Annotated in this window: 52 protein-coding genes; 29 read left to right on the top strand and 23 right to left on the bottom strand. The window is 41.3% G+C overall.

Features of this window, described 5'->3' with window-relative positions:
* Nucleotides 1-77: 77 nt before the first annotated feature.
* Entirely contained in the window at nt 78-563 is a 486-nt protein-coding gene (locus FC093_RS15695; RefSeq protein ID WP_137262757.1) for a hypothetical protein, read from the bottom strand.
* A 247-nt stretch (nt 564-810) separates the two neighbouring features.
* Between FC093_RS15695 and FC093_RS15690 the strand changes: the two genes are divergently transcribed.
* Together FC093_RS15690 and FC093_RS15685 are read left to right on the top strand one after the other, a co-directional pair.
* Nucleotides 811-1365: a hypothetical protein gene (locus FC093_RS15690; RefSeq protein WP_137262756.1), complete on the top strand. Its 555-nt coding sequence runs from the start codon at nt 811-813 to the stop codon at nt 1363-1365.
* A gap of 471 nt (nt 1366-1836) precedes the next feature.
* Complete coding sequence (locus FC093_RS15685; protein WP_137262755.1) at nt 1837-2268, top strand: hypothetical protein; 432 nt, start codon at nt 1837-1839, stop codon at nt 2266-2268.
* A gap of 118 nt (nt 2269-2386) precedes the next feature.
* Here the strand turns inward: FC093_RS15685 and FC093_RS15680 are convergent, their stop codons facing one another.
* A complete protein-coding gene (locus FC093_RS15680; protein ID WP_137262754.1) occupies nt 2387-2800 on the bottom strand; it encodes an OsmC family protein in 414 nt (137 codons plus the stop codon).
* A 65-nt stretch (nt 2801-2865) separates the two neighbouring features.
* On the opposite strand from FC093_RS15680, the gene FC093_RS15675 reads away from it, so the two are divergent.
* From FC093_RS15675 to FC093_RS15665, 3 genes are all read left to right on the top strand, one after another.
* Entirely contained in the window at nt 2866-3366 is a 501-nt protein-coding gene (locus tag FC093_RS15675) for a methylated-DNA--[protein]-cysteine S-methyltransferase (protein ID WP_137262753.1), read from the top strand.
* A gap of 219 nt (nt 3367-3585) precedes the next feature.
* Complete coding sequence (rocD, locus tag FC093_RS15670) at nt 3586-4818, top strand: ornithine--oxo-acid transaminase (protein WP_137262752.1); 1233 nt, start codon at nt 3586-3588, stop codon at nt 4816-4818.
* Between the two features lie 208 nt (nt 4819-5026).
* A complete protein-coding gene (locus FC093_RS15665) occupies nt 5027-5779 on the top strand; it encodes an SDR family NAD(P)-dependent oxidoreductase (protein ID WP_137262751.1) in 753 nt (250 codons plus the stop codon).
* Between the two features lie 432 nt (nt 5780-6211).
* On the opposite strand, the gene uvrC is transcribed toward FC093_RS15665, so the two are convergent.
* The 8 genes from uvrC to FC093_RS15625 all read right to left on the bottom strand — a co-directional run bounded on the left by uvrC (nt 6212) and on the right by FC093_RS15625 (nt 13190).
* Nucleotides 6212-8014, bottom strand: a complete 1803-nt coding sequence (gene uvrC, locus FC093_RS15660) for an excinuclease ABC subunit UvrC (RefSeq protein ID WP_137262750.1) — start codon at nt 8012-8014, stop codon at nt 6212-6214.
* A 111-nt stretch (nt 8015-8125) separates the two neighbouring features.
* Nucleotides 8126-9082 (bottom strand): signal recognition particle-docking protein FtsY, encoded by a 957-nt coding sequence (ftsY, locus tag FC093_RS15655; RefSeq protein WP_137262749.1) that lies wholly within the window; start codon nt 9080-9082, stop codon nt 8126-8128.
* 271 nt (nt 9083-9353) lie between these two features.
* Nucleotides 9354-9527, bottom strand: a complete 174-nt coding sequence (locus FC093_RS15650; protein WP_137262748.1) for a DUF4295 family protein — start codon at nt 9525-9527, stop codon at nt 9354-9356.
* Nucleotides 9528-9529: 2 nt separating this feature from the next.
* Nucleotides 9530-9712 carry a 50S ribosomal protein L33 gene (rpmG, locus tag FC093_RS15645; protein WP_137262747.1) on the bottom strand — a complete coding sequence of 61 codons (183 nt, stop codon included), beginning with the start codon at nt 9710-9712 and terminating at the stop codon, nt 9530-9532.
* Nucleotides 9713-9740: 28 nt separating this feature from the next.
* Nucleotides 9741-9977: a 50S ribosomal protein L28 gene (rpmB, locus tag FC093_RS15640; RefSeq protein WP_137262746.1), complete on the bottom strand. Its 237-nt coding sequence runs from the start codon at nt 9975-9977 to the stop codon at nt 9741-9743.
* Between the two features lie 251 nt (nt 9978-10228).
* Nucleotides 10229-10960 carry a DUF4197 domain-containing protein gene (locus FC093_RS15635; protein ID WP_137262745.1) on the bottom strand — a complete coding sequence of 244 codons (732 nt, stop codon included), beginning with the start codon at nt 10958-10960 and terminating at the stop codon, nt 10229-10231.
* An 18-nt stretch (nt 10961-10978) separates the two neighbouring features.
* Nucleotides 10979-11725 carry a DUF4197 domain-containing protein gene (locus FC093_RS15630; RefSeq protein WP_137262744.1) on the bottom strand — a complete coding sequence of 249 codons (747 nt, stop codon included), beginning with the start codon at nt 11723-11725 and terminating at the stop codon, nt 10979-10981.
* Nucleotides 11726-12014: 289 nt separating this feature from the next.
* Nucleotides 12015-13190 (bottom strand): class I SAM-dependent rRNA methyltransferase, encoded by a 1176-nt coding sequence (locus FC093_RS15625; RefSeq protein ID WP_137262743.1) that lies wholly within the window; start codon nt 13188-13190, stop codon nt 12015-12017.
* Between the two features lie 97 nt (nt 13191-13287).
* Here FC093_RS15625 and FC093_RS15620 point away from each other — a divergent pair, with 97 nt between their 5' ends.
* The 4 genes from FC093_RS15620 (at nt 13288) to FC093_RS15605 (ending at nt 17484) form a co-directional block, all read left to right on the top strand.
* Nucleotides 13288-13701, top strand: a complete 414-nt coding sequence (locus tag FC093_RS15620; protein WP_170971116.1) for a YtxH domain-containing protein — start codon at nt 13288-13290, stop codon at nt 13699-13701.
* Between the two features lie 117 nt (nt 13702-13818).
* Entirely contained in the window at nt 13819-14316 is a 498-nt protein-coding gene (locus FC093_RS15615; protein ID WP_170971115.1) for a c-type cytochrome, read from the top strand.
* A gap of 98 nt (nt 14317-14414) precedes the next feature.
* Nucleotides 14415-15635, top strand: coding sequence for an ADP-forming succinate--CoA ligase subunit beta (sucC, locus tag FC093_RS15610; protein WP_137262740.1), 1221 nt, complete (start codon nt 14415-14417; stop codon nt 15633-15635).
* Between the two features lie 397 nt (nt 15636-16032).
* Nucleotides 16033-17484: an APC family permease gene (locus FC093_RS15605; RefSeq protein WP_137262739.1), complete on the top strand. Its 1452-nt coding sequence runs from the start codon at nt 16033-16035 to the stop codon at nt 17482-17484.
* Between the two features lie 160 nt (nt 17485-17644).
* On the opposite strand, the gene FC093_RS15600 is transcribed toward FC093_RS15605, so the two are convergent.
* Nucleotides 17645-17890 (bottom strand): hypothetical protein, encoded by a 246-nt coding sequence (locus FC093_RS15600; protein WP_137262738.1) that lies wholly within the window; start codon nt 17888-17890, stop codon nt 17645-17647.
* 322 nt (nt 17891-18212) lie between these two features.
* On the opposite strand from FC093_RS15600, the gene FC093_RS15595 reads away from it, so the two are divergent.
* Nucleotides 18213-18959 (top strand): PPK2 family polyphosphate kinase, encoded by a 747-nt coding sequence (locus FC093_RS15595; protein WP_137262737.1) that lies wholly within the window; start codon nt 18213-18215, stop codon nt 18957-18959.
* 18 nt (nt 18960-18977) lie between these two features.
* Here the strand turns inward: FC093_RS15595 and FC093_RS15590 are convergent, their stop codons facing one another.
* Genes FC093_RS15590 through FC093_RS15580 form a run of 3 tightly spaced genes read right to left on the bottom strand, consistent with a single transcriptional unit; the run spans nt 18978 to nt 21257 of the window.
* Complete coding sequence (locus FC093_RS15590; RefSeq protein ID WP_137262736.1) at nt 18978-19703, bottom strand: DUF72 domain-containing protein; 726 nt, start codon at nt 19701-19703, stop codon at nt 18978-18980.
* Between the two features lie 25 nt (nt 19704-19728).
* Nucleotides 19729-20436, bottom strand: coding sequence for a L,D-transpeptidase family protein (locus FC093_RS15585; RefSeq protein WP_137262735.1), 708 nt, complete (start codon nt 20434-20436; stop codon nt 19729-19731).
* 50 nt (nt 20437-20486) lie between these two features.
* Nucleotides 20487-21257: a 3-keto-disaccharide hydrolase gene (locus FC093_RS15580; protein ID WP_137262734.1), complete on the bottom strand. Its 771-nt coding sequence runs from the start codon at nt 21255-21257 to the stop codon at nt 20487-20489.
* A gap of 134 nt (nt 21258-21391) precedes the next feature.
* Here FC093_RS15580 and FC093_RS15575 point away from each other — a divergent pair, with 134 nt between their 5' ends.
* The gene (locus FC093_RS15575) at nt 21392-21814 is read left to right on the top strand and encodes a secondary thiamine-phosphate synthase enzyme YjbQ (protein ID WP_137262733.1); all 423 of its coding nucleotides are present in this window, start codon (nt 21392-21394) and stop codon (nt 21812-21814) included.
* Between the two features lie 141 nt (nt 21815-21955).
* On the opposite strand, the gene FC093_RS15570 is transcribed toward FC093_RS15575, so the two are convergent.
* The 4 genes from FC093_RS15570 to FC093_RS15555 form a co-directional block, all read right to left on the bottom strand.
* Nucleotides 21956-23503, bottom strand: a complete 1548-nt coding sequence (locus tag FC093_RS15570) for an FG-GAP-like repeat-containing protein (RefSeq protein WP_137262732.1) — start codon at nt 23501-23503, stop codon at nt 21956-21958.
* Between the two features lie 103 nt (nt 23504-23606).
* Nucleotides 23607-23969 (bottom strand): DUF1573 domain-containing protein, encoded by a 363-nt coding sequence (locus FC093_RS15565; protein ID WP_137262731.1) that lies wholly within the window; start codon nt 23967-23969, stop codon nt 23607-23609.
* A 314-nt stretch (nt 23970-24283) separates the two neighbouring features.
* Nucleotides 24284-26071 (bottom strand): RagB/SusD family nutrient uptake outer membrane protein, encoded by a 1788-nt coding sequence (locus FC093_RS15560; protein ID WP_137262730.1) that lies wholly within the window; start codon nt 26069-26071, stop codon nt 24284-24286.
* Nucleotides 26072-26091: 20 nt separating this feature from the next.
* Nucleotides 26092-29286 carry a SusC/RagA family TonB-linked outer membrane protein gene (locus FC093_RS15555; protein WP_240743326.1) on the bottom strand — a complete coding sequence of 1065 codons (3195 nt, stop codon included), beginning with the start codon at nt 29284-29286 and terminating at the stop codon, nt 26092-26094.
* 385 nt (nt 29287-29671) lie between these two features.
* On the opposite strand from FC093_RS15555, the gene FC093_RS15550 reads away from it, so the two are divergent.
* Entirely contained in the window at nt 29672-30148 is a 477-nt protein-coding gene (locus FC093_RS15550; protein WP_137262729.1) for a hypothetical protein, read from the top strand.
* A gap of 127 nt (nt 30149-30275) precedes the next feature.
* Here FC093_RS15550 and FC093_RS15545 read toward each other — a convergent pair whose 3' ends face one another.
* Nucleotides 30276-30686: a hypothetical protein gene (locus tag FC093_RS15545; RefSeq protein WP_137262728.1), complete on the bottom strand. Its 411-nt coding sequence runs from the start codon at nt 30684-30686 to the stop codon at nt 30276-30278.
* 376 nt (nt 30687-31062) lie between these two features.
* Between FC093_RS15545 and FC093_RS15540 the strand changes: the two genes are divergently transcribed.
* The 7 genes from FC093_RS15540 to FC093_RS15510 all read left to right on the top strand — a co-directional run bounded on the left by FC093_RS15540 (nt 31063) and on the right by FC093_RS15510 (nt 42376).
* Nucleotides 31063-31509, top strand: a complete 447-nt coding sequence (locus FC093_RS15540) for a rhodanese-like domain-containing protein (protein WP_137262727.1) — start codon at nt 31063-31065, stop codon at nt 31507-31509.
* Between the two features lie 484 nt (nt 31510-31993).
* Nucleotides 31994-32758, top strand: a complete 765-nt coding sequence (locus tag FC093_RS15535; protein WP_137262726.1) for a hypothetical protein — start codon at nt 31994-31996, stop codon at nt 32756-32758.
* A 24-nt stretch (nt 32759-32782) separates the two neighbouring features.
* Entirely contained in the window at nt 32783-35545 is a 2763-nt protein-coding gene (locus tag FC093_RS15530; protein ID WP_137262725.1) for a TonB-dependent receptor, read from the top strand.
* Nucleotides 35546-35628: 83 nt separating this feature from the next.
* Nucleotides 35629-36771 carry a DUF4249 domain-containing protein gene (locus tag FC093_RS15525; RefSeq protein WP_137262724.1) on the top strand — a complete coding sequence of 381 codons (1143 nt, stop codon included), beginning with the start codon at nt 35629-35631 and terminating at the stop codon, nt 36769-36771.
* Nucleotides 36772-36803: 32 nt separating this feature from the next.
* Nucleotides 36804-39191, top strand: coding sequence for a hypothetical protein (locus FC093_RS15520; RefSeq protein ID WP_137262723.1), 2388 nt, complete (start codon nt 36804-36806; stop codon nt 39189-39191).
* Between the two features lie 518 nt (nt 39192-39709).
* Complete coding sequence (locus tag FC093_RS15515) at nt 39710-41023, top strand: glycerate kinase type-2 family protein (protein ID WP_137262722.1); 1314 nt, start codon at nt 39710-39712, stop codon at nt 41021-41023.
* A 12-nt stretch (nt 41024-41035) separates the two neighbouring features.
* Nucleotides 41036-42376, top strand: coding sequence for a GntP family permease (locus FC093_RS15510; protein ID WP_137262721.1), 1341 nt, complete (start codon nt 41036-41038; stop codon nt 42374-42376).
* 299 nt (nt 42377-42675) lie between these two features.
* On the opposite strand, the gene FC093_RS15505 is transcribed toward FC093_RS15510, so the two are convergent.
* On the bottom strand, nt 42676-42945 hold the full coding sequence (locus FC093_RS15505) for a TRAFs-binding domain-containing protein (RefSeq protein WP_137262720.1): 270 nt from the start codon (nt 42943-42945) through the stop codon (nt 42676-42678).
* 155 nt (nt 42946-43100) lie between these two features.
* The gene (locus FC093_RS15500; RefSeq protein ID WP_262711028.1) at nt 43101-43322 is read right to left on the bottom strand and encodes a DUF4071 domain-containing protein; all 222 of its coding nucleotides are present in this window, start codon (nt 43320-43322) and stop codon (nt 43101-43103) included.
* An 802-nt stretch (nt 43323-44124) separates the two neighbouring features.
* Here FC093_RS15500 and FC093_RS15495 point away from each other — a divergent pair.
* The 7 genes from FC093_RS15495 (at nt 44125) to FC093_RS15465 (ending at nt 55020) form a co-directional block, all read left to right on the top strand.
* The gene (locus tag FC093_RS15495) at nt 44125-45267 is read left to right on the top strand and encodes a bile acid:sodium symporter family protein (RefSeq protein WP_137262718.1); all 1143 of its coding nucleotides are present in this window, start codon (nt 44125-44127) and stop codon (nt 45265-45267) included.
* A 41-nt stretch (nt 45268-45308) separates the two neighbouring features.
* Entirely contained in the window at nt 45309-46247 is a 939-nt protein-coding gene (locus FC093_RS15490; protein WP_137262717.1) for an RraA family protein, read from the top strand.
* Nucleotides 46248-46269: 22 nt separating this feature from the next.
* Nucleotides 46270-47544, top strand: a complete 1275-nt coding sequence (locus FC093_RS15485; protein WP_137262716.1) for a mandelate racemase/muconate lactonizing enzyme family protein — start codon at nt 46270-46272, stop codon at nt 47542-47544.
* A gap of 179 nt (nt 47545-47723) precedes the next feature.
* A complete protein-coding gene (locus FC093_RS15480; RefSeq protein WP_137262715.1) occupies nt 47724-50879 on the top strand; it encodes a SusC/RagA family TonB-linked outer membrane protein in 3156 nt (1051 codons plus the stop codon).
* An 11-nt stretch (nt 50880-50890) separates the two neighbouring features.
* Nucleotides 50891-52432: a SusD/RagB family nutrient-binding outer membrane lipoprotein gene (locus FC093_RS15475; RefSeq protein ID WP_137262714.1), complete on the top strand. Its 1542-nt coding sequence runs from the start codon at nt 50891-50893 to the stop codon at nt 52430-52432.
* Nucleotides 52433-52630: 198 nt separating this feature from the next.
* Nucleotides 52631-53458 (top strand): fumarylacetoacetate hydrolase family protein, encoded by an 828-nt coding sequence (locus tag FC093_RS15470; RefSeq protein WP_137262713.1) that lies wholly within the window; start codon nt 52631-52633, stop codon nt 53456-53458.
* Between the two features lie 74 nt (nt 53459-53532).
* Complete coding sequence (locus tag FC093_RS15465; RefSeq protein ID WP_137262712.1) at nt 53533-55020, top strand: aldehyde dehydrogenase (NADP(+)); 1488 nt, start codon at nt 53533-53535, stop codon at nt 55018-55020.
* Between the two features lie 692 nt (nt 55021-55712).
* Here FC093_RS15465 and FC093_RS15455 read toward each other — a convergent pair.
* Entirely contained in the window at nt 55713-55904 is a 192-nt protein-coding gene (locus FC093_RS15455; protein WP_206106591.1) for a hypothetical protein, read from the bottom strand.
* A gap of 214 nt (nt 55905-56118) precedes the next feature.
* On the opposite strand from FC093_RS15455, the gene FC093_RS15450 reads away from it, so the two are divergent.
* Genes FC093_RS15450 through FC093_RS24080 form a run of 3 tightly spaced genes read left to right on the top strand, consistent with a single transcriptional unit; the run spans nt 56119 to nt 57370 of the window.
* A complete protein-coding gene (locus tag FC093_RS15450) occupies nt 56119-56613 on the top strand; it encodes a thermonuclease family protein (RefSeq protein ID WP_206106590.1) in 495 nt (164 codons plus the stop codon).
* Nucleotides 56614-56620: 7 nt separating this feature from the next.
* The gene (locus FC093_RS24085; RefSeq protein ID WP_206106589.1) at nt 56621-56848 is read left to right on the top strand and encodes a hypothetical protein; all 228 of its coding nucleotides are present in this window, start codon (nt 56621-56623) and stop codon (nt 56846-56848) included.
* 36 nt (nt 56849-56884) lie between these two features.
* Nucleotides 56885-57370, top strand: coding sequence for a hypothetical protein (locus tag FC093_RS24080; RefSeq protein WP_206106588.1), 486 nt, complete (start codon nt 56885-56887; stop codon nt 57368-57370).
* A gap of 36 nt (nt 57371-57406) precedes the next feature.
* Here the strand turns inward: FC093_RS24080 and FC093_RS24075 are convergent.
* The coding region (locus FC093_RS24075) for a hypothetical protein (RefSeq protein ID WP_206106587.1) at nt 57407-57671 on the bottom strand (265 nt) is incomplete at its 5' end.

Below are 57671 nucleotides of genomic sequence, written 5' to 3'. Positions count from 1 at the left end.
AGTTTGAATTAAGCATTAAATAAAAAAGGCTGATTGATTATCATCAGCCTTGCAGAAAGTTTTTTTACAATAAAAAATTATTCAATTGTAAAGCGGAATGCCAACCCAAACCGGCCTGCTTCCACGTCGGAACCATGTGTTAATTGTATAGCAGGGCGCCAGTCAAATCCGAAATCTATTGGCGCTTCCGGAATTTTAAATTCAAGACCTGCAAACGGACGTAGCAGTACATCGCTGCCGCCTTTATACAGTGCAAATTGCGGTCCGATGCCCAGGTTCCATTTTAATCCGGCGGCATTGTTGATAGCACTGTTGTAAGAATATTCAACACCTATCAATGTAGTGCTATTGCCGAATAATACACTGGCTTCTCCCGCACTGGTTGCAGAAAAAAAGTGTTTTACAGCAGGTCCCGCATACGTACCACCATTACCTAAATCTAAACGGATGCCTAATCCTGTTGAATAGTCTGTACCTGTTGTTTTTTGGGCAAGCGTTGCATTGCTGGTTAAAAGGTTCATTGCAATAAGCAAAAGGATTGAAATGGTTAGTTTGCTTTTCATTAGTTTTTAGTTTTAGTACGCAAATATAAAGTTTGCGGTAAGTAAACAAATTGCAGCACTCAAAATATAATTATTTTCTCACAACAGCGCCTGTATTACAATAGGCTGTTGGGTTTGAACGCGCTGTTTTCAAGGTGATGTTTGCAAGTTGATGTTCTTTATTTTACTTCAATAAACTTGTTAAGTTTTACACTCCTTTTTTCTAATTATCAAACAACCTGTATTTTTATGGTGTAACTTCGAAAGTATGCGAATAGTATTGGTATTAATTATAATGATGGTTGCTGCTGTTGTAAAGGCACAAGCGGTATTGCCCGGCAGCTTTATAGATTATACATACAGAGGAACTTTTGCGCACAACATTCCACTGCAAGACAGCAGCTCTAAAAAGAAGTGGTCGTTTAGTAAGTACACTGGTTTATCTGCCAGTTACAGTTTTTTCAAAGGCGGCAGTGCATCGGTGATTGCTGCGCCATTGGGCTTGCAGATAAACCGTCAGTTAACTAATAATGTTTATGCTTTTGCCGGCGTGTCAGTCGCACCTGCTTATATCAATTTTAATAATGCTTTTTTACCTTCCGGTTTTAATAAAACTACAGCAAACAATACCCTTCTTCGCTCCAACAACTTTGGGTTGTATTCAAGGGCAGAGGTGGGATTGATGTACGTCAATCCCGAAAAGACCTTCTCTGTCTCCGGCAGCATTGGTATAGAAAGAAGCAGTTCGCCTGTTTTCTATTATCCAACGAATGCAATAAGACAAAACAATATTGTTTCTCCATACAAAGGAATGTTGCCTTGATAAAAAGCAAAGCAATTGTGTGTTATATCATTTTCAATTAAGTACCGTTACACTTCGTGCAAGGCTTAATGCCTGTAGCTTTTAAAAGATAATTTAGTTAATAATGGTAAACAGCTATGAATAGTACTTGCTGAATATCGTTGTCGTGGCAGGCAATAGCATTGCTCTATGCATTATCTGTAAATAACGATACTAACTTATGATGAATGCTTTGTAAACTGATGTTTATTTACTGGCTTTGAACAATTTATTATGGCAGGTCCATTTTAAAAAGTACGTTATCGGTAAATTGAAAACTATCAACATCCTTTTCACATCTCTCTCATCCCATTTTCAAACACCCTGTCCGGTTTCAAACAATATTTAATATTTTTTATTATCTAAGTGTTTTATTTACATCATTTTGTTTATGGTATTGCTCTTGAAAGTAAACAGCGAAACAATTCAACAACAAAGTCTAAAAAACAAAACATGAAAAAGAGTATACTGCTATTATTAGTTATTGGAGCATTGAGTACAAAAAGCATGGCACAATGCGATAAGAAAACATTGTACACTTCCACTAAACAGGAATGGCTGAATAGTAAAGATGAGGTGCAAAAAAGCGATTCGGATAAAATAACGGTAGAGGTAAGTAAAGGAAACATCGTCTTCAATCACAACGATGATCCGAATGATGAAATGAAGGGCGATATAACCGCATCAGATTGCAACTGGGCCGAAGCATATAAAAATGGTAAAACAACAATGCAAGCCAAGCTTACAGAAGGTCGTGGTGATGTGCATGAAGCGAATGTAACAATAGAAGGAAAAGATGGTAAAATGTTTATCATATTGGAATTAAAAGATCATCCCGATATGAAAATCAAAGCATACATTGATAAATACGAAGAAAAAAGCTAATGTGCTTACTCTTTTTTGTTAAGCAATAGAGCTGGGAATGATATAATTTTCCACTCAAATCCTAAAACAAAAACGCGGAACATCTATTCCGCGTTTTTCATATTGGAGAATTTCGTGTTTATGACTCTAATGTCTTATCTAAAGTAATCTCTGCATTCAGCAGTTTAGAAATAGGACAGTTGGCTTTTGCTTCTTCTGCTGCTTTGTCAAACTGTTCCTGACTAATACCAGGGATTTTTGCTTTCAAAATAAGGTGCGATTTAGTAACGGCGCCGTTTTCTAAAGTTACTTCAGCGGTCGTTTCTAATGAGTCGGCAGTAAAACCAGCTTCCTGCAATACAAAGCTCAACTTCATATCAAAGCAGCCTGCGTGCGCGGCAGCTACCAGTTCTTCGGGGTTGGTACCGGGTCCTTCTTCAAAGCGCGATTTGTAAGAATATTGGGCATTGTTGAATAGACCACTTTGTGTGCTAAGGGTGCCTTTACCATCTTTACCAGAGCCTTTCCATACGGCTGTTGCGTGTCTTTTCATAGTGTTTATTTTGTTTAAAATATTCAAAGTTAAAAGTTTCTGCTAACTTTATACCATTCACTGCAATGGCGGCAACTAACTATACATACTATCAAAGCCCAATTGGTATTTTAAAAATAGGTGGCACTGAACATTACATCTGTGAGCTATCGTTTGTAGAAGATAAATCCGCCATTACATATCTTGCCGGCAACGCCATCACACCGGTTATGCAGCAATGCACCGAACAATTGATAGAGTTTTTTAACGGCGAAAGAAAATATTTTGATGTGCCTGTTTATCAGCCCGGTACGGCGTTTCAGCAAAAGGTTTGGAGCGAGCTATTAAACATTCCTTTTGGTAAAACCATATCGTACCTCGACCTTGCCAGGCAACTCGGCAATGCCGATGCGATAAGAGCTGTGGCGGCAAGCAATGCTAAAAATAAAATAGGCATTATTGTGCCTTGTCATCGGGTGATTGGTACCAACAAATCGCTGGTAGGTTATGCAGGAGGACTGGCAAGAAAAAAGTGGTTGCTGCAGCATGAGTTTCACAAAGTGCATGGCATTCAAACATTGTTTTAAAGTAAACCACTTTTATTGTTTTAATTTGCAACCTGATGAATTTCCACTTCCTCGATATGAACCTTGATTTCCTCGACCACCCGGGAGGCTATTAATATTTAAGATTATTAATAGAATGTTGAACAGGTAAAAGACTGTTTTTATGGCTATTCAATCTTAAATACGCTCTTTTTATACACGCAAATATTCTATTAACCATACTCAATTTATAAATCATTTATGCTTACGCATACATTGTCTGATAAGACACAATATTACCTGCAACTCGAAGATCAATATAGTGCTCATAATTATCATCCTTTGCCTGTGGTGTTGGAGCGGGGAGAAGGCGTTTTTGTTTACGATGTGGAAGGCAAACGTTACTACGATTTTTTAAGCGGTTATTCGGCTGTTAATCAGGGACATTGTCATCCAAGAATTGTACAGGCACTCACCAAACAGGCACAAAAACTTACACTTACTTCGCGCGCTTTTCACAGTAATCTATTGGGCGAATATGCCAGATACATTACTGAATATTTTGGCTACGATAAAGTGCTGCCCATGAATACCGGCGTAGAAGGTGGCGAAACCGCCGTAAAGCTGGCACGCCGCTGGGGATATGTAAAAAAAGACATACCGGAGAATAAGGCCAAAATCATTTTCGCCGAAGGTAACTTCTGGGGCAGAACGTTAGCTGCAATTTCCTCTTCTACCGATCCCAGCAGTTACAAAGGTTTTGGTCCGTATATGCCCGGTTTTGAGTTGGTACCGTACAATGATATAGCTGCCTTGGAAAAAGCATTTCAGGATAGCAATGTAGCAGCATTTATGGTAGAGCCTATACAAGGTGAAGCGGGCGTAGTAATACCTGATGATGGCTACTTAAAAGCCGTGCGTGAACTGTGCACCGAATACAATGTATTGTTCATTGCCGATGAAATACAAACCGGGCTGGCGCGCACCGGCAAAATGCTCGCTTGCGATCATGAAAATGTACGCCCGGATATATTGATATTGGGCAAGGCATTGAGTGGTGGCACCCTGCCTGTAAGTGCAGTGCTGGCAGATGATGATATTATGCTGAATATTTATCCGGGTGAACATGGTTCTACTTATGGCGGCAACCCATTGGCATGTGCAGTAGCTATAGAAGCATTGCAGGTATTAAAGGATGAAAATATGCCTGCCAATGCAGAAGCGATGGGCGTTTTGCTGCGCAATGAATTACAAAATATTGGATCGCCTTTTATAAAACAAGTACGCGGCAAAGGCTTGTTGAATGCAATAGTGATTGAACATTCCAATCCCGAAGCTGCATGGGAATTGTGTTTGGCATTGAAAGATAATGGTATGCTGGCAAAGCCTACGCATGGCGATAAAATACGCTTTGCACCACCACTTATCATTACCAAAGCGCAGATTATAGAGTGCGTGGATATTATCAAAGCATCACTAAAAGTATTGGAGTGAAAATCCGTCATTGCGAGCAACAGCGAAGCAATCTGTGGGTAGTAGTACAACCAAAATAATCCATCAATAATGATTTGCAGCTTCGCACAGATTGCTCCCTGCATTGCTATTGCTCGCAATGACGGCCTTGGTTTTATCTATTAAGCACTACCCGATAAGCAACTAACTATTTGCACTTATCATTTGAACTAATTTCTACCAATAATCTATGACTATTTTAATTACCGGCGCTACATCAGGATTTGGAAAAGCTATTGCATTAAAATTTGCTGCTGGAGGACATCATTGTATTATCACGGGCAGGAGAGGAGACCGGCTGCAGGAAGTGGCTGATGAAATTGCAAAATACAACGTACAAGTGTTGCCACTACAGTTTGATGTACAAGATAGAAAAGCGGTAGAAACTACTATTGCAGGATTAGATAAACAATGGCAAAATATAGATGTATTGGTTAATAATGCGGGCTTGGCTTTAGGGCGCGATACTTTTGAAAATGCGGATATAGATGATTGGGATACCATGATTGATACCAATGTAAAAGGCTTATTGTATATGTCTAAAGCCGTGTTGCCGTATTTTATTAAAAACAAAAAAGGACACATCATCAACATTGGCTCTACAGCAGGCAAAGAAGTATATAAAGAAGGGAATGTGTATTGCGCAAGCAAGTTTGCAGTAGATGCCATCAGCCAGGCGCAACGTATAGATTTATTGTCCTATGGCATTAAAGTTACCTGCATCAATCCTGGTGCGGCTGAAACAGAATTTAGCCAGGTGCGCTTCAAAGGCGATGAACAAAAAGCCACTGCCGTATATGCAGGCTTTAAACCCTTACAAGCCGGAGATATTGCCGATGTGGTGTATTACTGTGCTACGCTTCCAAAGCACGTTTGTATCAACGATTTGATAATGACTTCACTGGCGCAAGCCAATTCTTTTTACACCTATAAACAAGGGTAATGGGCTGCTGTTATACTGCTTTCAACCGGACTATGTTACAAAAGCCGCAAGCGATGAGCTGCAGACAATAAGCAGGATTAGCTACTTACTTGAAAATGTTGTTCGATTGAATTTTTTAAATCACATTACAATAAAGTCACGATGCGTCATTCTCCCCATCCGGGACGAGACTGCTAACAAGGAAATATTACAGATAATAAATTACCGGCGGTATCACCAGCGGATGCATAAAATCTGGGGATGGGATAAATGAAACGCCTAGGCTGTTATTATTCACATCAGTACTAATTCATTGAGTAAAAGTATATAATTAGCAATTCGTTTAATGGCTGTAAACCATTAGAAAACAAAATAAATTTTTATATTTGCGCAGGTTTTTCATAGGATATTGGATTTTAAAACGGGGTTGGATTTTTATCCTGGCCCCCTTTTTTATTCACTATGAAAATGGTTATACACGAGTTGCGCTTTTGATTTACCAATAGCCGGCACCAAATCTTCCATCGTTTTAAGTTTAATGTTCTTTACAGACCTAAAAGTCTTTAGCAAATCTGTTGCCGTTTGTTTACCAATCCCCTTTATTTGTTCCAATTCGTTTACAAAAGTGCCTTTTGAGCGTTTATTTCGGTGAAAAGTAATGCCATAACGGTGTACTTCATCGCGGATGCGGCGGATTAATTTCAGGCTCTCACTATCCCACGGCAATTTGATGGACTCTTTATCACCCGGATAGAATATTTCTTCCTCATTTTTTGCAAGTCCTACTACAGTCATTGCGCCTACCAACCCAAGTGCTGCAATGCTTTCCATAGCGGCACCCAACTGTCCTTTACCACCATCAATAATCACTAATTGCGGTAATGGTTTTCCTTCTTCCGTCAGTCTTCTATATCGGCGATATACCACTTCTTTCATCGTAGCAAAGTCGTTGATGCCTTCTACTGTTTTTACATTGTAGCGGCGGTAATTGTCTTTGGATGGCACGCCGTCTATAAAACATACCATTGCCGATACCGGATAGCTACCTTGGAAATTAGAGTTATCAAAACATTCAATATGTGTGGGCACCTCCGCTAATTGCAGGCTGTCCTGTAATTGATATAGCACTTTCTTGCGCTCCATATCACTGTGTCCTTCCAGCAGTAAGGTTTTCTTTTTACGTAATTCTTCTTTAAAGTAATTTACGTTCTTCAACGACAAATCCAGCAATTTTTTCTTATCACCCCCTTTCGGAACAGTTACGGTGATTGCTTCCGGTAAATCAATTTCAAAAGGAACTATCACTTCATTTGCCATGCTGTTAAACGTCTCACGCAAATTGATGATGGCAAACTGCAACACTTCTTCGTCACTTTCTTCCAGTTTCACTTCCAGTTCTACGGTATGCGTTTGTACAATTGTGCCATTCTGTACCATCAGGTAATTTACATACGCTGTTTCATGTTCTTTTAGAATAGAAAATACATCAATATTATTCAGGTTGGTGCCTACAATAATTGATTTTGCCTGGTAGTTTTCTAAATCTGCCAATTTCTTTTTCAGCAATTCGGCTTTTTCAAACTGCATATTCACCGCGCACTCCATCATTTCTTTTTTGTAGTGCTGAATGACCGGCGCCAGGTTGCCTTTAAGCATTTGTTTTATCCCGTAAATGCCATCCTTATAATCTTCTACACTCTGGTAACCTTCGCAAGGACCTTTGCAATTACCGAGATGATATTCCAGGCACACTTTAAACTTGCCTTTTGCAATATTGGCTTCGGTAAGTGGCAACTTACAGGTACGTAGCGGAATATTCTGGCGGATAAAGTTGAGCAGTTCGCGAACTTTACCTGCAGACGTGAAAGGACCGATGTATTCGGAACCGTCGTTTATTTTAGTGCGCGTGAGAAAAATGCGTGGGAAAGGCTCTTTTTTAATAACAATATAAGGGTAGGTCTTATCATCTTTCAGGTCAATGTTAAACATCGGCTGAAACTGCTTAATCAAGCTGTTTTCCAGCAAAAAAGCATCCTGTTCGCTGTTTACAATGGTGAACTCAATTTTATGAATACGCTGTACCAACTCGTGTGTTTTATAGCTGGTAAACGTTTTAGTGAAATAGGATGAAACGCGCTTGCGCAAATCTTTGGCTTTACCTACATACAGCAAATAACCGGTCTCATCAAAGTATTTATAAATACCCGGCTGATGTGGTATGGTATGCGCAATCTGTTGAAACTGTTCTGATGTCATAGGTAGCTGCAAAGGTAAGCTGGATAAGCATTACAGCCCTTTTTTGCGCTTTAAAGAACTGTTTAAATGGAAAGATGGAACACCCCTGCCGGCGAACAGGCAGGTGCTATATTATCGTTCCAAACTAAACAACGTATCTACAAACTCATGCTTATCAAAAATTAGCAGGTCATCCATTTTCTCCCCTACACCAATAAACTTTACAGGTATTTTCAACTGGTTGGTGATAGATAATACCACGCCGCCTTTAGCTGTACCATCCAGCTTGGTAATGGCTAATGCAGTTACCTCTGTTGCCTGCATAAATTGTTTTGCCTGTTCCAGCGCATTTTGCCCCGTAGAGCCATCCAGTACCAGCAATACCTCGTGCGGCGCATCGGGTATTACTTTTTTCATTACCCTTTTAATTTTACTCAACTCTTCCATCAGGTGCACTTTGTTGTGCAGCCTTCCGGCAGTATCTATAATCGCTACATCCACATCTTTCGCTACAGCACTTTGCACAGTATCAAAAGCAACAGAGGCAGGATCGCTGCCCATCGCTTGCTTTACAATGGGCACATCTACGCGCTCACTCCAAATGGTTAATTGATCTACTGCCGCCGCGCGAAAGGTATCTGCCGCACCCAGAATTACATTATTTCCAGCTTTTTTATAGTTATAGGCTAGCTTGCCAATGGTGGTGGTTTTGCCTACACCATTTACGCCCACTACCAGAATAATATATGGCTTTTTAGGTACGGAAAAATCTTTATGTGCATTATCTGTCGAGTCAACGAGCATGGCTTCTATTTCTTCCTGTAAAATGCGGTTGAGTTCGCCGGTGCCTACATATTTATCGCGGGCTACGCGTTGCTCTATACGTTCAATGATTTCTATGGTTGTATCTACACCAACGTCGGCGGTCATCAGGGCTTCTTCCAAATTGTCGAGTACTTCTTCATCTACGGTGCTTTTGCCGGCAACGGCTTTGGTAATTTTATCAAAGAAGTTAGACTTCGTTTTTTGTAAACCTTCGTCTAATGTTTCCTTTTCTTTCTTGCCAAATAGTTTTCCAAAAAAACTCATGTAAATATTTTGATGGCGAAGATAAATTAATTAATAAGGCGAATGGAATTGCTTATTCTAGTAAAGAAGGAAATTAGAACTCAATGCAATTTTCAATAGCTCAATAGATAACAGAATCCTGAACAGAGCGTCGCCGAAAAAGCCTCCTTATTGCATCACAGCCCGCCACCAAAATAAAAAACTATTGCTAAGGCAACAGTCACAATCCTAAACAACAAAAGCCTTCACACTATCAGCGCGAAAGCTTTTATACAATATTTTTTATGCAAGATTATTTCTCTGCCAAAAAATCTTTAATCTTATCCTTGTGCACTATCGCTTCTTTAAAGGTATAGGCACCACTTTTCGGGCTGCGTACAGCCTTAATTACTTTAGTCCAGTTTTTAGCTTCGGCGGCTGCTTTCTGGTCTTTTGATTTAATCGCGGTTTTAGCTGCTTTTGCCATGATTATTTAATTTCTTTATGAACAGTAACTTTTTTCAAATTCGCATTGTACTTCTTCAGTTCAATACGCTCCGGCGTATTCTTTTTGTTCTTGGTAGTAATATAGCGGCTTGTACCCGGAACAGTAGTTGTCTTTTGTTCCGTGCATTCCAATATAACCTGAACCCGGTTGCCTTTCTTTGCCATTATATAAGCAATTTTAAACGGTAATTATTTAAATTTTATTTCCTTGCGCTCTCAGTTCTTTTACTACGGCAGCCAACCCATTTTTATTAATGGTGCGGATAGCATCCGTAGAAATTTTCATTGTAATCCAGCGGTCTTCTTCGGCGAAGTAAAAACGCTTTGTTTGTAAATTGGGTAAAAAGCGACGCTTTGTCTTAATGTTTGAATGCGATACGCTATGACCAACCATTGGCTTTTTACCGGTAACCAGACATACTCTTGCCATAACAGTGATTTTTTCGGGACGGCAAAGGTAGCCAAATGCTTCAATATACCAAACTTAATTCCGGTTTGATTTTAAATTCTTTGTTATTCTTTGTTTATAGGAACTACAGAGGCGCGACGACAGAAAAGCGTTTTTAAACGATAAATAAGTATTTTTTCTTTGCAGGTTACTTATTCCAGGTTACTTGTTTCTATAATACACTTAGAGTATATTCTGTATCCTTTAGTTTTCGTGCTTTAGTGGCTGAAATATTAGCTGCCGGAAGTAGCGAGACTGCTGCCAAATACCTTTTTCAGTATATCCGTTACACGTGCTGCGGGATCCTGGCGGATTTTTGCTTCTTCCTGACCAACTTCATAAAAAATGCCGTCAATGGCCTTGCTGGTTACATACGCATTCAGGTTGGTATTTACTTTATTGGTAGAAAACTGGTTATATACCGTAAACACATCATTCCAGTATTTCGTAGCATCGGTTTGTTGCAGTGCTTTGTTTACTATTGGGCTGAAAGCTGCTGTTAAAGCACGGGTGGTTTTATTTTTAAAATAATTAGTGGCTGCCTGGTTACCGCCCTTCAAAATACCGAGGGCATCCGTAATGGTCATTTGTTTAATGGCATTTACAAAAATAGGCGTTGCACTTTTAGCCGCATCTTCGGCTGCACGATTCATACTTAAAACTGCTTTATCCACCACGCTGCCCAAACCTACGCTTTGTAACGTGCTTACTACCTTTTGTGCTTCGGGCGGCATTAATATTTTAACAGCAGCATTCTTAAAAAAGCCATCTACTGCCGAGAGTTGATTAGTGCCATTTTGCGTACCAACGGTTAAGGCTTCTTTTAAGCCGGCAACAATTTGCTGGGTGGTTAATCCACCATTATTTGCATCGGTGGGTAATGAACTTAACACCTGTTGTGCCGTTTCGCAACCACTAAAGGCCATAAGCATCGCGAAAGATGCAGCTAAGATTATCTTCTTCATATTGGTGTTGTTTGCAAATTATTGACCAAAAACTTTTTTGAGTAAGTCTGTAGTTCTTGCTGCAGGATTTTGGCGTATTTGCATTTCCTGTAATGCTATCTCGTGAAAAATACCTGCTAAAGCTTTGTCTGTTACATAAGCCGTTAAATCGGGATTTACTTTGCTGGTTGCAAAGGGCAGTTTGTTGTAGGTTGTAAAAACAGTATTCCAATATTTAGTAGCATCTACTTTCTCAAGAGAAGTGGAAATAATTGGTTTAAAAGCTTCTGTTAAAGCCGCCGTGCTTTTAGTTCTGAGATAAGTAGTAGCAGCACTGTCGCGGCCTTTTAAAATGCCCACTGCATCATTAATCGTCATTTGCTTAATGGCATTTAAAAATATAGGCGCAGCACTCTTGGCGGCATCTTCGGCAGCGCGGTTCATGCTTAAAATAGCTTCATCTACCGGCTTATCAAAGCCTGCACTGCGCAAGGTTTTCTCTACCTTTTGCGCTTCGGGCGGTAGTAATATTTTAATCGCAGCGTCTTTAAAAAATCCATCTACAGCCGATAGTTTGGAGGTGCCGGTTTCAACCCCTTTGTTCAGGGCTTCCTTTAAACCATTTGCAATTTCGGTAGTGCTTAGGGAGGAACTATTACCGGAAAAAAGTCCATTCACTTTATTCTGTAAGGAGGAATCTTTCTTTAAAATATTCTTCAATACCTGTGCATGTGATGTATTTGAAAATACTATCGCACTGGAAAATAATAATACTAAAAACTTCATTGTATATAGGTTTTAAGCAAATGTAAAAGTGGCAATTACAAAGCCGCGTTAAACAAAGACTATAAAGATGGTTGAAACGGTGATAAGTTTAAAATCCTTTTCACCGCCAGATAATGGAGTAAATGGAGTTTTCGCAGAAACAGTTTTTAAATTGACAATATTATTTACCTTTTTGCCTTTGCCGGTGTTCTTCACCGGCAAAGGCAGGAAATACATTAAATGCTTTTATTAATTCAAAATATATTTCTGCGAAAACTCCATTTACTCCATTATCTGCGGTGCGAAAAACTTATATATCACTCACTTCCACAATCAGGAATTTCAGGTAATTTGTATTCTCCATCCCCCAGATAATGGGGTGGTCGCTTGCCTGTGCCCGAAACGTAACCTGCCGTATGTTTTTGCGCGCATCTTTTGCAGCCATCGCAATGGTTTGTAAAAACAATTCGGGCGATACCAGGTTGGTGCAACTGCTCGTAACAAGGAAGCCACCATTCTTTACCAGCCTCATGCCACGGAGGTTGATTTCTTTATAGCCGGTAATTGCTTTTTGTATGTTTTCACGGCTTTTGGTAAATGCCGGCGGGTCTAGCATTACTACATCGTACTGGCGTTTATCTTTTACCCATTGCTTTAATACATCAAAGGCATTCATGGCTTCAAATTGCACAATGTTTTCTAAGCCATTCAGCCGTGCATTGTTATTTGCCTGCGCCACCGCACTCTCCGAAATATCTAACCCTAATACACGCTTTGCGCCATAGTGCGCCGCATGTATTTCAAACGTGCCGGTGTAGGTAAATGCACCAAGTACATCAGCGTCTTTTACAATATGCCTGATAGCGCGTCGGTTATCCTGCTGGTCTAAAAAATAGCCGGTTTTTTGTCCGTTTTGAATATCCACCATAAAGCGCAAGCCGTTTTCATTTATTTCAATCGTGGTATCGAAGGGTGCAGATAGAAAGCCTTTTTGCTGCGGCAAACCTTCCAGTTCACGCACCGGCACATCGTTGCGCTCGTAAATGCCTTTGGGATTAAATATTTGCTCCAACGCTTTTACAATTGCCGGCTTCCATTTGTCCATGCCGAGCGACATGGTTTGTATAGAAAAGTAATCGTTGAACTTATCTATAATGAGGGATGGCAGGTAGTCGGCCTCGCCAAACACAAGGCGGCAGTTTTCAATATAGCCGGTCTTTTGGCGGTAATGCCAGGCTTTTAAGATACGGTTGTAAAAGAAAGCGGTATTTATTTCTTCTTTTTTACGCGTGAGCAATCGTACCACAATTTGTGATTGAGGGTTGATGTAACCACGTCCGGCAAAAGAGCCATCAGCAAATTGTACATCTACTATGTCACCGGGTGTTACTACGCCTTCAATATTATTGATTTCGTTATTAAAAATCCACGGGTGCCCATTGGCAATACGTGGTGCAATCTTTCGCTTCAAAATTACTTTCGTCATAGGTGCGCAAAGTTATTGGTTAACAATGCAAAAACCGATTCTGGCATTGTTATTGAAATTCTACAATTCATTATTAAACAATAAAATCTACCTTTTTATGAGCACACAAAAAATAATTCTCGGTACTATATCCGGCGTATTAGCTGGTGTAGCGGTTGGTCTGTTGGTGGCCCCTATGAGTGGCGAAGAAACACGTCAGAAAATATCGGAAAAAGCAGACGAACTGGGTAGCACCGTTAAGGATAAATTTAATCAAATAACTTCAAAAGCCGGAACAAAGCTGGAGGATTTAAAGAATACATTTGGCGATAAAATTGAAGGCTTAAGTGATGATGTGCGCGAAAAAATTGTAAACTTGTTGAATAGTGCCGGCGATGCAGCAAGTGCAGGAGCAACTGCTGCTGCAGGCGGCCAGCAGTCTAATGCCGGTCAGGGGCAACAAGGCGGTCAGGGTGGTGCCAATAAAGGTGCGGGCCAACCAAAATCAGCACAACAACCCAACCAGGCATAAATAGTTTTAAAGCCATAATAGTTGAAAATAAAAAAGAGTGCCGGAGCACTCTTTTTTTGTTGTATGGATAAAACTGTTATTTTTATAGCTCATTTTAAAATCACATCAAGATTATTTATGAACAAAAAACTGACTGTGCTCTTTTTACTTGCTGCTGCCGTTTTTTTTGGTACAACTGCCTTTAAGCCCAAGGCAACACCGCCTGATAAATGGAAAAATTTAAAGGTGCTGCCACAAGATATAAGCGAAGACAGCCTAAAAGTTGTTATGCGGACTTTTAATGCATCCTTAGGTGTTAAGTGCGTCTTTTGTCATGCAATGGGTGATAACGGGCATCCTAATTTTCCTTCGGATGATAAACCGGAAAAAGACATTGCCCGGTATATGATGAAGATGACCAAAGAAATCAATACCACTTATTTCAACTTTAAAAAAGTAGCCAACCCCGATACGATACGTGTGGTTACCTGCTATACTTGCCACAAAGGCGATGCGCATCCCGAAGGAATACCACCTGTTGATTCAACGCACATGGGAATGCCTCCAGGCAATATGCCTCCTGCCAGTGGCATGCACGACAGCACTATGCACGATAGTACTATGCACAAGCAGTAATTTTTATACAACTACATATATGCAAAACAAAACGTCCCGATTTTCGGGATGTTTTGTTTTATTAACTGGCTTATCTTCGCCGGCAAACTTTTAACCGTATGAATCTGCACGAATACCAGGCAAAAGAGCTTCTTAAGAAATATAATGTACCCGTACAGGAAGGCATTGCAGTAGATAATGTAATGGCTGCCGAAGAAGCTTACCGCCAGATAAAAGGACAAACCAACAACAACTTTGCAGTAGTAAAAGCCCAGATACATGCCGGCGGCCGCGGTAAAGGCACTATTAAAGGCAAAGACCAGCGCGGTGTAGCTGTAGGAAAAAACCTGGAAGATATTGATAACATTGCCAAGAACATTCTGGGTGGTACATTGGTAACGGTGCAAACTGGTCCGGCTGGTCGTAAGGTGAATAAAATATTAATAGCACAGGATGTATATTATCCTGGCCCCAACCCGGTTAAAGAGTTTTATTTATCTATTTTGCTTGACCGTTCCAAAGGGCAGAATGTAATTATGTACAGCACCGAAGGTGGTATGGACATAGAACAGGTAGCCCACGATACACCCGATAAAATATTCAAAGAATGGGTGCATCCTTCCGGTGGCTTGCTCGGCTTTCAGGCACGTAAGATTGCCTTTAACCTGGGCTTGAGTGGCGAGGCATTTAAGAACTGTGTAAAGTTTGTAACCAACCTGTACAATGCATATATTGGTTTGGACTGTGCGATGCTGGAAATTAACCCACTCTTTAAAACCAGTGATGAAAAGATCATTGCCGTGGACTGCAAAATGAATATTGATGACAATGCCCTGATGCGTCATAATGAGGTGGCTTCATTGCGCGATCTGGAAGAAGAAGACCCGACCGAGGTAGAGGCTGGCCGTTACAACCTCAACTTTGTAAAGCTGGATGGTAATGTGGGCTGTATGGTAAACGGCGCAGGGCTGGCAATGGCTACCATGGATATGATTAAACTGAGCGGTGGTGAGCCTGCCAACTTTTTGGATGTAGGTGGTACGGCAAATGCGCAAACTGTAGAAGCCGGCTTCCGGATTATTATGAAAGACCCGAATGTAAAAGCGATTCTCATTAATATTTTTGGTGGTATCGTGCGTTGCGACCGTGTGGCTGCCGGTGTAATAGAAGCATATAACAAATTGGGCGATATTAATATTCCCATTATCGTGCGCCTGCAAGGCACCAACGCAGAAGAAGCCAAAAAACTGATTGATGAAAGTGGTTTAAAAGTGCAATCTGCCATAGAATTGAGCGAAGCTGCCGAATTGGTAAGAAAAGCATTAGCAAAATCGGAATAATTCTACTTTAAGATTTATGTTTACAACGGCTGATGAATGTCAGCCGTTTTTTATTGTATTGCCGCGAACCTGCCTGTCAGCCGATGGGGTACCAATGCTTTTATAAGACGTTAATGTTCTGCATATTCCTTGTTGCAGCAATCATGTTTGCCATTGGCTATTTCCTAAGATACTAGTCTGGTCTGAAGCATGCAGAAATTGCTTACAAGCGTGTGGTAGCAATAAATAAAAATTAAACGGGAATGCAAAGCTTTTTATTTCAATTTCTTCCTGTATTTTCCGTTCTTCATTTCAAAACATACATCTCTCAGGTCACAGTTAAACAAAGTAAAAATTTAAATAAACTTACTTCGTGTATTTGTGCCTCTGCAACAAAATTGGTTCTAAAAATATACACATGCAATCCATAGCAGTACAACAAAAAAGTTTTAAACCTGCGTTCAGTTTGTTAGATGCAACAATGATAGTTGCAGGTTCTATGATCGGTTCAGGAATATTTCTTGTGAGTGCCGATATGACGCGCAATGTTGGTTCAGCCGGCTGGCTTATTTTATTATGGATATTCACCGGTGTATTAACCCTCATTGCAGCACTTTCGTATGGAGAATTGAGTGCGATGTATCCAAAAGCAGGGGGGCAGTATGTGTATCTGAAAGAAGCTTATAATCCGCTTATCGCCTTCCTGTTTGGCTGGAGCTTTTTTGCGGTGATACAAACCGGAACCATTGCTGCCGTTGGTGTTGCCTTTAGCAAGTTTGCAGCGTATATCTTTCCGGCACTCAGCGAAAACAATGTTATTGCAGATGTAGGTTTTATGAAGATCAGTGCAGCGCAAATCACTTCTATTGTGCTTATTGTCTTTTTAACCTGGGTAAATACGCGTGGCGTAAAGGAAGGTAAGTTTATACAAACACTTTTTACACTCACCAAACTTGCAGCTTTATTCGGACTAATTATTTTTGGGTTTATGGCTGCTGGCAAGGGAACGTGGAGTGCTAACTGGAGCACCGGTTTTGCATTTGGCAAACTGGATGGCAATGTAATTGTACCTTATACCGGAGCGGCTGCATTGGGTGCTTTTGCAGGTGCTATGGTGGGCAGTTTATTTAGCAGCGATAGCTGGAACAATGTAACTTTTATTGCCGGTGAAATAGAAAATCCAAAGCGCAATATTGGCCTGAGTTTATTCTTTGGAACTTTAATCGTAACCCTTATTTATACGGCTACTAACCTGATGTATCTGGCAGTAATGTCTATGCAAGGCATTGCCAATGCAGAGAACGACAGGGTAGGAGTAGAAGCAGCGAAACTCATCTTTGGCAGTACAGGAACAACCATCATTGCCATCATGCTCATGGTTTCTACATTTGGTTGCAACAATGGGCTGATATTATCTGGTGCAAGAGTGTATTACACCATGGCAAAAGATGGTTTGTTTTTCAAACAGGCAGGAACATTAAATAAAAATGCGGTACCATCTATGGGCTTGTGGATACAGTGTTTGTGGGCATCGGTATTGTGTCTTAGCGGCAGGTATGGCGATTTGCTCAACTACATTATTTTCACGGTACTTATTTTCTATATTCTTACAATCGCAGGTATATTTATTTTGCGCCGCAAGCGCCCCGATATTCCACGTCCATACAAAGCATTTGGCTATCCTGTTTTGCCCATATTGTATATAGTTGCTGCCAGCGTTATTTGTATCTCCTTACTTAAATATTATCCAACATATACTTTTCCGGGGCTGGGTATTGTGCTGCTCGGTATCCCTATTTATTATTTTGTATGGAAAAACAAGCATGTGATTGAAGAAGTGCCTGCAGATGAAGAAGTAGTAGTGAAATAAGCAGAATAGCTATTCTATCATTATCTTAATAAAGTAAAAGAGTTACCTGGCTTGTCGGAATAGTTTAATTGTAAAGAGACCAAACACATTAATTATATTTTCTTAAAACAAAAAACCTGTTATTATTCTATAACAGGTTTTTTGCTCAAAAACTTGTAAGCTACTTCCTGCCTCTTGGTGTTTCAATCTCTTCGGTAATGTTTACGCCATTGCCGTAATCTGATTTTTGTATATTTAATTCATCATCCGAAACTGTTCCATGACTTCCTACATTGGTTGTCTCATTTTGTTCAATGTGCTTGGTAGGACGTGAATAATCATTACCCAGGCTTGCACCACCTTGTTCCAGGCCCTGGGCGCCTATTGTTTTATCGGTATTTATGTTGGATGTTTTATTTACTGCCATAACAATAATTTTTAGTAGTGAAATAATATTGTGTATGGTTAAAAAACTGTGCCACTTTCTCTTTTCCCGGTTTCCATGAAGTTACCTGGTACAAGCTGCAAGCCTTAAGCAGGATAAATGTTGGTTACTTAAGTAGTTGTATATTCCCTGCTTTGCTAAGATTTACGCAATGCATAGTTAAAAAAGTAGTAAGAATACAGTTATGTTTTTGCGTGTCTGCTTTTTACGTCTTATTACCTGTATCACTAATCGGCTTATTTGTTGCTAATATCCACTGACAGATCGTTGTGATTAACCAAACATTTAAATACCAGACGATTATATGGCAATTCAGCTTTCCGAAATTTCTACCCGTGCGCCAAAAGATATGGATAAAGAAGCAACAAAAGTAAAAACAGCTTCATTGATTGAACAATTAGATGAATTACAAAACCTGTTGTACGCTTCGGCAAAGTATGCAGTATTAGTGATTATACAGGGTATGGATGCAAGTGGAAAAGATGGCGCTATCAAGCATGTTTTTGGACCGTTAAATCCGTTAGGGGTATCTGCAAAGGCCTTTAAAGCACCAACCGAGGAGGAGTTATCGTACGATTTTTTGTGGCGTATTCATAAGTATGTTCCGGCAAAAGGAATGATGCAGATCTTTAACCGATCGCAATACGAGGATGTGCTGGTAACGCGGGTGCACCACTGGATAAATAATGCAACGGCGCATAGAAGGATGAAAGAGATTAATCATTTTGAAAGTTTATTGCAGGAGAGCGGCAGTACCATTATTGTAAAGTTTTATTTGCATATATCTAAAAAAGAACAAGCAGAGCGGTTTGAAGAAAGATTGACTGACAGCCGTAAACACTGGAAATTCAATTCCAACGATGCTAAAGAAGCGGAACTTTGGGACGAATACAGGAAGGCTTATGAAGACTGCTTTGCGCGTTGCGATAACCCGCCGTGGATAATTGTTCCGGCAGACCAGAACTGGTATAAAGAATATGTGATTGCCTCTACTATGGTTGAAATTTTATCTAAACTGAACCTGCAATATCCCGCCTTGAAAGAGGAGTAAGCTATTTTATGATGTTTTTCAACCCACCATACGCTGCAATGTAGCTGCATTGCGCACCGCATTGCCACCGCCATCATTATTAAAGTAAACATACACTTCTTTACCCTGCGCCTGCCATTCTTTAATACGACTTTTCCACCAGTGCAAGTCGTTATCTGAGTAAGAGCCACCGTACAAATGTTGCCGGTCTGGCCCATGCATGCGCACATATACAAATGGTGCGGTTGCCCGTAATATACAAGGCAGGTGCGCCCCGCTCATAATGCAATAAGCAGCTCCATACTGCTCCAGCAACCGAAAAGTAGCTTCTACGTGCCATGCAGGATGGCGAAACTCTACTGTAATGCGCACCCAATCCGGAACAAGCTGTAAAAAATATTGAAGCCGTTTGTAATCGGGCGCAAAATTGGGCGAAAGCTGCACCAGCAATATTGCCCTTTTATCACCCAACTCGTGCCAGCACATTTTTATTCTGTTAATCCATTGTTCGGGTGCATACAGGCATTTGGCATGGGTGAGTCCGCGCGGCGCTTTTACGCTAAGCAAAAAGCCTTGTGGCAACCGGCGCTGCCAGCTTTTAAAAGCAGCCAGCGTTGGCCATTTATAAAAACTGCTGTTCAATTCTACTGTTTGAAACTGTTGCACATAATAACCCAACCTTTGCCAGGGTGCCACTCCATACGGATACAAAACGCCCTGCCAATGGTCATAACTCCAGCCCGATGTGCCGATGTGAACGTTCATATTTTAGTGTGAAAGCGATCTCTTTTTATTTATTTTTCACAACTTGTAACAGCACAGGATTTTTTCTTTTATCTAACCAATGTATAAGTTTAAGTATATTTTCTTTAGCCATAGCAGTACATCCTGCGGTACCGCTGTGGTCATTACGCCAGATATGTATAAAAATACAGGAGCCATTACCTGCCACAACCGGAGCACTATTATACAACACCCACACGCCGTATTCGTACAATTCATCCTTCCTTTTCATATATTCAAAACTATTGAAAGGGGCTGTTGCGGTATCTTTTACAACAAGCGTATTGTAGTAGGGCGAAGCAACATCATCCACACAATAAAAACTGGTATCTACCTGAACAAATGGCATATGCAGATGGCCCATTGGATGATAACTAAATACATCACCTAAGCAAAAAATGCCCGCCGGTGATTTGCCGTCGCCCTCTTTCTTTACCGGCATATCATTGCTGAATGGTATGCTTGTTTGCGGGTCTTTTGCTAAACCTGCCTTACCAACAACAATCGCAATCGTATTTATCTTTTTCCAACGTCTGCGGCTGTTTTTACGTTCATACAAGTACATGGTTCCCTGCACTGCATTTGCATTGGCAGTTTGTACATACAACACCTGGTTGCTGCCAGTAAGGTATTGATTAAAAGCAGCTAAGGGTTGGGCAACAACACTGCTTAGAGGTATAAAAAGGAGTAAAAGTAGAGCGGTATATTTAGCCATAGCTATAGCAAACAGGTGAAAAAGTGGAATAAAATTGCAAATTGCTCGTCTTAATACTCCATAATCTCAATTTTCCGGAAATCCATTGGATGACTATTGGATTGCAGTGAAATATATCCATCTTTTACCAAATTATTTCCATTAGTAATAAATTGCCGGGCAATAGCATTGGTGGAATCGTAACGTGGATTTTCGAAGCTAATTACTGGTTGCCCATTGATAAATTGCCTCATCTTACCATCGCGTACATCTATTTCCGCAGTTACCCACTGATCTTTTGGAGGCACTATTTTTACAGTAGGCGGTGTGCAATAGTCTTCATTTCTTTTACCTCCAAGAGATACAAATATTCCGTTGGCGCATATCTCGCCCGAAGGGCGGGTGCCCAGCAGGTTGTACTCCAAACATACCGGAAAAGGCTGGTTGACATCTATTGTTTGCGGAGCCTGGCAATAATACTGAATGCCACCATCCTGATAGCCCCACGAAGGTGCACCCGCAACGGTATCGCCTACAAACCGGTATTCTACCCTCAACCGGAAATTTGAAAATTGCTTGTTGTAGTATAACGCTCCAAACCTGTTTTTAAAATTATCATACGCATCATACCTTGTGCTTAGAATACCATTTTCCACACGAAAAGTATTGCCAAAGTTTTCCCCCAGTTTGTATCCTGCAATTTTAGGTATCCAATTATCCAGGTTCTTGCCATTAAACAGGCTAACCCAGTGTTGATTGCCGCTTCCGGCTGTAGTTTTATTTGTATGGCATGACAGTAAGAGAAGTGGTAATATTGTTAACAGCAGTCGCAGTTGTTTCATCTGGTATATTCATTTTGCAGTGTAAGATAGTTTAAAACTGCTGTACTATTTATCCGGTTTTATTCTAAATATTTCACTCCATCTTTGGCAATCTTTATGCGCTCTTACTGCCATTAACCAGCAAATAAATACTTATGAAAATATACCAGCAGTCCATTCATTTACAGGAAAGAAGAAGAGGGTTTCATTTAATCACCTCCGAAGTAACGCGGGCGTTGCCGCAGATAAAAGAAATTACAACCGGCTTATGCCAGGTGTTTATTCAACATACTTCTGCTTCGCTTATCATTAATGAAAATGCAGATCCAACGGTGCGTAAAGATTTTGAAACCTATTTCAACAAAGCGGTGCCGGAAAGCGACCCGGATTACCTGCATAATGATGAGGGCGCAGATGATATGCCTGCTCATTTAAAAGCTGCGATGCTGGGCAGTTCTGTTTTAATTCCAATTAGCAATGGCAGCTTAGCTCTGGGTATATGGCAAGGTATTTATTTATGTGAGCATCGCAACCGTGGCAGCCAAAGAACACTGGTGATAACTGCGTGGGGTGAGTAACAACTCCATTCTTCTATGCTTTTATTTTTCTTTACGCGTGTCCTTTTTAAATGCAATAATGAGTACACAAAATATCGCTCCATATATTATATTTTTGGTGAAGCAATAACCTTTGCGGAAGAACTTAGTTGTATGTTGATGCTATTGCAAATTCTTCAACAGAAGAAAAGGTGGCTGTTTACTCCAATCTATAGCAGATTTGAACAAAGCGGGCGCAACAGAAAAATTACCTAATACTAAATCTGTTTTTCCGTCGCCATCCCAGTCGCCGGCATCCATCGTGAGCCATCGCCCATATTTTGCGGCTGTTAAGCTATAAGGCTGAAAATTGAAACTTCCCTGACTGGCTGCTAGACCGCCTTTATTTTTTAAATACACAAAACCTTCTTCGGGCTGATGCGTAAAATCTGCAAAAAAAGCAATAGTGGCAATATCAAGGTCGCCGTCTCTGTCAAAATCCCTTGCAATTGCCTTGTAACAGCCATTGATTGGATAAAAATATTGCTGTTTAAAGTTGTTCTTTCCATCATTTAAAAAAATATATACGCCATGATAAGGCTTTAAAACGGTGGAATAATCGGCATTGTCACCGCAGGTATAAACGATATCTTTAAAGCCATCCCTGTTAAAGTCGTCCAGCTCAAAGTAAGAAGATCCATAGGCAGGCGGAAAATTTAGCACCTGTTTTGTATCAAATGCACCATTGCCTTTATTGGTAAACAAAAAAACACCTTCGTTGCCTTGTGCAAACAGCGCCCAAATGTCTGGCAGTCCATCGCCATTATAATCATCTATATACGCCTTTATAGCGCCGGGCACATCACGTATCACATGCCGCAAATAGCTCGTATCTGTGCCCTCGTACCACGATAAGGCACCTTTTAAGTTGCCGAACTCACAAACGATATAATCATTTTTTCCGTCCTTATTTATATCTGCACGTGTTAGCTGAACCGGGCGCATCAAGCCTTTAAAAAGCGTATCGTCAGTAGCAGTTTTTTGGCTCCTGTTCATTACCGATCCATACTTGCCATTATTAGGATTCAGCACGCCTACATTGCACAAGATGAGGTTATCAGTATCCTGTATTACATCCGTTACCGGCGATTTTATTTTTATTGAATCTGTTAACTGCAGTGCATCATCAAACAGCAATATTCTTTTATAAAAAGCATCACACAACAGTAACTGTTTATCTGCTTGAACTTGTATATAAGTTACCGAAGGCTTACTGTAATGAAGTGACGGTTGAATGGCGCGGAATAAAGTATCATTTATTTGAATGGGTTGTGGCTTTTTTGCAGGCAATAACGAGTCGGGCGAAGTGGCGGTATAATAATCAATGATGTGCTGCCAATCTTCCATAGATATGACGGGCTGGGATGGGTAAAATCTTTTACCAATATCATAATCATTTACATACGATGGATACCGGTCGTTTCCGTAAAAGAAAATGCCCAGCCGTGGCCCCATTTGGGGCAGCACCCCTTTTTCCCAGCTTGCAGCGTTTAGCAAAGAAGGATCGGGCAACTGGTGGCAGGCAGCACAATACGTAGCTGCCACTTTTTTGCCGGCAGCAATGCTGCTATTGGGCGTTTGCCGGTGCGCGTTGTTTTTTTGAAACTGATTGCAGGAAATAAGCAGAGCCGTAATATAAACCAGTATTGAAATACGATAAATTTTTTTCATTAAACATTATTGATTTTGCCCTGGGGGTGATTGCACCATACCGCGGATGATTAGTGGATTGCTTTTAGAACCTTTTTATTAGCAATCACCATATTCGTTTTTTCTACCTTTTCCCGTTGAGTACCACTTTTAAAATTATACTTATAAACTCCGATTTGCCTGGCATTATCGGCGCTTTGGGAAAGCTGGTAATTGTGCAACCACCAATAGTTTGTGCGTTAAAAATAAACAGCGGTGTATTACCTGCAATGATAAAGCGATATTTTATGTGTACCGAACCGCTGGCAGCAATCGTTCCGAAATTATATACTGAATTTTGCCAATAAATGGTGCTATAATGTGCCGTATCTGTCTCCGCCAGCACTGCAGGATTTATATTCCGGCTGTTGGCATAAGAGTTTTTATTGCTTTTGTTGGCAAGTAACGGGCTGCAAACACCATAGATCATTAGCTTATTTGGGCTCATAAAATAATAATGCAACTTTTACTTTTAACAGATAGAAAAGCGGATGCATGTTACAGCATTATCATTATGTAAAATACCTGCTGACTGTGAAAGATTTATTTATTTTAAGCAAAAGAAACAAAATAACAGATATGGCTTTGTAAAGCGAAAGACAGATTTCAGTTCAATATCATTCAGATAATCTTATCGCATTATTTGTGATTAAATAATATACAGTTTAAAGAATTACTCTAATGCTGTTAGTTCTTCAGGCTCCAACAAAAAAGCAGCGCCAAGGTGGCGCTGCTTTTTAAAAGTCTAATAATTACTAAATATTAATAACCGGGATTTTGAGTCAAACGTTGTGTACCGTCTGAATTCATATTATCTATTGCACTCTGCGGAATAGGAAAGTATTCATTTTTACCCGGAGTCCAGTGTGCATCTTTCTTTAATGGTCTTAAAGGTCTTTCTCTCTCGTAGTAAGCGTTCAGCACCTGGTCAGCTTCTCCCCATCTTACCAGGTCAAAGAAGCGATGACCTTCCATTGCCAGTTCCAGTCTTCTTTCAAAATGAATGGCTTTTACAGCAAAATCCTTTGAGGCGAAGGTTGGATATAAACCAATTTTGTAATTAGCAGCAGGCGTGCTTGTGTTAGTATAAACAGCACTTGCGGCATCATAGTCACTGTTTTTATACACCCATGCTTCAGGATGGTCTTTCATTCTGCTCCGGACCTGGTTTACATAAGTGGTGGCAGCGGCCAGATCGCCTGCATCAGCAGCACATTCTGCAGCCCACAAGATTACATCGGCAAAGCGGATGAGGTTTACATTATTAGCAACCAATTCTGTAGGTCCCCAGTAAGCGCTTCCCACATCGGTATATTGATCTTTTTGAGAAGCAGCATATACATTTTTAAGAGGGCTTTTGTTACCATCATTTGCAGGGTTTCTTATCCAATCCAGTCCGGGATGCAACCCCCAGTCAAGATAAGGAATACCAGGTCTGCCCATTGTCCAGTCAATTCTTGGGTCTAATGTACCACTGTAGGAAGTACCACTTTCGGCACTTACATTTAAGCCTTCGTACCAGTTGTCGAGCAATGGTAAGCCAGTATTTGCATCTGTTTTAAAGGCATTGGCAAGATCTTGCGATGGGTTGTAAAAACCGCAACAGGCGCCCGGGCCGCCGGTGTATGGGAAGTTCAGAATATCGCCATAGTTGCCGTTAGGATCACCGCCCCAGTCAACTGAAGAGCCATCCTGTACCGAAGTTTGCGCAGCAAAGACAGATTCTGCGCTGTTCTTTTGCGCAGGGTTGAAGTTAGAGAAGTAATGCGGCATTAGTGCATATTTTGCTCCGCCTGCTGTTTTGCCATTAGCAATAATATCCTGGAGCACTGGATAAGCAGCGGAGTATTTCTTTTCAAACATATATGCTTTTGCCAATACAGCTTTAGCAGCCCATACGTTGGCTCTGCCCACTTCACTGCCCCAGGTTTCTGGCAGATTATCTACAGCAAATTGCAAGTCCGCTTCAATCTTTGGCCACACATCTTCTGTGTTGGTAACATCTGTATGCTGAGGATCAACATTTTCATCGGCATAAGGGATATTATTAAAAACTTTTTTTAGCTCCATGTGGTACCAGGCGCGTAAAAAGCGTGCCTGAGCAGTAATCTGGGTTTGTACCTCAGGCGTAATATCTGTTGCAAGTGCCATTGTTCTTAGCACATCATTACTGCGTTGAATACCGGCATAACATGCAGTCCACTTTTGAGGTAGTGCACCATTAGTGGCCGTTACTGTCCAGTCTTCAAATGGAGCAAAATCAGATACGTCACTTGGGTCAGAGCCTTTGTAGGCATCATCTGCTGCTACACCGCCATATCCCCAGTTGGATGCAGCGGATCCATAATTACCATCGCCGGCCGCACCATTCCCGTCCAGCATGGAATAAGCTCCGATTAATATACCCTGCACACCTTTTTCCGACGCCATAATCTGAGGATTTAAGGTACCCAGTGGTGGCTTATCGAGGAAGCTTTTACTACAGGCAACAATTATAAAAACTGTTACGAGAATAACGGAGACAATGATTAGAAAATTTCTTTTTTTCATATAAAGCTTGCAATTAAAAATTAAAAATTAAGATTTACACCTACTAAGAAAGAAGGAGTGTGCGGATAATTACCCTGGTCTGTACCAAAGCCGTTGGAAGAATTGCCATTTGGATCAACACTCTGCAATTCGGGGTCAAGACCCTGGTACTTGGTAATTGTAAACAGGTTGGCAGATTGCACATAGATGCGTAAACGGTCTACACCAAATCTCGACAGCGTGCTGGCAGGCAAGGTGTAGCCAATTTGCATTTGCTTGGCACGGAAGTAAGAACCCTTGCTGATAAAATAACTGTTTGCTGTCTGGTCTGAGCTAAAGCTACCTGTGGTGTACATGGCAGGTATATTAGTATTGGTACGCTCGGGTGTCCATGAATTTAAAGCCACTTCTTTTCTTATACCACCTTTAAAGAAATCGGGGAAATCGGTAAAATACAAGGTATTATTGTAAATGTCGTTTCCTTTTGAGCCAAAGAAGAATGCAGAGAAGTCAATGGCTTTGTAGCTGATAGCAATATTCAAACCATACGTGAAGTCGGGATTTGGATTACCAATATAGGTTCTGTCATCTGCTGTTATTTTTCCATCATTATTTACGTCTTGGTATTTAAACAAGCCTGGTTTGGCGCCATCCTGATCAGGCGATTTAGCTATATCATCCTCGCTCTGGAATAAACCAATTACCTGGTAGCCATAGAAGGCACCTACCGGATGTCCTTCCTCGTAGCGTTGGAGAATAGCGTTTCGTATAGTTGGCCCGCTGAAATAGCCTGCACCTGGAATATCTACTATCTTATTATTGTAAGAAGTTAAGGTGCCGGTAACATCAATTTTCAAGTCTTTTTGTATGGTAGCATGATAAGTAATACTACCATCTATGCCGGTGTTCTGCATATCACCAACATTTATTTTTGGCAGTGCAGCATCTCCAACAAAAACTACATCATATTGGGTTCCGGTAGCAGTAAACAGCAATCCGCTCACTTTCTTTTTGTACCAGTCTATGGTTACATCCAGCTTGTTCTTAAGGATAGTTGCATCAAATCCTATATTAGAAATAATATCGCCTTCCCATTTTGCGCCAGGGTTGCCCAAATTGCTCCTGTAGAAACCGCCTAATGGAACAGTGCTGCTACCGGTAAGATCGTAAAACGATTTGCCGGCGCGGCTGCTGTATAAATTGTAGGCATTGGTAGGATCGGCATTAGCTATACCCATTTTACCCCAGCTGTAGCGAATTTTGAGGTTATTAATAAAGCTTACACCTTTCATGAAGTTTTCCTGAGAAATAACCCAACCTGCCGAAATACTCGGGAAATAACCATAGCGCACTTCTTCTGCAAATACAGAGGAACCATCTCTGCGCAGCGTACCATTTAAGAGATATTTTCCGGCATAGTTGTATTCCAGTTTTGCAAACTGAGACCACAATGAACTTTGATAGGCATAACCAGTGTTGGACTGACCGCTGGGTGAGCCGGTATTCAATGTCCAATAGTCAGGATTTTCGGAGAAATAGTTGCTTCTTGTGCCGCCGAGGCCTCTGCCATAAGAGTTAAATGCCTCTGTACCAAGTAATGCTCTTACCGTGTGCTCACCAAACGTGTTGCTGTAGGTCAATGTATTGGTGAAGGTCCATTGCGTGTTATAGCTGGCATTTTCGCTGAAGGAGTTAGCGCCGGTGTTACCTTCTGCATTTTCGTAACCCACATAATTAAAGTTGTATCCGTAGTTATTGTTAACCGAACCACCAAAGGATGTACGTGCTGTAAAATGCTTTAAGAAGTCAACTTCTGCAAATACGTTGCCCGTAATATCCCACCTGTTACCTACATTGTCTTTTGTGCGGTAAATATCAGCATAAGGATTACGCGCATTTCCTAAGTCCTGTGATTTTGTACCGGCAAAATTGCCCATGATATCATATATCGGTATAATTGGATCTTCGCGGTAAGCAGTGGTAAAGGGGCTACCCTCGCCCTGGTTGCCAAAAGTTGGATTTTTGCTGTAGAAAATATAGGCGTTTTCACCTACACGAATTTTATCCTTAATGGTAAACTGTGTGTTGGCTCTTACAGAGTAGCGCTCAAGGTACTGAAACTTCATAATCCCCTGCTGATTCAAATAACCTAAAGAAAAATAGTAAGAGCTTTTATCACTTCCGGAACTTACTGAGACATTATGACTTTGTATAGGGGCATTGCGGGTAATTTCTTTGTACCAGTTGGTGCCTGCTTTATTTGCCCTGGTTATTTGATAGGAATTAATATCATACAAGGATGGCGCAACGAATTGTGAATCGGTAGGGCAGTTACACAAAGTATAACCTGTTGGAGTAAGATAATCCGGTACTACGGGATTAGCTCCGCTGCCATACTGTTTGCTGGTTGGATTGGCAATGCCCGAATTGCGCTGCTGCTGCCAAATAGCGTTAGCTGCTTCTGTAGGGCTTGCCATATTATATCCCGGACCTGGAGTAGTTACGCCATAGTATCCGTCATATGTTACCACTGCTTTGCCCGATCTGCCTCTTTTGGTAGTAATAATGATAACGCCATTTGAACCTTGTACACCATAAATAGCGGCTGATGCATCTTTCAGCACCTGTACTGATTCGATGTCATTTACATTGATGTTGTGCAGATCGCCATGTACACCATCAATAATAATTAGCGGCTGGTTGCTGCCAAAGCCGCTAAAGCCTCTGATGCGGATGTCGGAAGCTGCACCTGGCTGACCGGAAGTAACAATAGTTACACCCGAAGCACGGCCTTGTAAAGCTTCTTCACCGGTACCTGCAGGCACCTGCTTCATTTCTTTCACGTTTACTATCGACACAGCGCCGGTAACCTCCTTCTTTTTCTGCGCTGTATAACCGGTTACTACAATTTCGTCAAGGGAAGAAGTCCGTGTCTTCAGTGTAACGCTTACAGTACCCGATTCTGCATTTACTTCCTGATCTTCGTAGCCCACCGAAGAAATAACTAATGTGGTTCTGCCTGCAGGCATGGTAAGGCTGAATGTACCATCTGCATTGGTAAGAGTTGCTACTTTCGTTCCTTTTACGGCAACGGTAGCGTAGCCTACTGGTGCATTGTCGGTGCCGCTGATTACCTTGCCGGTAACCTGCCTTTGTGCAAAAGCTCCTGTACCAATAAACAAGAGAAAGAGCATGGCAAAGCATCGCATGCTCAAGCAATCGATTCTTTTTCTCATAAGAAAATTTAAAAATGGTTTAAATAAAAAATAAAGACTTGCTAAAATTAGTATTTCATTGCATTATTTAACAAAAAAGTTGAAAAAAAATAATGTATAGCTTGCACACTCTGAGGGAATATACTTTTTTAGCCTGAAGTTGTATTTTTTTAAACAAAACTTCCATTATTTGTCCCGTTTTGTGGTTTTAAAGCCGCAGATTAATTTGCCGTTTGGGAAACAGCCGAACCGTTTTTACCTCAAAACCTACCGTCCATAAAAATTTGTAGTAAAATATGTTCCTGATTTAACACGGAAGTGAAGGGCGTTGCTGTAACAAATGGACTGATAAGGCGGGCGATTTATTTTAATATTATAATATTTTAAATTTGCAAAAAATAATGCCATGGCATACGCAAATACAACATTAATAACGGCACTGCGTACCACTGCTGCGCGCCTGCGAAACGGGGCGCATTATGCCTGGGGTAATCACGGCGCCTGCAATTGCGGCAATCTGCTGCAGGCAGTTACGCCATTAACGAGGGGTGAGATTTTGCGATATGCACACACGGGCACCGGCGAGTGGACCGAACTGGCAGAGGAATATTGCGATGCCACGAATGCGCCGGTAAGCCTTTTGATTCACCGGCTGGAAAATATTGGACTTACGCCTACCGACATTCATAATATTAAGTACCTGGAAGATAGGAAGGTGCTAAAGGCTCTGCCGGGTGGCTTTAGATGGTTGAAGAAAAACATGCGCGAAGATGTGATTCTGTACTTTGAAACCTTTGCCGACTTGTTGGAAGAAAAACTGCTAAGCAGGGTGCCAATAGCTGTGGAAGAATTGCTGGAAGTGGAAGTAAGCAGTGAAGCTTAATAATTATTAGTAGTTTTTACAGTTACTTCTATTCTACTGTGTGCAAAAAAAGCACCTGTTTGTATCCGTTTCTTTTGCGCTTGAATTGAAAGAACACCGGTTACAGATAAAGCTTAGCCTGATTGGCTTACTCCATACTAACCACATGGTGCAGCGGCTGAATCATAATTTTATCAGAAAACAGCCTTACTTCATCTGTTTGCGTATATGTTGTAATAAATCCTCCTTTTTCAGGAGTAATAGCTTTCATTACTCCGCCAAAATAATGTACAAAAATTTCGTTCAGCAAATCAGCGGAGCCTGTTATAAAAGTTGACTGTAGGTTGCTGCCATCGCGGTTACAGTTCAGGTTAACGGTTATGCCTGGCGCCAACTGTTCATTTGCCTTATCGTACTTATAAAAACAGGTAAATAAACTATTTTTTGCAGGTTTTAAAACAAGCGTACCGGGTTTGTTGGTTTTGTAATGCAATTCACTTAGCAGGTATGTCCAAAAGTTGTTCAGATTGGCAGTATTGCCAGTTGTAAAAGAAGCCATCAACTGGTGGGCAGCGGAGTATTTTGGGGAAAGTACTTGTGCCGATACACTGTCTTAAAATTCATTTTTCGAGTTGTTGTTTGCCGACGCACCCTGCTGCTGACAAAAAAAACAGCAGGTAAGAATAGTAAAGGTAAAAAGAACGGTTTTATATTGGGTTCTATAATTGAGCGTACGAGTTTAGTTAATTATTTGAGGCTGTAATTGCCTAAAGGTTTTTTAAGTGTTGATCAGGTGCATTTAAGAATGGAGAGAATTATCCACATGCAACAACACATATTGTCGTGCACCAAAATGGTACAAGCAGTACTTCTTTTTATATAATAATTACAATGGCAATAATGCCTGCAACTATATTTTTAATGACATTTGAGGAATGAAAAAGCGGTTAATTATAAAGCTGATTGTTGTAATAGCTGTATTATTTTTTGTGGATAACAGTTATGCCCAAAACCCGGTAAACTGGACGAGTAATCAATTGGTAGAACCATCGGCATTGGCTGATACAATCAATGCAAAAAAAGATCTGCCTGTTATCATTAGTGTAGGCCCCGGTGCTGTTATTCCCAACTCTATTCATGCAGGAATGGCGAGCGAAACAGCAGGATTGAATAGATTGAAAACGCAGTTAAAAGATTTACCAAAGGACCGGAAAATTATTATTTATTGCGGCTGTTGTCCTTTTGAACATTGCCCGAATGTGCGGCCTGCTATTAATGTTTTGAAAGCAATGAACTTCACAAATTATTACCTGCTGAATTTGCCTGATAATATAAAGAAAGATTGGATAGATAAAGGTTATCCCATATTAGAGTCAGAGTAATTCCTGAGCATTGAATAGGTAAAAAATATGTTCCTGTTTATAGATAAATAATTGGATGGGGATAAAAGGGAACTTTTGAATTATTTATTTCTAATCAGGATAACTTCGGCAATGACCAAAACTGAACTGATATATTAATGGATAAGCGAAAGCGTTGAATTGATTGTGTAATTAAACAAAGGAATTGAGTAGGTTAGTATTGTTTATTTAATTTGAAACCGTTGAAACGGTTTATGATGTCTGCTGTCTTCTTCAGCCACGGCTTAAACCGCAAGCTATGTAGTATGTAGATAGAATTGTTTAGTATAATAGATGTATCCATTTTCAAATAGACCCATTATAACAGGTTTACCCGTTTTCTGCTATTGTATGGCGAGTTTATTTTTATCTTTTAATCTATTTCACTACTTTAACGGTTTGGAATAGAAGAGAGATTAACGCTTAGAGATTGCTTGCTTTATTCATCCATTACTTACCACAACTAATGAAAATAACTTTGCCATTGAACATATTTTGGAAGGCAATTGTATTGTTTTTCTTTCTGGCTTTTACCAACATACTCTATGCACAAAACAGTACAGCAGATACTTCCAATACTGCAATCGCCATCCGCAATGCCATTAATAATTATCACCAACAACTCTTCCCCGAAACCAACCTGTACAATGGTATTGAGTATGTGGATTATGCTTATACCATCAACGAAGGCCTTCCTTTTTTTGAAACATCGCAGTTTAGTACCGGCACTGTTGAGTATGATAATATGTTGTACCACAATATTCCGCTTTTATATGATGAAGTAAAAGAAGCTGTGGTGATAATAGATGCTTCCGGTACTAATAAAATACAACTAAATAATGAAAAAGTTGCCGGTTTTAGCCTGCTGAACCACCATTTTGTAAAGTTGGTGCAAGACAGTTTGGGCAAGTCTCCTATACGCAACGGCTTTTATGATGTGCTGTATAAAGGCAATATGAGTGTGTATAAAAAGCAAACAAAAAAAGTGCTGGAGAGTATTACGCTGACGGAAGGTATAAGGCGAAGAATTGATGAACAGAATGAATACTTTATCAAAAGCGGAAGTACTTTTTTTGTTATAAACAGTAAACATGATGTGTTGGATATAACTAAAGACAATAAAAAAGAGATGCAGCAGTACATCAGGAAAAACAAGCTGAATTTTCGCCGGGCAAAAGAGATGTCACTGATTAAAATTGCTGCTTATTACGATCAACTAACAAACAAATAACTGCTATTGCATATCCCTTAAGCAATGAAAACATTTGTATATATAATCATTTTTGTTTGCCTGAGTTTCTGTTCCGCTGCAATAAGTCAGCAGGCTGATTCCCCGCTTGTAAGCGGCGATTTTAAAAATGTGCCGGTTGATTCTTTTCTCGTGCAGCTTGAACAGCAAACCCATTACCATTTTTATTTCGATACTGCTCAGTTAGGTGCTGTAAAAATTAATATTACTGCTGCCAGTCAACCATTGAAAACAGTGCTGGATAAGGCTTTTGCAAACACCAATATTTATTATGCTTTCCATAAAAATAATGTTTTCATCACTAAAGGATTACAGGTACAAACAACATTGCCGCAAGGTTTTTTCTCAGGTAAAGGAGATGATAAAGGTGCAGTCGCTAATACTATACCTGATATCACTTCCAATACTGCAGAGAGTAAAAGCAGCGCTGCTGAAAACAAGTTGATTATTATTGGCGGGAACGCTGGAAATAGCACAGATCGGTTTACGATTGCAGGTTATATAAAAGATGCTAAAACAGGTGAGCCGGTAATGGGTGCTTCTGTATCTGACCAGGATAGTAAGGCTGGTACAACAACCGACCAGTATGGTTATTTTCTGCTTACATTACCAAAAGGGCACCATACAATGGTATTGCAAAGCATTGGGATGCGTGATACAAAGAGACAGGTTTTGGTGCAGGGAGATGGTACCATTAATATTGACATGCAACCACAGGTGATGGCGTTGAAGCGCGTAATTGTTTCATCGGAAAAGGCAAGTAATATTAAGAGCCTGCAAATGGGTATGCAGAAAATAGATATTAAAACCATCAAACAAGTGCCGGTAGTATTTGGCGAAGCCGATGTACTGAAAGTAGTGCTTACCATGCCGGGTGTAAAATCGGTGGGCGAAGCAAGTACCGGATTGAATGTAAGAGGCGGCGCTGCCGACCAAAACCTGATATTATTTAACGATGCCACCATTTATAATCCTTCCCATTTTTTTGGACTGTTTTCCGCCTTCAATCCAGAAGTTGTAAAGGATGTGGAATTGTATAAAGCGAGTATCCCTGCCAGGTATGGCGGACGGTTATCATCGGTGTTAGCAATCAACAGTCGCGAAGGCAATAAAAAAGACCTCAGCGGCACCGCTGGTATTGGGTTATTAACCAGCCGGTTTAATCTGGAAGGTCCGTTGAAGAAAGATAAATCTTCTTTTATTATTGGTGCAAGAGCTACGTATGCCGATTGGCTGCTCAACTTATTGCCCGATCAGTACAAAGAGAGTAAAGCTGGCTTTTATGATATTAACTTGAACATTAACCATGAAATCAATAAAAAGAATACCATTTATTTGACTGGTTATTTGAGCAAAGACCGCTTCAATCTCAACAGCGATACTGTGTATGCATATAGCAATCAAAATGTTTCATTTAAATGGAAACATCTTTTCAACGATAAATTTTATACACTTATAACCACCGGTTTCGACCGGTATGATTACTCCATTTTCAGCGATAGAAATCCGGTGAATGCTTATACACTTGGTTTTAACATTAACCAGGGATATTTTAGAACGCATTTTAACTACTACAAAAGTGCAAAGCAAACTATTGAATTTGGCTTCAACACCAATTACTACAAACTGCATCCCGGCACTTATAAACCACTGGGCAAATCCTCGTTAGTAAACCTGGATGCAATGCAGCCGGAGCAGGCGTTGGAGAGTGCTTTGTATATCAGTGATAAATACAATTTCAATACAGCCTTTTCCATTGAAGGTGGATTGCGTTATTCCCTGTTCAATTATCTTGGTCCGTCCACGGTCAACCACTATGTGGATGGACAACCAAAAACCGAAGATAATATGACCGGTAAAACAGTGTATAGTAGTGCAAAGTTCATTAAAACGTATGGAGGCCCCGAAGTGCGGCTGTCGGGCAGATATGCCTTTTCGCCAGCCTTTTCTTTAAAAGCGGGCTACAATACCCAGCGCCAATATATTCATGTGCTTTCCAATACCGCAGCCATGGCGCCCACCGATATTTGGAAATTGAGTGATCCGAATATTAAGCCGCAATATGGTGACCAAATATCATTGGGGCTGTATAAAAATTTAAAATCCAATACCATTGAAACGTCTGTTGAGGTGTATTACAAAAGAATAAAAGATTACCTCGATTATAAAAGCGGCGCTGTACTAGTGCTTAATCATCATATAGAAACAGATGTTATCAATACCAAAGGCAAAGCGTATGGTGTAGAACTGCTTGTAAAAAAACTAACCGGCAAAATGAATGGCTGGATTAGTTATACATATTCTCGCACATTGCTAAAAATGGATGACCCTGCAGCTGGCGAAGTGATTAATGGTGGCAGGTATTACCCCGCCAATTACGATAAGCCGCACGATGTTACTTTTATTGGCAATTACCGGTTTACACATCGTTTTAGCGTATCGTTGAATGCGACCTATAGTACCGGCAGACCTATCACTTTACCTGTTGGCAGGTTTTATTATGAAGGTGCTTACAGAACGTTATATGCCGATAGAAATGCTTATAGAATACCCGATTATTTCCGTACCGATTTCTCGATGAATATAGAAGGCAATCATAAGGTGCACCAGCGGTTTCATAACTCATGGACGATTGGCGTGTATAATGTAACCGGAAGAAAAAATCCGTATTCGGTATATTTTGTTTCGGAGAATGGTGTAGTGAATGGTTACAAGCTTTCTATTTTCGGTAGTGCTATTCCGTTTATCAATTATAATGTACGGTTTTAAAATATGTTACAAGCGATGGACCATAGGTATTGCATTGATGCTTGCAGCCTGATGCTAATAGCTTGTAACTTTAAAAAGCAGTCATGATGAAAAAAATATACATTCCTATTATAGCTGTATTACTGTTCTTTGCTTGTAAAGAAGTGTTCAATCCGCCGGTGACATCTGCTGTTACGGGTTACCTGGTAGTAGAGGGTTTTATCAACAGCGGCAACGGTGCAAGTACCATCAAACTTACACGTACCACCAAACTTGTTGATTCTGCTGCTACTATTTATGAGCACAATGCACAAGTAAAAATAGAAGATGAGAGCAATGCAACTTATCCGCTGTATGAAAGAGACAGCGGTAATTATGTCTCGGATAATTTATTTTTAAATCCTGCATTAAAATACAGAATACACATTACCACCACAAACGGCGATGAATACATTTCTGATTTTACAGCGGTAAAACAAACACCACCCATTGACAGTATCAGTTGGAAAGTGGAGAATGGTGGTGTGCAGATTTATGTAAATGCACATGATGCTACCAACACTACAAGATATTACCAGCACAAGTATTCGGAAACATGGGAGTTTCAATCACCTTTTATTAAAAGGATAACGTACGTTATAGATCCCGTTTCCAGTAAAATTATTGGTGTAACTGAGCTGCCCAATGCAGATACGTCTATTTTTAAATGCTGGCGAACACAAACTCCATCAAACATCCTTCTCACCTCTACGGAAAAATTGAGTGAGGATAAGGTGTTCCTGCCTATCCGTTATATAGAACCGAAGGGGGGTGAGCTGAGTATTTTATATTATATAGAAGTACGGCAATATGCTTTGAGCCACGAAGCCTATCTTTTTAAACAAAAGCTAAAGAAGAATACTGAACAGTTGGGTACTATTTTCGATCCGCAGCCATCAGAATTAGGCGGCAATGTGCATTGCATTACCAATCCTTCGCAACAGGTGGTTGGCTTTGTAGATGTAACGCAGGAGCAGGTAGCAAAATTATTTATTAACAACAAAGAGCTTACTAACTGGCCGCAAACTATACCCTGCAGCGAAGAAGTTGTAGAGAATAAACCTGAAAATTACGACCCGTTTCTTATGCCTACGCATGTGTATGAGTACATAGGACGTAATTCTATTAAATCTTACTACGTTGCCGACCCTATATGTGTGGATTGCACATTGCGCGGTACCAATGTAAAACCCCTATTCTGGCCATAAATTGATCTTTATATACTAACTGACTCATAGCAATGTATTTTATTTTCCGTCTTAAAAAATCGCTACGTAAAACTGCCTTGTTGCTGCTGCTTCAAACAGTAGCAATAACATCCTTTTGCCAGGATAATCTGAATACGCTTACTGCGTCATTCAACCGGTATTTTAAACATACCAGTATTGAGCAACTGTTTGTGCACACAGATAAAAATTTTTATCTCGCGGGCGAAATATTGTGGTTTAAAGTGTACGCAGTAGATATAACATTGCATAAGCCGATAGATCTAAGTAAAGTAGCGTATGCAGAAATTTTGGATACCAATAATACGCCTGTTTTGCAGGCAAAAATTGCTATGGAAGGCGGCAATGGAAATGGTTCGGTGTATTTGCCGCTCACACTCCACTCTGGTAATTATAAATTAAGGGCTTATACCAATTGGATGAAGAATGCCGGAGCAGATTGTTTTTTTGAGAAGATAATTACCATTGTCAATGTTCAGAAGGTTGCAGAACGTCCGCAACAGGAAACGGCAGTTGCTTACGACGTTCAGTTTTTTCCCGAAGGCGGCAATCTCGTTGCAGGGTTAGAAAACAAGATTGCTTTTAAAGTAATGGACAACAGCGGCAAAGGCGTACCTGCTCGTGGAGCTATTATTGATAACGGAGATACCATAGCACAATTTGCAACAGGCCATGTAGGTATGGGCTACTTTAAACTTACACCTGTAAGTAATCATACTTACACAGCCATTGTACGGACCAACGATGGCAGGACAGTTAGTAAAACATTGCCAACAGCGTATTCAACCGGAACGGTAATGCAGGTGTATAATGCAGGCGATAAAGTAAAAGTGCATGTGCAATCGAATAGCAGTAACGCCGGGGCAGTGTATTTGCTGGTGCATACAGGAGCAGCTATACAAGTTGCCGAACAAAGTACCTTGCAAAACGGCAGTACGGTGTTTACGTTTAACCAATCGGCATTGAGAGCTGGTATTGCTCATCTTACCCTTTTTAATGCCGACCGGCAGCCGCTTTGCGAACGGGCGTATTTTAAAAGACCAGATACAACTCTAAACATCAGATTACTGGCTTCGCAAAATGAATATGCAACAAGAAGTAAGGTAAATATCACTGTTTCTTCTCCCAACCTTAAAACAAATGATACTGCAAACCTTTCGATGGCGGTGTATCGCTTAGATTCCATTCAATCTATTGACGAAAATACTATTGCTGCTTACTTGTTGCTTACTTCTGGCCTTAAAGGTTATATAGAAGACGCATCGTATTATTTTACAAAGCAAAACAAGCAAGCGGATGAAGACCTTGACAACCTGTTGCTCATTAATGGCTGGAGCCGGTTTAAATGGGAAGATGTTCTGAAAAATAACAAGCCCATGTTTACGTACGTGCCCGAATATAACGGGCATGTTATCACCGGAAAAGTAACTAACCGCATAACAGGAAAACCTCAGCAGGAAATAGAAACGTATCTTTCTGTTCCGGGCTTAAAAACACAATTTGTTCCTGCCGTAAGTGATACAAATGGTATGGTAAGGTTTGAAATGGAAAACTTTTATGGTTCATCTGAAGTAATTGCACAGGCAAAAGAACAAGGCGAAAATTATAAAATTCAGATAGATAATCCATTCAGCACCACTTATACTGCTACTGCCATTCCTATATTTCATTTGCCAGAAGCATACCCCAATACTTTATTGGAACAAAGCATCAACATGCAGGTGCGAAATATATATGCTGCCAATCAGTTAAATCAGTTTTACTTACCTGCCATAGACACTACGCCATTTTATACTACGCCCGATTCCAAATATAATCTTGACAATTATACCCGTTTTTCAACAATGGAAGAAGTGCTGCGCGAATATGTGGCAATGGTTAATGTTACTAAAAGAAGCGGTAAATACCATCTGCAGGTTTTTGATAAGGGGCATGATGTACCCTTTACAAACGACCCGTTAGTATTGTTTGATGGCGTGCCTATTGTTAATTTAAATACATTGCTGGAGGTTGATCCTTTGAAAGTGAAGAGCCTGGAAGTGGTACAAAAGAAGTACTTTTTAGGAGCCTCTTCCTTTGATGGAATCCTGAACTGGAAAACCTATAACGGCGATCTGGCCAGCTACGAATTGAATCCTGCTGCTGTGGTAGTGGACTACGAAGCATTGCAGTTGAAAAGAGAATTTTATGCGCCGGTATATAATGATAATACATTATTACACAAGCCCGATTTCCGGAATGTATTGTACTGGAATCCTGATGTACGATTGCAGGGCAGCAAAGAAGAAGTTTACTCCTTTTACACGTCCGATTTGCCAGGAAGATACGCCATTGTAGTACAAGGTGTAAGTGCAAGCGGGCTTTGCGGCAGCACCATCAATACCCTTGAAGTAAATAAATAAAATGCCTTTGTAATTTCATTGATTGGTGCTGTATTGCTAAGCCCATTTTATTTTATCTCTGTGTAAGGGCAATATAGTTTTATCTCGCTAACACGTTAGCCGTATAATGCATGTATAAGTGTACAAAATTATTACTACTGCCCATTTATACTGCAAGCGCATTATACCTTATTTATACTTCAAATGCAATTCTGATGAAATACTTAAATATAAAAAGGTGGAGTAATACTCGTCTTTTTTGTTAGCTTTTATTTACTGTCAAATGAAATAAACTTGTGAAACAGTTTTGACTTTTTTCTTCTTCCTCAACTCACCGTTTAAGACGCATGCTACAAAAAACGACTCATATCGCTGATACATTTATACCATTTTCAATTGCTTTATAGTGCTGATGCGAGTGGTAAATTTGTTATGAAAAATACATTTCCGCAACAAAAGACAGATTAATTGAATATCACCACGAACATTTCACAAATCCAACACTTAACCACTACTTTTATTACCTAAACAAAGGTTGAATGAATGCGAGCCAGGATGCGCTTATCATTTTTAATGCCGCAGTAGCAGCCGTTCAGCCTGCACAGTTGCTGCCATTGCATTTATCGGCAACTAAAGAGGATATAACTATTTGCAATCAAACATTTGCGGTTAGTTCTTTTAATCATATCTATGTTATTGGTGCCGGTAAGGCAGCCGCTGCTATGGCGGTGGCAACAGAAAGGATAATGGGAGACTTTATAACAGAAGGATTGGTTGTTACCAAATATCAACATGCATTGCCATGCAAAAAAATAAAGGTGATAGAAGGGGCACACCCGGTACCTGATGAGCAGTGTGTAATGGCAGTTGAACAAACCGTACAATTACTTGCAAAAACAACGGAAGAAGATATAGTTATTTGTTTGTTAAGCGGCGGTGCTTCTGCTTTGTGGTGCGATGTGCCGGAAGGTATTACATTGGAAGAAATACAAACAACATTTGATAAGCTAATAAAATGCGGCGCTACTATACAGGAAGTCAACACTGTTCGTAAACATTTGTCGTCCATTAAAGGCGGACAATTGATCAGGTATTGTAGTGGTGCAAAAGTATTTTCGCTCATCATCAGCGATGTGCCAAGCGATGATGTAAGTATCATTGCCAGCGGACCAACTGCCGGCGATAGCACTACGTTTGATGATGCATATACTATTCTTGTAAAATACCACCTCCTTCATCATTTGCCCAACAGCATCTACAGGCATATCAAGAATGGCATTAATGGTATCATTGCAGACACACCAGTGCCCAATGATTGTATTTTTCAACATACAGCTAATGCAATTATTGGCAATAATGTAATGGCAGTGCAGGCAGCAGCAACGAAAGCAGGTAAGTTAGCTTATGCTGTTTATACAAATAGCGAATTAGTCACCGGCAATGCGGAAGAAGAAGCGGCAAAACTGGTTCATGTTGCGCAGCAGTATAAAGGCACCAAACCTACCTGCATCATACAAGGTGGCGAAACTATTGTAAAGGTAACGGGCAATGGGAAAGGTGGCAGAAACCAGCATTTTGTACTGGCTGCTTTGCATGCATTATCTGATAGCAATGATGCTACTGATGTGTTTATTTTAAGTGGTGGAACCGATGGTACAGATGGACCAACCAATGCAGCCGGCGCAATAGGCAATAGAGAAACACTAAGCATTGCTTTGCAGAAAAAATTATTTATTGAAGATTACCTGCGCCAATGCGATGCTTACCATTTTTTTGAACAAACAGGTGGTCTTATCATCACCGGCGCTACACAAACCAATGTGATGGACATAATGCTGGCAATTGTATATTAGCATACCAAATACATGACATCTACTTATTACCTTCTATTCCTGCTCATTGCTGCTATTGCTTTTATTGTATGGCTTACGGCTTACAAAAAAGTGAATGCCTTTGTGGCCTTGCTAATGGCTGCGTTAAGTGTTGGCTTGCTGAGTGATTTGCCATTAAATACATTGGCAGATACCCTTAAAAGAGGGTTTGGCGACACCATGCAGAAAATAGGCTTGCTCATCATTCTCGGAACTATCCTGGGGGTAATACTGGAGAAAACCGGTGCTACTGCAAGTATGGCAACTTTTATTCTTAAAAAAGTAAAAGAAAAAAATGCACCGGCTGCTATTGCCATCACCGGCTTTATTATTGGCTTACCTATCTTTTGTGACAGCGGCTTTGTGGTATTGAGTGGTTTAAATCATTCGCTTGTGCAAAGGACAAATAGCAAAATGCCGATAATGGCTGCTGCTTTGGGGACTGCTTTGTATGCCGTACATTGCCTGGTACCACCCCACCCGGGTATAACGGCAGCAGTGGGTACCGCAGGCGGAGATATAGGCATGGTGATGTTGTGGGGAATTGTGCTGGCTATACCTGCAGCATTAATAGGGTATATAATAAGTGTAACGCGTGGAAGAGCAATAACACATGCTTACATAGAGCCCGAAGTACCGCATATAGCTGTAAAAAATCTACCGCCTGCAGGCACGTCTTTTTTACCCATTATTTTACCTATTGCATTGATTGCTGCAAAATCGATTGTAATGCTTTTTGTATTGCCGGAAGACGTAAAACAAAGCCTGTTATTGCAGTTGCTCTCTTTTGCAGGCGAGCCGGTGATAGCATTGATATTGGGTGTTGTATGTACATTATTACTAATTGATAAAACACACAAAAAGGACCTTTCACACTGGCTGACCGAAGGTGTAGAAAAAGCCGGTATGATACTGTCCATTATTGCTGCAGGTGGTATGTTTGGCGAAGTATTGCAGGCAACGGGCATGGGTAAAAATTTAGGAGAATTGATGAGTGGTTTGTCGCTTGGTATTTTCTTCCCGTTTTTGATTACGGCGGTCTTAAAAACAGCGCAAGGTTCTACTACGGTGGCGATTATCACTGCTTCTTCGCTCGTGGCGCCGCTGCTTACACATTTAGGTTTAGCGTCGCACCCGGGTATTACATTAGCCATCTTAAGCATGGGTGCCGGAAGTATGGTTGTAAGCCATGCCAACGATGCTTATTTTTGGGTCATCAGCCGCTTTTCCAACCTGCAAACGGCTGCAACATTAAAGGTGTATAGTGTGGCAACTTTGTGTATGGGCATAACAGTGCAGGTGCTGATTTGGGTGGCGTATAAAGTATTGTTGTAGCCAGCCGATACCTATTAATTACCACCTTTTACATACTTTTCTTTCCTAAAAATTGTGCAGATTTTTAAGAATAAAGAGTTACCACGCGTTAAATGGAGTAATATACATAAAAAATGTTCTTATTCTTCTTTGTTAAACTTAGTGATCCCGGTGTCTTTGTGGGCAACCAATTAAGTGCATGCAGCTTTTAACTGTTTAAGCAAGCATTCCGGTAATTTTTCCAATACCTGCTGTTTCTTCACCCACTCTTTGTAAAAACTGATGATTTTATCTAAATAATCTTTTGTGGTTCCAAACATTCAGTTTGCTACAGCCAGTGGTTTGGCTTTCCAGTAATATTCTTCGGCTCCTCCCAGCCGGTTTTCAATTACTGCCAGTTCCGGCAATGTGGCATAATCCCAATAATCCGGTTTTTTGCGCTTCATTTTCGCTAAAACGGCACACTCTGCCGCCGGTACCAAACGCATAGCTTTTGTTCTGTCACCAGACAGTTCCAGGCAGGTAATGTAGTTTACACCAGGGTATGCATTACGTATGTCAGCTTCAAACCCTTTACCGTAATATTTCAATGCATTCTTTCAACGCACTTTAGCTTCACCGATATTTCCCTGCTTATGAGCCTGGTCAGATTTGTGTTTATAAACTCTACCCCAGATGCCATATGTTTCACTACTAGCCTTTCCTTCTGCTTCCAGTTTTCGCAGTACATCTTCTGCCGCTTTAATCAGTACTTCATCTGCCGGATCTTTTTATTACCAGCACGGTTTAATGCAAAAGCATATTGCTCCTGCACCATTACCGTACTCAGGACATAACGCGGCGACTGTCTTATAAATTTCATCATATCGTTGAACGCTTCCATGTTCCGGTACGAAATCATCATATCCACCAGCACGCCTGTTTCTATATTCTCCATGGGTTTATTTCGCTCTACTATTTTGTTGATGGTGGCTGATCTTAATGCCTTTGTTTCGGCGTCGATTTTCCCCGTGATGGTACGCGCGTGTTCCAGTTCTTTATCCCGGCATCATACACCAGGTGAATTCAGAAAAAAGAACATTGTTGAGTGATGATATTTATGTTATAATGTATCTTCGAAAAAGTTAACCAAAAGGCTGTTGATGAATTTGAGGTGCCGACGAGCCTTCAACAACAGATCAATCCAATCACAAAATGGTTAATAACAGAGCTAAAACAAACGATTGTAAAAAATAATAAGCTATATGAAAAAACTCCTCTGCTTTCTACCACTATTGTATGTAGCCCAACGGTCTGGTACACAGCCGGAAACTTTAATCAGCGACAAGAAAGATTTAACGCCGGGTTGAAAAGACGGCGTGGTCAGCCAATGGATGGTCGGAAGTTTCATAAGAATTAAAGGAATGGGCGAAAATAGTTCATCGGGAAGAAACTTTGACATTTTGTAAACCATTGAAAGTGACTGAATTATACCGGATATCTACTCCGCTACGGAAGCCGGTGTGGCAGCCCAATATCTATCTATATGGCCGGATTGAGATAAAATCATCAAAGACAAAGGCGGCATAGAAGCATGCACCAGTACCACCAACTCGTGGCAGATTTGATGTGTGGATATATGGCCAAAACCATGTGAATGACAACTATATAAAACTGGCAGGCGGTACACGCATTGGCAATAACATTTGCAATGTTATTTATGCCAAAACCACAGGGCCGATACATCACTATAGCCGTTTAATTTCTTCTTTTAAAAATAAAATCTGTTTATGGCAACAGCAAAGCGTTCTGTTTATTCTTTTTTCTATTTTCTGGCAGCGGTTCTTTTGCTCGTTTATGTAGTGATGACCATCAGCAGTCTCCATCAATTTTCAGGTTGGTTGCTGATGCTGTTTTTTGTTAATCTCGCTATTGCTTTCCGCGGCAATAAAATGCTCAGGGGGCTGTCGTACACTGTAATTATATTGGGTGTGGTAAGTGTTGCCATGTATTATCCGCAATATTTTAAAACTATTGGAAACTTTAAACTTTCAGCACTGATCGTTCCCCTGCTACAGATCATCATGTTTGGTATGGGAACCGAATTGAGCCTGAAAGATTTTGCCCAGGTATTGCGCATGCCAAAAGGCATTATTGTAGGTATTGTTTGTCATTATACCATTATGCCTCTGGTTGGTTTTGCAGTAGCCAGCTTATTCAATTTTCCCAGTGAGATCGCAGCAGGAATTATTCTCGTGGGTTGCTGTCCCAGTGGCTTAGCTTCCAACGTAATGTGTTATCTCGCAAGGGCCAACCTTGCACTTTCTGTTTCGGTAACCACCGTCTCCACATTGCTTGCACCCTTTCTAACACCGTTGCTCATGCGTTTACTGGGTGGCAACTTTGTGGACGTACATTTTTTAGACATGATGTGGGATATCACAAAGATTGTGATTATTCCCATCGTAGGCGGGCTGGTTTTTCATTATCTCATGCGTGGAAAATTTAACTGGCTCGACAAAGCCATGCCCATCCTTTCTATGGCTGGCATTGCCCTGATCCTTGTGGTGATCACCGCCGCCGGCAGGGATAATTTACTCCAGGTTGGTGTTTTACTGGTGCTTGCCACCTTTATTCACAATATTGCCGGTTACTTTCTGGGCTATTGGTCCGGACGCCTCCTGAAATTCTCAGAAAAAGATTGCCGAACAATTGCACTGGAAGTGGGCATGCAAAACGCAGGGCTGGCTTCGGGGCTTGCCTTAACTATGGGTAAGCTGGCAACTGCCGGGCTGGCGCCAGCCATTTTTGGTCCGATGATGAATGTAACAGGTTCTTTTTTATCAAGCTGGTGGCACAACCGTTTGCCTGAAGAAAATACGGCGCCAACAAAAGAAGAAAAGCCTGAAATAAATACCGCGCCGATAAGTTAAGAGGCACCTAGAATTTATAACTATTCTAAACTTTAAATCACATGTTCAAACGAAAAGTTGTTTTGCTCCTGCTGATGGGTTTTGCTTTTTATCAACCATTAAAAAGCCAGCAAATCTCAAAAGAAGAATTGATTTTTTTAACTCCCGAATGGAAGGGGGAACGCTTTGCCGATGGCAGACCAAAAGTGCCCGATGATATTCTTAAACGTATGAAAGCAGTGAGTGTGGAAGAAGTATGGGCAGTGTTGAAAAATGCGGGTTATGGCTACCAGGTAGCAGAAGACTGGAAAATGATCAATCCTGATAGCGTGTTGGTGGGAAGGGCAGTGACCACCACCTTTATGCCTGCCCGCCCCGATGTGTGGAAAGCTATTGACGACCGTGGGAAAAAAGCGGGCAAAAGAGGACAAAATACCTGGGCCGTTGATCTGTTGGTGAAAGGCGATGTGTACGTAGCCGATCAGTTTGGTGCGCACAGAAATGGTCCTACGATTGGCGACAATGTGGGCAATGCTATTTACTCCAAAACAGGAAACGGCATTGTTTACGATGGCGCCTTGCGGGATATAGAAGGACTGAAAGAAATTGGTGGCTTCACCTCATTTTACACCAGCTATGACCCATCCTATCACAATCCGCCCGGCGATTTAAACACGATGATCATTGGCATTAATCAACCCACCCGTATTCGCAATGTAACCGTAATGCCGGGAGATGTAGTACTGGGCAAAGAAGGCGTGGTTGTTTTTATTCCGCCGCATTTGGCAGAAAAAGTGGTAAAAACTTCTGAGATTGTACGGCTGCGCGATTTATTTGGTCATCAGCGCCTGCGGGAAGGTAAGTACACCGCCGGGCAGATTGATGCAAAATGGTCGGATGACATTGAAAAGGATTTCTCCGGCTGGCTCAACGATCACATTAACGAATTACCTGTTCCTAAAGAACAAATTCAGGAATTGCTTAAAGAACGCACCTGGTAATCACCTATAAAACTTTATATTAATGACAAATTCAAGACGCTCTTTTATCTCCAAAGCGGCCATTGCTGCCGCTATGACACCGTTTGCTGCTGTCGCCGGTTTTGGTCGTGAATACGAACAAAAGTTGGAGCACAGACACATGCCATCACCTCCTTCCGACCTCAAGATCACCGAGATTAAATGCGGCTATATCAAAGGCAGCTTGTTTGTGAAAATATATACCAATCAAGACATCTGGGGATGTGGCGAAGGGGTAGATGCCATTCCTGGCACCTATTATCTTGTAAAAGATTTTGAACGCCGGTTAAAAGGACAAAACCCTTTAAATCCTAACCGTTTGTTTGAATACATCCGGAAATCAGGCTTCTTTCAGGGTGCACAGTCTGGCATGTACGTAGCGGTGCTATCGGCCATTGAAATCGCTTTATGGGACCTTGCCGGCAAGGCTTTGAACGTGCCGGTGTACCAGTTGCTGGGCGGAAAGTTCCGTGATAAAATCCGTGTGTATAGTGATACCGCTTTGTACCAGCGCAATTTGCCGCAACCAAAAGACTTTGCCGAAGCTGCCACGCGGGCAAAAAACATGGGCTTTAATGCTATGAAATTTGACCTTGACCAGGCCAATGATCCCAATAAATATGACATGTACAACTGGACGGCAAGCCCGGCTGAATTGCAACGCATGTACGATCAGATTGCAGCAGCCCGCGAAGCAGTGGGACCAACAATTGATATCCTGGTGGATATGCATGGCCGCTACGATCTGGTAACCGGGCAGGCAGTAGCTAAACGACTGGAACCGTTGAATCTCTTATGGCTGGAAGAACCTGTGCCGGCTGAAAATGTTGAAGCCTATAAACTGGTATCTGAAGGTACCACAACGCCTATTGCAGCCGGTGAAAACCAATATTTGGCTTATGGTTTTAGAAGAATGCTGGAAATAGGCGCCGTGGACATTGTGATGCCCGATCTGCAAAAATGTGGTGGGCTTGGCGAAGGGCAACGTATTGCCAACCTGGCTAACCTGTATTATACGCCGTTTGCGCCGCACATGGTGGCTTCCTTTCTCGGATGCATGGCATCGGCACACGTTTGTGCCGCCGTGCCTAACTTTTTGATACTGGAATGGCAGTCCTATTTTCATACAGATCCGATGTTCAGGGAAATCATACATTATGATGGCGAATGGGTAAAAGACAGTTTTATTACAGTTTCTGAAAAACCCGGCATTGGAGTGGAGATCAATGAGAAAGGTATGAAGAAATATGCTATACCAGGTGTGCCTTTTTTTGTTTAATGATTCTAAGTTTTCGTTTATAAAAAACAATTCCACTATAGGATTGGCAGGTATAAAATTCAATGCTGTTTTATATTGAAATTTTTTGTTTCCGCCTGTACTTATTTTGGTTAAGTTTATAAATTAGTACTGCTTTAGAACGATCTGCATTCTATCACTTCTCTAAACAACTTGCTATTATGAAAAAAAACGTCAGGCCGTGTTTACGAACACGCTTCATCAAACTACTGCTTTCTTTTTTGTTTTTTTCTTTTTTTATCAACGCCCATGCACAAACAGTTACCGGAACGGTAACGGATGAAGGCGGGAAAAGCCTCACCGGCGTTTCTGTTGTTGTAAAAGGTAGTACAGGTGGCACCACCACCGATGCGCAAGGACAATACAGCATCAAGGCTGCACCAACTGCTACATTGGTCTTTAGCTATGTGGGCTATACCACCAGTGAAGTGCCGGTTAAGGGACAGCAACAGGTAAACGTTACCTTACAGCCTTCTTCGCAAAGCCTGCAGGGGGTAGTGGTAACCGCCTTAGGTATTACCAAGCAATCCAGAGGATTGGGCTATTCGGTTACCAGCGTAAAACCGGAAGAACTTACCACTAACCGCACCCCCAACCCTATGAACTCCCTGGAAGGTAAAGTAGCGGGTGTAAACATTACCTCGCTGGGTACGGGTCCGGGAGGATCTTCTAAAATCCGCATTCGCGGCCAATCTTCTATCAATGGCGGCGGCAGCCCGCTGATTGTTATCAACGGCGTTCCTGTTGATAACACCAGTTATAACAGTAATACGGTTGGGGTAACGGGCGGCGGTGTTTACGCCGATGGCGGTGATGGTTTATCGAGCATCAATCCCGATGACATCGAAAGCATGACTGTTTTGAAAGGCGCACCTGCTGCTGCTCTATATGGTTATCGTGCACAAAATGGGGTAATCATGATTACCACAAAAACAAGAGGTAAGGGCAAAGGCATTGGCGTAACCCTCAATTCAAATTATACCAATGAAACGCCTTTGGATTTTACCGATTATCAAATGGTGTATGGACAGGGAGAAAACGGTGTGCGCCCTACCACACCCAACCCCACTTCGGGCGAATGGTCTTTTGGTGAAAAATTTCAACCGGGAATGACACAAGTGTTGTTTGATAGCGTGGTGGTTCCTTATGTACCACAAGGCAGCCGTATTAAAGAATTTTACAGGCACGGGCAAAATTTCTCGAACACCGTGGCAGTGGACGCAACAGGCGAAAAGGGAGGTTTGCATTTCTCGCTGAACAATACGGACAACACGGGTATCATGCCTAACAACAAATTCAACCGCAAATTGTTGAATCTTGGCTTTAATTACAACCTTTCGGAGCAGTTAAGCGTTTCGGGAAATATCAATTATTCAAACGAAAGGAATGAAAACCCGCCAAACATCGCAAACCAGGACAATTCTATTCCCACAACATTAATGTCCTTAGCCAACTCGATGCCTTTAAGTGTTTTAGACGCAAACAAATATGATGCAGATGGAAATGAATATGTTTGGTCACGGTTTAAGAATCGCACAAACCCGTACTTTGTATTAGCAGAACAGTTTCATACCATTAAAAGAGACAGGATCTTCGGCAATGTATCTGCTAAATATAACATTCTTCCGTGGTGGTGGATTCAGGGACGTTTAGGACAAGATTACTATTCCCGCGATGAAGAGGTGAACAATTTTCCAACCGGTCAGGCGTCCAGAACACCTGCTCAAGCCGGATTTTTCAATGGGGTCTATACACAGGAAAACCGTCGTTTCAGAGAAACCAATTTAGACTTCCTCACCAGTGCTAACAAAACCTTTGGAGATTTTGATGTAACCCTTACAGCCGGTGGTAACCAAATGCACAGGCGTTTTGACATCAATAATGTTCAGGTAACAGACTTTGTGGTAAGAGGGCTTTATACGGTACAGAATGGGCGGGCAAAAAACCCTGTTTACACTATTGATGAAAAAAAGGTTAACTCGCTTTATGGCTCCACTGATCTTTCCTGGAAAAGAACATTGTATCTGACGGGTACCATCAGAGAAGATTGGTTCTCTACTTTATCAAAAGAAAACAATGGTATTTTTTATCCTTCGGTTTCCGGCTCTTATGTCTTTAGCGAGTCGTTGCGTGGCGCATTGCCATGGCTCAACTTTGGTAAAGTGAGATTAGGATACGCTGAGGTAGGTAGTGATGCTGATGTGAATGCTTATGCCGACCAGTTGTTTTATAACGTTAATGCCAACACCATTAACAACCCGCTGGGTACAGCTGTTACAGTGGGAAGCAGCGGAGCTGCTTTGCCCAACAAAAATTTAAAACCCATGCGGATCAAGGAAACTGAAGCAGGGCTTGAATTAACGATGTTTAACCAGAGAGTTCATTTTGATGGTGCTGTTTACAAGAAGATAACGTTAGATCAAATTGTTGCCGTACAGATTTCAGATGCTTCCGGTTTTACCAGCACCCTGATCAACAGCGGCGAAAGCCAGAATAAAGGCTTTGAAGCCTTGCTGAATCTCGGACTTATTCAAAGTAAAAATTTCAGATGGGACTTTACAGCCAACACTGCTTATAACATCACCAGAGTAAACAGATTGACTACCGATGTACCGGGGGAAAAGTTTACTACAGGCACCCATCCATTTAACGGAGAAGTAAGACTGGTGGTAGGTGAGGAAATGGGGCAAATTGCAGGTTATGGTTATGCCAGGGATGCCAAAGGCAATATGATCTTCCAATCAAACGGATTACCGCAAAGAACAGCAGATTTTATCTTGTTTGGCAGCGGTTTACCTAAATGGACCGGCGGCTTTTTAAATGCCTTCTCATACAAAGGCATTAATCTCTCCGTTTTAATTGACTACAAATTGGGCAATAAAATGCTTTCCGGTACCAACTTCAATGCCGTGCGGCATGGCCTGCATAAAATGACACTCGAAGGAAGGGAAGGTGGTGTTATAGGTAAAGGTGTGACTGCTGACGGTCAAACAAATACAGCGGTTGCGCCGGTGCAAACTTATTGGGAGCACCTCCGCTCGCAACAAATTGTTGAACCAATTGTTTATAATGGTGGCTATTGGAAGCTGCGCCAGATTAGTTTAGGATATGATTTTACCAGGATGCTTTCTGCTAAATGGCCGATTAAAGGACTTAAGGTTGATTTTGTAGCCTTCAATGTTTTAATTATTAAGAAATGGATAGACAACATTGATCCGGAATCTGCTGGCTACGGTACCGATGCCATGGTAGGGCTGGAATCTCCAGGTTTACCAACCACCAGGAGTTTAGGTGTTAACTTAAATATTAAATTTTAATGCAACCACTTATGAAGAAGATATTCAATTATAGTTTGCTAGCCTTGTTCCTATTAATATTAACGGCCGTTTCGTGTACCAAAGGCTTGGAAGAAATCAATATAAACAGGGTAAATCCTACCTCACTCGATCCGGCGCTTTTGTTGAACAATGCCATCATTAACACTTCCTATCCCACAAAAACAGTGGTGTATGATATGGGAATTGTACAGCAATTGGTTACACCCAATGGTGGTGTATTGGCAGGAGCCAATTTTAATCAGGACAGCCGCGATGTAACCAATGCACCGTTATGGGCCACTTATTATCAAAATGTTATTAAGTACACGCATGATGCCATTGCACGGACAAAAGATGATCCTGCCAGAAGCAATTTGTACAACATGGCTCGTATATGGCAGTCATACGCCTTTATGATCCTTACTGATGAATATGGAGCTATCCCTTATTCGGAAGGTGGCGCCGGCTTAACCGATGCGGTGCTTTTTCCGAAATACGACCAACAGGAGGACATCTATCCAAGTATCATTCAGGAGCTAACTGATGCGTCTGCCGCATTAAGTGAATCCGGCACCGTAGAAGCATCAGATATTTTATACGCCGGGAATATTGCGCAATGGAAAAAGTTTGGCTATTCTTTATTACTCAGAGCAGGCATGCGCTTAAGTAAAGTAGATCCTGCAAAAGCACAAACAACCGTGCAAGCAGCTTTTAACGGAGGTGTTATCTTACAGAATGAGGATAATGCCATGATGAGGCATGACGCCAATTACACGTCACCAATCGGAAACATGCTGAATGGAACAGAAGCCGCTAACTTTTACCTCGTTGAGGCATTTGTGGACACGTTAAAAAACAACAATGATCCACGGTTATCTTCTATTGCTGTACGCTATGTAGGAGCCACTTCAGGACCAGAGCAAACACCTGACATTGCCACAACAGATCCGACCGCCCAGATAGGAATGCCTATGGGATATGATAATGGAACCATTGGAGCAAAGGCCACAGCTGACGGGCTTGCCAGTTTTTATGACTACAGCCAGTTAGATAGAAGAAGAATGGCAAAAAATACAGCGCCCATATTTTTTGTTACAGCAGCCCAGACACAACTGTTGCTGGCTGAAGCGAGTTACAGAGGCTGGATTAGTGGCGATGCCGCGCAATATTTTGCAGATGGAATCAGAGCGAATATGGATCAGATGGCCACCTACGATTTGGGTTCAGCGGTTGCTGAAGCGGACAGAGAGACCTATGTAGCCAGCCATCCGCTGGAAGCTGGCAGAGAATTAGAACAAATCAATACCCAATACTGGATTGCTTCTTTTTTGAATGGACCTGAAGCTTTTGCCAACTTCAGAAGAAGTGGTTATCCTGCACTGGCACCTAACCCATACGGGCAGCCGAACAACCCTGATGTTCCCCAAGGCACTTTTATCAGGAGGCTAACCTATCCTACCTCTGAATTGTCTGTCAACGGCACCAATGTTAATGAAGCGATTGACAAGCAGGGGCCGGATGTATTGAGTACAAGAGTTTGGTGGGACAAATAAAAATTGTTGAATAAGGAGTAGTTTAGATTTGCCAACGATTATTGTTCCAGGAGTCCCGATGCTGAATAGCAGTCAAGATTAAATATTGGGGCAGCATTTTATTCATGTAGGTGAAAAAATGCTGCCTCTTGTTATCAAAGATTTCTCCGCACAACTATACCCTTACCGTGAAAGGCAGGCAACTTTAAAATAGAAACCATGAAAATATACAAAACAAAAGAAGCAATTGTAGTAGAGCAAGACAACCAGTTTTTTTCGCTGAAAAATAAAAACTGGGATGAATTTATTAATGATGATCATCTTTTTCAAAAGGTACAAAATATAATAGCTACCCAATCTCCTGATGAAAACAAACTAATGGATGGTGTACTGGCGCCGGTTGGCAGCCAGGAGATATGGGCCTGCGGAGTTACTTATCTGCGCAGCAAAATAGGCAGACAGGAAGAAAGTAAAGATGCCGGCGGCGGCGATTTTTATGCAAGGGTGTACGAAGCCGAAAGACCGGAGGTCTTTTTCAAATCCACACCATACCGGGTAGTAGGTCCGAATGAAAAAGTAAGAATCCGGAAAGATTCTACATGGGATGTTCCGGAACCTGAGCTAACATTGGTGGTGGCCTCTTCCGGAAAAATTGTTGGCTATACCATTGGGAACGACATGAGCAGCCGCAGCATTGAAGGTGAAAACCCCCTGTATCTGCCCCAGGCTAAAACCTATGATGCTTGCGCGGCTGTAGGTCCCTGCGTGTATGTGACCGGGCAGCCTTTAGATAAAAACACGAACATTCATCTCCAGATCACCCGGAATGCAGAAAAAGTATTTGAAGGACATATTGCTATCAGCCAGATGAAGCGAACACCTGAAGAACTGGTGTCGTTTGTTTTTCGTGAATGCACTTTCCCGCATGGCTGTCTTATCATGACAGGAACAGGTATTGTGCCAGAGCACGATTTCACCTTGCAGTCTGATGATGAGATCAAAATTTCCATTGATGGAATTGGTGAACTGGTGAATGTTGTTGGTTAAAAGAGGTGTGGTTTTTAACCATTGGGCAAGCTAATTTCGTAGCGAATAAATTCAGCACTTTTTAAATCCAAATTATGTTAGAGGATACACCATTGGAAGTAATTGACGAAGTCCTGCAAAAGTCATGGAAAGCTTTTCACCAATACAGTAAATTTTCTATAAAGCAGCGTGCCGATTTCATGAGAGCCATCGCCCGGGCACTCCAAAACAGCAGTGATGAACTGATCAAAACAGCCATGGAAGAAACCAGCCTTCCAGAAGGAAGACTGAAAGGCGAAAAAGCAAGGACTGTGTTTCAACTAAACAGTTATGCCGATGCTTGTGAGCGGGGAGATTGGCTGGAAGCAAGAATTGATACCGCACATTCTGATAGTAATCCACAAAAGCCAGACATCCGAAAGATGCTGGTTCCTTTGGGTCCGGTGGTAGTGTTTGGAGCCAGCAATTTCCCCTTTGCTTTTTCTACTGCTGGTGGCGATACCGCGTGTGCGTTTGCAGCTGGTTGCCCGGTGATTGTGAAAGCACATCCCGGCCACGCACAAACCTCTACCCTTGTGGCAGATTTGATTATGCAGGCAGCAGCAGAATGCAAGATGCCCGATGGAATATTTACACATGTTTACGGCGCTTCCTTCGGGGTAGGTGAAGCCCTTGTAAAACACCCCCTTACAAAAGCAGTTAGTTTTACCGGCTCTTATATTGGCGGCAAGCAGTTATTTGATTGGGGCAATCAGCGGAAAGAACCTATTCCTGTTTTTGCGGAAATGGGCAGCATCAACCCCGTATTTCTGTTGCCCCATAAATTAAAAACATCAACTGTTGACCTGGCAAAGTTGCTGGTATCATCCGTTACACTTGGTGTTGGACAATTTTGTACCAATCCTGGGTTGATACTCGGAATTGAAGGAGATGAGCTTCAGGATTTTATTTCAGCTATGGGCAATGAAATAAAGGGAATTGCTCCGTCTAAAATGCTGCATCCGGGCATTGCCAAAGCCTATGCGGAAAAAAGGGCTAAAGCTTTGGAACAGGAAAATGTGACGGTCATTGCAGAAGCCGAACTGCCTTCAAGCGATCACTGTGGTGCTGCAATAATTGCAACGGTTACCGGCAAAACTTTTCTCAGCAACGAATTGTTGCAGCAGGAAGTATTTGGTCCCTACACGCTGGTGGTTAGATGCCAGGATATCACGGAAATGACAGCAATAGCAAAACATCTGGAAGGTCAGCTAACCTGCACTATTATGGCAACGGAAATGGAGCTATCAGAGCAGGCGGAAATGATAGAAGCGATTAAAAACCGTTGTGGCAGAATGATACTGAATGGTGTGCCAACAGGTGTGGAAGTTTGCTTAAGCATGCAGCACGGTGGTCCGTTTCCTGCAACTACCGATGCACGGTTTACCTCCGTTGGTGCCGATGGCATCAAACGTTTTGTAAGACCGGTAGCTTATCAAAACTGGCCTAATCATTTGCTGCCGGATGAACTAAAAAATGAAAATCCGCTCCATATTTACCGGACAATCAATAATGAATTAACCAAAGAAAAAATAGGAAATTAGCTTTCATCTCTAATACTTATAGCGGTAATACGCCACTTAGTGATAAATCATTTTTTCTAATGGTATCCGTTCCATCTTCCACATCCTTGCCAATAGTGGGTGGGTTGCGCCCTTGCTTTACTGGGCTATCAGCTTTTGGTAGAGATTTTTAAAGCTGCGGAGATGTATTTAAAGAAAATTAAGCTCAATACTACGTGCTTGTATTCGGCTGCGTCCATATTTTACGGCGTTTATCGGCTGTTTTCCATAGCTTTTTCCTGCACTTCCTCTTTTGCTTTCTCCATAATCAGTTCCGGGATGTATGATAGGGCGAAAAAGTACAAAAAGTAGTACGGATTATACTGCTAAAACTTATGTGCCAATATGAACGCTTCTATTATAAAGAACAGAAAGAATGGTGAGGTTGCTAAAAAACAAGCAATCCCTGCAAAAAATAGTACAGGGATTTTTTTATACTCAGCGGAGAGAGAGGCTCTTGAACCTATAATTACAAGCTTTACCAGATAAGCATTTCAACAAATCAAAACCTTTTGTTCTCTTGTTGTTCTCTCTTGTTTAATGCAGTGATGCTATGTAAAGACCTTTACTGTTTTGCGTGGCAAAGGTATCTAAAATTTGTAACTTAGATTACTTGCAGTATAAAATTTATTAAAGTTCTGGCGCTTGTTCCTGGCTTTTAGTTTTTAGCTATACTAATTACGTAATGTTTGCTTTACGGTGGTTACACACAAGCCGGTGTAATCGCAAAACTCCTCAATCGTAATAAACTGGTGAGTTTGCTTGTTTAATTGCTCTCTTATTTTCTTTATAACATTACGCCCATACCTTTCACTTCTGCCGGTTATAACCTGTACATCTTTAGGATATATACATAATCTTTCCATCTCTATATAGTTTAATACTCTATCTATACTTCAGGTATACTTTAGTTATACTGAAGCAGTACAAATTTACTAAATGTAATGACAGGAATAATGCGTTGTATATGGAATAATCGGCACGAATGACCTGCTTGTAAATGCCTGTTGTTCTTTACTCTGTAAGCTGTTTTAGTTTTATAGTATGCGACTGAAATACATTGTTTACTATCTCATTCTAATGTTCTCAAATTGTACGCCTGCACTGGCGCAAAGTACAGCGAGAGTAGTGCGGGTGAAAGATGGTGATACCTATGTTTTCAGGAGTGGTGCAAGGGTGTTTACTGTGCGGTTGACTAAAGTGGATGCGCCGGAAATGAAACAAGCTTTTGGCTTTACTGCTTACCAGTGCGTTAATCAGCTTCTTACAGGTAAAGCGGTTGAATATGACAGTGTGGGTAAGGACTTGTATGGGCGTGTACTGGTAAGTGTAAAGCTGGACGGTAAACGGTTAGACAGCTTATTAATCCGCAATGGCTGGGCTTGGCATTACATAGCCTACGACACTGAAACAATGCTGGATAACCTGATGAATGAGGCGATTATGACGCATTCAGGGCTGTGGGCTTGCGGTGTTAACCATGTGTGCCCGCCGTGGCTGTACAGGTCTTATAATGAGCGCAACAGGGCTAAATATTGCAAAGGGTGTACAAACTATTTACTAACTCAAAAATAAAATAACAATGGCAAGGTTAAATGGTATTTTGAAGATAGAAGGAACATTGCAGGACATGACCTTCTACAAAACACAGGACGGGCATCTTGTGAAAACAAAAAGTGGTGTAAGCGGCGATAGGATTGCCAATGATCCGGCATTTGCGCGTACACGTGAAAATGGATATGAATTTGGCAATGCTGCGGCGGCTGGTAAGCTGTTGCGTGATGCCATACGTGTAATGGCTGCTACTTAGGCAGATAACCGCGTAACATCGCGCGTAACGCAAACTATGGCGCAAGTAAAGAACCTGGACACTACAAGCGTGCGAGGTGAAAGGTCTGTTGATGTTGGTTTGGGTACTGCTGCCGGTAAAGCACTGTTGAAAGATTTTAATTTCAACATTAATTCTATACTTGGTGCAGTGCTGTACAAGCCGTATGCTGTAACAACTGCCACCGGCGTTATCAAGATTACCGATTTTGTTCCGGCAAATGACGTTGCATTTCCTTCCGGAGCTACGCATGTAAGCTTGCAGGGTGCATTTGCAATCATTGACTTTGACTTAGGCACAAGCGAGGTGGAGTACACACAGGTAGAAAACCTGCCTATTGATATGACCTCCGGCACGGTAACGCTTACTCCGGCTGCAACTCCTACCGGCACAGGTATTAAGTTGTATTTCCTGCAAATCTCGTTTTACCAGGAAGTAAACGGCGTGCAGTATTCATTAAATAATGGTGCGTATAACGCATTTGCAATCATAGAAGTGATTTAAGTTTTTCTGAATTGTTCTTATTTAGCCTCCTTATTCTTAGGGAGGCTTTTTTATGTCGTCAAGCAAAGCCCTAAAAGGGCAATGCTGAGAGCTGGCGGCGACCTGTGGGAAAGCACCATAGGAACCAGCCGGATGAAAGCCGGTAAACTGCTGTGCCAGGCACGTACTTGGTATAAACTGGAGATTTCGCTGATATTGACCACTCCATTTCGCTACAAGCTGACCACTGCATTTCGGAGCAAATTGACCAGGTGATTTCGCTATAAATTGACCACCTGTTTTCGGTAGAAGAGCTGCGGCT

The sequence above is a fragment of the Ilyomonas limi genome (genome assembly GCF_005233845.1).
Classification (GTDB): Bacteria; Bacteroidota; Bacteroidia; order Chitinophagales; family Chitinophagaceae; genus Ilyomonas; species Ilyomonas limi.
Note: the sequence above shows the minus strand (reverse complement) of the source record. Positions and strands in the feature narration are given on the sequence as shown.

Coding starts and splice junctions, on each gene's coding strand:
- FC093_RS15685 (WP_137262755.1), top strand. CDS start 1,837: ATGAAAAAGAGTATACTGCTATTATTAGTTATTGGAGCATTGAGTACA.
- FC093_RS15485 (WP_137262716.1), top strand. CDS start 46,270: ATGACAAATTCAAGACGCTCTTTTATCTCCAAAGCGGCCATTGCTGCC.
- rpmG (WP_137262747.1), bottom strand. CDS start 9,712: ATGGCAAAGAAAGGCAACCGGGTTCAGGTTATATTGGAATGCACGGAA.
- FC093_RS15590 (WP_137262736.1), bottom strand. CDS start 19,703: ATGAACGTTCACATCGGCACATCGGGCTGGAGTTATGACCATTGGCAG.
- FC093_RS15570 (WP_137262732.1), bottom strand. CDS start 23,503: ATGAAAAAAATTTATCGTATTTCAATACTGGTTTATATTACGGCTCTG.
- FC093_RS15555 (WP_240743326.1), bottom strand. CDS start 29,286: ATGAGAAAAAGAATCGATTGCTTGAGCATGCGATGCTTTGCCATGCTC.
- FC093_RS15540 (WP_137262727.1), top strand. CDS start 31,063: ATGAAAAAGCGGTTAATTATAAAGCTGATTGTTGTAATAGCTGTATTA.
- FC093_RS15465 (WP_137262712.1), top strand. CDS start 53,533: ATGTTAGAGGATACACCATTGGAAGTAATTGACGAAGTCCTGCAAAAG.
- FC093_RS15605 (WP_137262739.1), top strand. CDS start 16,033: ATGCAATCCATAGCAGTACAACAAAAAAGTTTTAAACCTGCGTTCAGT.
- rpmB (WP_137262746.1), bottom strand. CDS start 9,977: ATGGCAAGAGTATGTCTGGTTACCGGTAAAAAGCCAATGGTTGGTCAT.
- FC093_RS15585 (WP_137262735.1), bottom strand. CDS start 20,436: ATGGCTAAATATACCGCTCTACTTTTACTCCTTTTTATACCTCTAAGC.
- FC093_RS15625 (WP_137262743.1), bottom strand. CDS start 13,190: ATGACGAAAGTAATTTTGAAGCGAAAGATTGCACCACGTATTGCCAAT.
- FC093_RS15580 (WP_137262734.1), bottom strand. CDS start 21,257: ATGAAACAACTGCGACTGCTGTTAACAATATTACCACTTCTCTTACTG.
- FC093_RS15575 (WP_137262733.1), top strand. CDS start 21,392: ATGAAAATATACCAGCAGTCCATTCATTTACAGGAAAGAAGAAGAGGG.
- FC093_RS15595 (WP_137262737.1), top strand. CDS start 18,213: ATGGCAATTCAGCTTTCCGAAATTTCTACCCGTGCGCCAAAAGATATG.
- uvrC (WP_137262750.1), bottom strand. CDS start 8,014: ATGACATCAGAACAGTTTCAACAGATTGCGCATACCATACCACATCAG.
- FC093_RS15665 (WP_137262751.1), top strand. CDS start 5,027: ATGACTATTTTAATTACCGGCGCTACATCAGGATTTGGAAAAGCTATT.
- FC093_RS15565 (WP_137262731.1), bottom strand. CDS start 23,969: ATGAGCCCAAATAAGCTAATGATCTATGGTGTTTGCAGCCCGTTACTT.
- sucC (WP_137262740.1), top strand. CDS start 14,415: ATGAATCTGCACGAATACCAGGCAAAAGAGCTTCTTAAGAAATATAAT.
- FC093_RS15450 (WP_206106590.1), top strand. CDS start 56,119: ATGTTCTCAAATTGTACGCCTGCACTGGCGCAAAGTACAGCGAGAGTA.
- FC093_RS15650 (WP_137262748.1), bottom strand. CDS start 9,527: ATGGCAAAAGCAGCTAAAACCGCGATTAAATCAAAAGACCAGAAAGCA.
- ftsY (WP_137262749.1), bottom strand. CDS start 9,082: ATGAGTTTTTTTGGAAAACTATTTGGCAAGAAAGAAAAGGAAACATTA.
- FC093_RS15620 (WP_170971116.1), top strand. CDS start 13,288: ATGAGCACACAAAAAATAATTCTCGGTACTATATCCGGCGTATTAGCT.
- FC093_RS15550 (WP_137262729.1), top strand. CDS start 29,672: ATGGCATACGCAAATACAACATTAATAACGGCACTGCGTACCACTGCT.
- FC093_RS15680 (WP_137262754.1), bottom strand. CDS start 2,800: ATGAAAAGACACGCAACAGCCGTATGGAAAGGCTCTGGTAAAGATGGT.
- FC093_RS15475 (WP_137262714.1), top strand. CDS start 50,891: ATGAAGAAGATATTCAATTATAGTTTGCTAGCCTTGTTCCTATTAATA.
- FC093_RS15635 (WP_137262745.1), bottom strand. CDS start 10,960: ATGAAGAAGATAATCTTAGCTGCATCTTTCGCGATGCTTATGGCCTTT.
- FC093_RS15690 (WP_137262756.1), top strand. CDS start 811: ATGCGAATAGTATTGGTATTAATTATAATGATGGTTGCTGCTGTTGTA.
- FC093_RS15630 (WP_137262744.1), bottom strand. CDS start 11,725: ATGAAGTTTTTAGTATTATTATTTTCCAGTGCGATAGTATTTTCAAAT.
- FC093_RS15495 (WP_137262718.1), top strand. CDS start 44,125: ATGGCAACAGCAAAGCGTTCTGTTTATTCTTTTTTCTATTTTCTGGCA.
- FC093_RS15600 (WP_137262738.1), bottom strand. CDS start 17,890: ATGGCAGTAAATAAAACATCCAACATAAATACCGATAAAACAATAGGC.
- FC093_RS15490 (WP_137262717.1), top strand. CDS start 45,309: ATGTTCAAACGAAAAGTTGTTTTGCTCCTGCTGATGGGTTTTGCTTTT.
- FC093_RS15480 (WP_137262715.1), top strand. CDS start 47,724: ATGAAAAAAAACGTCAGGCCGTGTTTACGAACACGCTTCATCAAACTA.
- FC093_RS15545 (WP_137262728.1), bottom strand. CDS start 30,686: ATGGCTTCTTTTACAACTGGCAATACTGCCAATCTGAACAACTTTTGG.
- FC093_RS24080 (WP_206106588.1), top strand. CDS start 56,885: ATGGCGCAAGTAAAGAACCTGGACACTACAAGCGTGCGAGGTGAAAGG.
- FC093_RS15615 (WP_170971115.1), top strand. CDS start 13,819: ATGAACAAAAAACTGACTGTGCTCTTTTTACTTGCTGCTGCCGTTTTT.
- FC093_RS15470 (WP_137262713.1), top strand. CDS start 52,631: ATGAAAATATACAAAACAAAAGAAGCAATTGTAGTAGAGCAAGACAAC.
- FC093_RS15455 (WP_206106591.1), bottom strand. CDS start 55,904: ATGGAAAGATTATGTATATATCCTAAAGATGTACAGGTTATAACCGGC.
- FC093_RS15535 (WP_137262726.1), top strand. CDS start 31,994: ATGAAAATAACTTTGCCATTGAACATATTTTGGAAGGCAATTGTATTG.
- FC093_RS15515 (WP_137262722.1), top strand. CDS start 39,710: ATGAATGCGAGCCAGGATGCGCTTATCATTTTTAATGCCGCAGTAGCA.
- FC093_RS15520 (WP_137262723.1), top strand. CDS start 36,804: ATGTATTTTATTTTCCGTCTTAAAAAATCGCTACGTAAAACTGCCTTG.
- FC093_RS15560 (WP_137262730.1), bottom strand. CDS start 26,071: ATGAAAAAAAGAAATTTTCTAATCATTGTCTCCGTTATTCTCGTAACA.
- rocD (WP_137262752.1), top strand. CDS start 3,586: ATGCTTACGCATACATTGTCTGATAAGACACAATATTACCTGCAACTC.
- FC093_RS24085 (WP_206106589.1), top strand. CDS start 56,621: ATGGCAAGGTTAAATGGTATTTTGAAGATAGAAGGAACATTGCAGGAC.
- FC093_RS15530 (WP_137262725.1), top strand. CDS start 32,783: ATGAAAACATTTGTATATATAATCATTTTTGTTTGCCTGAGTTTCTGT.
- FC093_RS15510 (WP_137262721.1), top strand. CDS start 41,036: ATGACATCTACTTATTACCTTCTATTCCTGCTCATTGCTGCTATTGCT.
- FC093_RS15695 (WP_137262757.1), bottom strand. CDS start 563: ATGAAAAGCAAACTAACCATTTCAATCCTTTTGCTTATTGCAATGAAC.
- FC093_RS15525 (WP_137262724.1), top strand. CDS start 35,629: ATGATGAAAAAAATATACATTCCTATTATAGCTGTATTACTGTTCTTT.
- FC093_RS15675 (WP_137262753.1), top strand. CDS start 2,866: ATGGCGGCAACTAACTATACATACTATCAAAGCCCAATTGGTATTTTA.